Genomic DNA, 56,995 nt, shown 5'->3' on the forward strand with positions numbered 1-56,995 from the left:
CGTCAGTCAGTGCCAGAGCCACGACCACCGGGACCCTGAGTATCAGCATCAATGTCAGTGCCCGGGGCTAGGCTGCCAGCGTCCGGCAGGTTTGCCCCAGATCAGGAGGATTCCGTGGCCACTCGACTCAACCCCTACCTCAGTTTCGGCGGTGACGCGCGGCAGGCGCTGGAGTTCTACAAGGGGGTGTTCGGCGGCACGCTGGCGCTGAACACCTTCGGCGAGTCCGGCCAGCAGGGCACCCCGGTGGCCGACCAGATCATGCACGGCATGCTGGAGACGCCGAGCGGCTTCACCCTGATGGGCGCCGACACCCCGCCGGGAATGGATTTCGACCCGGGCAACAACTTCTCGGTCAGCCTGAGCGGGGACGACGAGTCCGAACTGCGCGGCTACTGGGAGAAGCTGTCCGCCGGCGGCGTCGTGGCCGTTCCCCTGGAGAAGCAGATGTGGGGTGACGTGTTCGGCATGTGTACGGACCGGTTCGGCATCCCGTGGATGGTCAACATCAGCGAGGCGTAGTCCCGTCTCCACCGTCGGCGCCCGCGGAGACGCGGGCGCCCCGGCCGGAGCGCTGGGCGGCGTTGGAGGGGCGGGGCGGTCGGATTCGAACCGACGTCCTCCGAGATGTCGTCGCGGCGCACTACCTCTGTGCTACGACCCCGCCTTGTCCCTGATGGTATGCGCGGATTCCGGCTCGGCAAAGCGATATTGCGTCGGCGGCCGTGCCCAACGGCACGAGGCGTCGACCGGGAGCCTTCCACGCCGTGGTGGTCAGGAACCCGCCTCCATGAGTCGCGCCGCGAGCGTCGCCCCGAGTTCCCAGCACGCCTCGATGTCGTCCTTCGTCGGCTCCCCCGTCATGGTCACGGCGTCCGCCGCGCGTTTCCAGCCCAGGCCGGTGGTGACCGACTCGACGGCCCGCACCGCACCGGTCACGTCGTTGCCGCCGTGCACGTAGTAGCCGAACGGCCGGCCGCGGGTCTCGTCGAGGCAGGGGTAGTAGACCTGGTCGAAGAAGTGTTTGAGGGCGCCCGACATGTATCCGAGGTTCGCCGGCGTTCCGAGCAGGTATCCGTCGGCGGCGAGGACGTCGGAGGCCGTGGCGGACAGCGCCGCCCGCCGGACCACGCGTACGTTCTCGATCTCGGGTGTGGTGGCCCCCGAGACGACGGCCTCGAACAGGGCCTGGCAGTTGGGCGAGGGCGTGTGATGCACGATCAGCAGAGTGGGCACACGCCGAACCCTGCCCAAACCGCCTCCCGGCCGCAAGCCGCGCGCCTGAGGCCCGCACGCCTGCCGGCCGTGGACCGCGCCTCGGGTCATGCGTCGTCCTTCGGCGCGGGCAGCGCCGCCGGGCCCCCGGAGAGCTTCACGTCGAGGCCGCTGTCGGTGATCTCGACGGATGTCGCTCGCATGTCCAAGGGGTAGTCGGCAGCCGACCGCGACCGCTCCGACAGTCCCTTCTCCACCTGTTCGACGAGTCGGGCGGGTGCGGGACCGCCGAGGACCTCGGCGTGCTCGAGGGTCATGGTGACGCGTCCGTCCTTGAGCCGGGGCCGCAGGGTCACTTCGCCCAGGCCGCGTTGCCCCAGGGACAGGGTGAGTGTGCCCGCCTCGCCGTCGAGGCGGACGGCCGAGACCGGCAGCCGCTCGCTGGACGCGGCGAGCAGGGTGCGCAGGGACTCGGCGGGCACTCTCACGTCCACGCGGGTGCGGGCCACTGTGCCGTTCGGGGACCCGGTGAGTCGGACGTCGTCGAGTCGGGCCTTCACCGACACATCCGTGAGGGGGCCGAGGGCGGCGTGTTCGCTGCTGAACGTGAGGGCGTCGAGGTGGCGGTCGAACAGGTCGAGCACGGCCGGCCCGCCCTCGATCCGGACACGGCTGCCCTCGCCGAGGGTCTGCTCGGCGGCAGCGGCGAGACGGCCGTTCAGCAGGCCGCGGGCGACGAGTTCCGCCGCGGTCCCGAGGAAGAGCAGGCCCGCGAGGGCGGCCACTGCGGCGGACCCCGCCTTGCCGCGTGCGGACAGGCGTCGGACACCGCGGATCACTCGCGACCTCCCGATGCGGCACCGCCGGCACCGGCTGTGCCGACCGTGCTGGCCGTGCTGGCCGTGCTGGCCGTGCTGGCCGTGCCGATGGTGTCGCCCGCCTCTGTGCCGGCCGCCTCTGTGCCGTCCGCCGGCATCCGTTCCGCGGATCCGACCACGGTCGACCGCTCCCGTCCGGCGTCGGCCGCCGCTCCGGGGACGGTGGCTGCCCGGCCCTCGGGGTCCAGATGGGGCAGCACCCGGTCCATCCAGCGGGGCAGCCACCAGTTGGCCCGTCCGAGCAGGTACATCGTGGACGGCACCAGCAGGAGCCGTACGAGCGTGGCGTCGATGACGACACTGACGCCCAGTCCGAGCGCCAGCATCTTGACCACCACGTTGGTGGAGAGCAGGAAGGCGAGGAAGACGCTCGTCATGATCAGCGCGGCGCAGGTGATGACCCGGGCGGTGCCGGCCAGTCCGGTGGCGACGCTGACGTGGTTGTCCTTCGTGTCGAGCCAGGACTCCCGGATGCGCGAGAGCAGGAACACCTCGTAGTCCATGGACAGGCCGAAGACGATGGCGAACATCATCATCGGCACGTACGACTCCACCGGTACGGGTTCGGGGACGCCGAACAGGGAGCCGCCCCAGCCCCATTGGAAGACCGCGACGACGACTCCGTACGCGGCGCCGATGGACAGCAGGTTGAGCAGCGCCGCCTTGAGCGCGACGAGCAGGCTGCGGAAGACGACGAGCAGCAGCAGGAAGGCCGCGGCGACCACGACCGCGATGATGAGGGGCAGCCGGTCCGCGACCACGTCCCGGAAGGTGAGTTGGGCCGCGGTCGGACCGGTGACGTGACCGACCGCACCGATGTCCGCGAGGGCGTCCGGGAGGGTGTCGTCGGCGAGACGGTGGAGCAGTTCGGAGGTCGCCTCGTCCTCGGGCCCCGTCTCCGGGGTGACCGTGGCGATGAGCAGGGCCTGGTCCTCGGTGGCGGCGGGGACGGACACGGCGGCGGCACCCGGGGTGCGGGCCAGCGCGTCACGCAGGGAGTCCGCGAGTGCGGTGATGTCCGCCGTACTGCGCGCGCGGGCCCCGTCGAGGTCCACGACGACGGTGAGCTGGCCGTTGGTGCCGGGGCCGAAGCCGTCGGAGACGAGGTCGAAGGCGCGGCGGTCGGTGTAGTCGGCCGGGCCGGCTCCCGCGTCGACATGCCCGAGCCGCATCGAGGCCGCGGGCACGCTGAGCACGCCGAGGGCGAGGAGGCCGACGGCGAGGGCCTGCCAGGGCCGGCGGCCGACGGCAGCGGCCCACCGGTGCCAGGCGTCCGCCGTGCCGGTGGGTTCGTCGACCGGTGTCCCTATTCGCCGGCGGTCGATGCGGTGCCCGGCGATGCCGAGGAGGGCCGGGGCCAGGGTGAGCGCGGCCAGGGCGGCCACCACGACCGTCAGCCCCGCGGCGAACCCGAGCGTTCCGATGAAGCCGACGCCCGACGCGTACAGGCCCGCGAGTGCGAGGGCGACGGTCGCGGCAGCCACGACGACGGCTCTGCCGCTGGTGGCGACGGCCCTGCCCGCGGCCTCGGCGGGGTCGCCCGTTCCGTCGGTGTCGCGCAGCAGGCGCCGGTGACGGGTGATCAGGAACAGGGCGTAGTCGATGCCCACGCCGAGGCCCATCATCGTGGCCAGTGTGGGCGCGGCCGTGCCGAAACCGAACACCGCTGCCAGCAGGCCGAGCAGGGAGATGCCCGCGAGCAGCGCCACGACGGCGGTCAGCAGCGGGAACCCCGCCGCGGCCAGACTGCCGAACCCCGCCAGCAGGACGACCACGGCTGTCACGAGTCCGATGGTCTCCGACAGGTGGTGGGCGGCTTCCGGCCGGGCGAGTTGCCCCAGCGGTCCGCCGTACTCGACCTGCACGCCCTCGGTACGGAGCCCGCTGACCGCGTCGTCCACACCGTCCAGGTAGGACCGGTCGAAACGGACCGGGTTCTGGGTGAAGCGGATGGTCGCGATGCCGGTCGTCCCGTCCGCGGAGATCGCCCCCGGTGCCGTGAACGGGTCGCTGACCGAGATGACTTCGGGCAGTTCGCCGAGTTCGCGCAGGGCCCCTCCGACGGTGTCCCGGTGTGATTCGAGCGGTCCGTCGCCGGGGTGCAGCACGATCTGCGAGGCGGTGCCCCGGACCTGTTTCGAACCGTGCGCGTCCAGCAGGTCCGCGCCCGTCTGCGCGGAGGTGCCGGGCATGGCGAAGTCGTCCTCGTACGATCCGCCCCACGCGCGGTCTGCGGCGACGGCGGCCAGCAGCACGAGCAGCCAGGCAGCGAGCACTCTCCAGGGCCGCCGCGCGCACCGGCGGCCGAGGCGGTGCAGCAGCCCGGCCGGGGCGCGGTGTTCGGGTTCGGCTCGGCAGGTGTCGTCAGGTGTCCCGGTCGTGTGGGTCATCGTGCCTGTCTCGGTCGGGCCGCGCCGTTGCGCGGGTTGGTTCGGTGCCGCGGGTGCGGGCTGTGCGGATACGGGGTCGGTGCCGTGCGCGCGCGTGCGCAGGACGAGGAGTGTGACGGCCGCGAGCAGACCCGCCGCCGTGGCCGCGACGAGGCCGAGCAGCGCGAGTTCGCCCGGTCCCGCGCCAAGGGCCGCGCCCGGGTCCGGGTCCGGGCCCACGGCCGGGTCCGGATCCGTACCGAGCTGCACGGGCAGGTTCGCGCCCGGGTCCGTGCGCAGGCCCCCGCGCAAGTGCACGCCCGAGTCCGGGCCAAGGGCGGCGTCAACCGGAGGGCGCGGGTGGGAGGATGTGCCCGGTGTCGCCGATGCGGACGGCGGCGGGGCAGCCGAGGTGGACGGCGACGCGGAAGCCGTCGCAGAAGCCGAGCCGCACAGCGACACGAGCAGGGTGGCACCCACCGCAAGCAGAACCCGCCGGCCCGGCGCAGGAACCCGCACCCGCACCCGCACCCGCACCCGGAGACGCGGGGGCCTCCCCCACCCCGGCCGCAACCGCCACCGCGCCCGAGGGCGCACTCCGGCACCGCGCCCTCGCGCCGCCGTCACCTCTGCGGCCGTACGCGGTCGCGGCGCTCCACCCAGCGCTGGACCGCCTCGCCGTAACCGCCCTTCGACGCCTTGTCCCGTATCGGCCGGAGCGCGTCGCGCAACTCCTGTCCGCGCAGGCCGCGTACGGCCTTCAGGTCGTCCCGCAGTTCCGGGGGCAGGCTCTCGACGCGGCGCCGCGCCTGCTCCGCACGGATCCGTACCCGGGTGCCGTAGTTGCCTGCCAGCGCATCCTTCCAGACGCGCGCGGCGGCCCGGCGGCGTTCGTCGCCCTCCAGCGTACGAAGCTCCCGCAGATCCGCGCGCAGCTTCGGGGGCACCCGGCCGGGCAGCGGCCCCGGCTCGGTGACCGGGGCGGCGCCGGCGAGCAGCAGCGGCGAGGCGACCACCTCCGTGGTGGCCGCGTCCGCCGTTCCGGACTGCGGGGCCCACACGGTTCCCGCCACCGCGGCGGCGGCGAGCACGAGCGCGGGCACGGTCCGGCGTATCGCGGCGCGACGGATGCCGAAGCGGACGCGACGGATGCCGAAGCCGACATGACGGGTGTCGGAGTCGGGGCGCGGCGGCCCGAGGCGGACTTGACGCGTGCTGGAGCCGTTGGTGTTCACGTGCCCTCCCAGGTCTCGATCTCGCGTCCAATGTGCCGAAGCTGTCCGAGCGGCACGTTCGGCGAATGTTCGGGCGCTGTAAGGATCGGGCCCGCGGCGTCGGAGCACGGTCGGCGCTGGTTAGAGTCGGGGCATCCCCCGGGTCCTCGGGACGGCCGGCGTGTCCCGGGGCCCGAGGAGAGAGGCACATGGCGGAGAACAAGGGGCTCGTCCTGATCGCCGAGGACGAGCGGCACATCGCCGACCTCCAGCGCCGCTATCTGAGCCGCGAGGGCTTCGGCGTCCACGTGGAGGCCGACGGGAACGAGGCACTGGCCGCCGCCCGTCGACTGCGGCCGGTGGCGATCGTGCTGGACATCGCCCTGCCCGGCATGGACGGTGTCGAGATCTGCCGGCGGCTGCGTGAGGACGGCGACTGGACCCCCATCGTGTTCGTGACGGCACGGGACGAGGTCACCGACCGCATCCTCGGCCTGGAACTCGGCGCCGACGACTACCTCACCAAGCCGTTCTCGCCGCAGGAACTCGTCGCCCGCGTCAAGAGCCTGCTGCGCCGTGCCTCGGGTCCCCGGCAGGATCCGGTACACAGGGTGGGGCGGCTCGTCCTGGACACCGGTCGCCGCACCCTGCGTGTGGACGGCCGCCCCGTGGAGCTGACCACCACCGAGTTCAACCTGCTCGCCCATCTCATGCACCACCCCGGACAGGTCTTCTCCCGCGATCAGTTGCTCGCTCGCGTCTGGGGGTACGCGGGCTACCGTGACACGCGTGTGATGGACGTCTACATCTCCCAGCTCCGCGCCAAGCTCGGTGACGCCGGTGCGATCCGCACGGTCCGGGGCGTCGGCTACGGCATGATCGACGACGCGCGATGACCGCCCCGGGCCGTCGCGGCGTCCTGGCGGGGAACGCCGTCCGCGGCACCCTTGCGGGGAACATCGTCCTGCTGACCACGGCCGTCGCCGCGGTGGCCGTGCTGCTCACCGGGCTGTTCGCCTGGCGAATGATCCGTACGACCACCGAGGCCCGGGAGCGCGAGGACCTGGCGCGCCAGGCCGAGGTTCTCGCCCGTACCCCGCCCCTGGCCTCGTGGATGCTGGACCGCCAGCAGCGCATCGCCGGGCCGACCGGCACCGAACTCGCCCTCGTCCGGCCCTCGGGCGAAGTGGAGGGACCCGCGGCCGAGGCCGTCGACGCGGCGGGACGCAAGGCGCTGCTGTCCGGCCACGCCGTATCGGCGACCGCGGCCCTCGACGGCCGACGGATGCTCGTCGAGGGAGTGGCGACGCCCACCGGCGGAGGGCTGGTGCTCGTCCGGCCGATGAGCACCGTCGACGAGGCCACCGACCGCATCCGCGGCAGCCTGGTCCTGCCCCTGGCGCTGGGCCTGACCGGCTCGGCGCTGGCAGGAGCGCTGCTGGCCCGGCGGCTCGCCCGGCCCCTCACCTCCGCCGCAGCCACCGCCCACCGGCTGGCCGAGGGCGAGCGGGGGCTGCGGGTACGAGCGGACGGACCGACCGAGGTCGCCGAACTGGCCGCCGCGCTCAACGCCTTGGACGCGGCCCTGGCCCGAAGCGAGAACAGGCAGCGCGACTTCCTGCTCTCCGTCTCGCACGAGATCCGTACTCCGCTCACCACCGTGCGGGGATACGCGGAGGCACTCGCCGACGAGGTGGTGACCGGCGACGAGGTCCCCGGGATCGGCCGTGTCCTGCAGTCGGAGATCCATCGGCTGGAGCGCTTCGTGGGCGACCTGCTGGCGCTGGCCCGATTGGAGGCCGACGACTTCCGGCTCGACAGCGCGGACGTCGACCTGGACGCACTCGTCGCCGAGGCCGCCGCGGCCTGGTCGGCGCGCTGCGCCCGGCACGACGTCGACTTCCGCGTCGAACGCCCCGGGCACGCGCTGACGCTCACCACCGACGGCTTCCGTGTACGTCAACTCGTCGACGGACTCGCCGAGAACGCCCTGCGTGTCACACCGGCGGGCCGGCCTCTGGTGCTCGGCCTGTATCCCGAGGGCTCCGGCGCCCGGCTGGAGATCCGCGACGGCGGACCGGGTCTCACGGAGGACGACGCGGCGATCGCCTTCGAACGCGGTGCCCTCTGCGAGCGCTACCGCGGGGTCCGGCCTGTCGGCAGCGGACTGGGCCTGGCCATCGCGCACCGGCTCGCCCATCGGCTGGGCGGCACGATCACCGCCCGCGGACGCGCTCCCGAGGGCGGCGCGTGCTTCACCGTCCGCCTCCCCCCGCACCCCGCCACCGGCCTGCCGGCCAAGGACTTGCCCGGCACCGGCCGATCCGGCACGGACTCATCCGCTGCCGGTTCGAACGCGGCCGGCCGGACCGTTGCCGACCAGGCCATTGCGAGCAGGACGGTTACGGACGGGCCCGGCGGCGACCGGCCGACCGCCGACCGGTCCAGCCCCGTGCCGAGCGATCCTTACACTGCCCGAACTCACCCCTGACCGAGGCTTTGCCCTGGCACGGCAGACTCCTTCCGATGCCTCGCGCGGGAAGGAGCACTGTGCCATGTCCCTGCTCACAAGAGTCCTGTCCGGTCCGCCGAGGGCGCTGCGCCAATGTCTCGACTGTCCACCCCGGTGCCTGCCCAACGCGCTGGGCCGGGACTTGCGCGCCTGGCGTGCGGCGGACGGCCCCGAGCGGTCCGCGGTCGCCGCCCGGATCAGGACCGGAATGCTGGACGGCACGTACGGGGGTCGCGTACGGCGCCGGGCGCTCATCCGGCACGAGCGGAGCGCTCCCCGGGCCCTGGCGGACGACCTCCGGCGAGCCTTGGACCTGCCCGGGGAGGAGGCCCGGCGTTCGGCGGTCGACCGTGTCGTCCGCGGAATCGACCACGGCACCTACGGAGTCGCCCTGCGGTGGCCGTCACCCGCGCAACCACCCGCGGTGAAATACCCGTCGACCGCCTCGGCGCAACCGGAACCGCCATCGCCGTCAGGACGACCGGTGACCCGCGGCGCAGCCGTCACCAGGCGCGGAGTGCCCTGGGCCGCGCCTGACAAATGAGCTCTGGGATGCTTCGGTGTCCGCGCTCTGCGCAGGAAGGAATGCTTGAAGGAGTGGTCATGGGGGTCGAGCTGGAACTGCACTCGAGGCGACCGATGCGCAAGGGAGGGTCCCGGGACAGCTTGCTCCGGGGTTCGTACGAGCACGGAGAGGCGTTGTCGAAGGTGATGAGCACCCTCGACCGGCACGGCTCGGGCAAGCTCGTCTGGGTGGATCCGTACGGCGACACCCTGTTCAACGAACAGGAAGCGGCTGTCGCCCGCCAGGAAGTTACCGCCTTGGCACAGGGGTGTACTGATGCCAAGCAGAAGGCGGCTCTGGTCGACCTGGCCGAGTTGCTTGAAGCGTGTGCGGAGACGCCGGGGAGCTACTTGTGGTTCATGGGGGACTGACCGGGTTTAATCATTGCTCGTTCGGTCGTCGGGGTGCATCGACGGACACTGCGTCCGGAAGAGGGCGAGGGGCTCGTGCCGTCTCCGACACGAGCCCCTCCCATGACTGGCTGGCCCTTCACCCGAGCGCCTCGGGCCGACCGACCGACACCGGATCGACCGTGGTGACGGCCGGCAGCCGAATCGAGCACTGCACACCATCACGCAGATCTGGATGAAGATCTCTCCCCGTCTCGTGACGCGCCTCAGCAGCCTCGGGGGAAGTCGGCTGCCGGGCAGGGCGGGAGGCAGCCCGGGGAAATCACTTCACTACGACGTCGTCCCCGGCCGAAGTCGACGGCCCGGTCGTGGTGTTGCCGTAGTACACCCAGCGCCACGAGCCCGACTTCGACGCCTTCACGGTCGTCTTGAGAGCACCCGAGCCGTTCGCGTACACCTTCTTCACCGTGGTGTAGGAGGCGGCTCCGGTGGGCTTGAACTGCAAGGTCACCAGGCGGCCTGCGTAGGAGGCGTACTTCCTGGTCTCCCAGTTGGCCCGCGTGACCTTTCCGGTCACAGTGATGCTGCTGCCCTTGGTCACCGGCTCGGGTGAAGCGTTCACGCTCAGGCGGGAGTTGCGCTTGACGTAGACCGTGAGGCCCTCATCATCGGTGTCACCGCCGCCGCCCTGGAAGTACACCTCGGCCGCGACCTTCCAGGCCCCGGCCTCGCTGTTGCGCATCTCCCACTCGCTCGGGTCGAAGTACATCGTCTCGTTGAAGTCGCAGACGCCCGAGCTCACCTTGATGCAGTCGCTCGTCTCGATGGCGTGCCACAGCCGATCACTCGCACCGTCGCGGTACAGGAACACCGCCGGCCACTTCCACGTGCGGGTGGTCGCCATCCGGAAGGAGGTCGGCACCGCGACCTCGTTCGACACGCCGATCACGATCGGCTTGCCGCCGTTCACCTGAACGCGGGTGAACGAGGCCCCGCCTTCGGCCGCTCCGGCCGGAAGCGCAGCCACGCCGGTGAACACCGCGACCGCACCACCGGCCACGACTGCTCTCCAGAGCTTCTTCCCCACTTGAATCCCCGATCTCTGTATCGAAGGCGCCGGAGAATCGTCCTCCGGCGCCTTCGTCAGACAGCCGTGATCCATGCGGGGTTGTACGCCCGTGGATCACGATAGGGCCTCGGATGATCTTTGCCTCGCACGAGGCGATGCACCAGGCATGTGACTGCGTCACCGAAGCAAGTACTCAGGGGATGTCAGGGTGCCGACGGCGTCATTGCGATTGCGCGTGGGACAAACCCGGCTGCTCACCGCGAACGCTCGCCCCATACCCTCCGCACATGACTGACGATCCGTTCCAGTGCCGCTGCGTCCTGTGCCACGACTACGGCGACCGGGACGATGCGGACCGCATGGATCTGACGATCGCCAAGCATGTACGGCAGCATGGATGGCACGTCGTGATGGTCCCCGAAGACGAGATCGGCCCCGGATTCGCCTACACGATCGGCCTCGCGCACACCCACGGCGGTCCTGAACTCGCCATGTTCGGGCTCGATGTCCACGCCATGCACCGTGTGCTCAACACCCTTGGAGAGAAGGCCGCCGCGGGCGAAACCCTGGCGGCCGGCCAGGACCATTTCGATGTGGCCGACGGTCATCGGGTCGCGCTCAGGCAGGTCGATCGTGGCTGGTACCGGACCTTCTTCGGACAGGCCATCGGGTTCTACCGGCGGCCACCTCTACCCGTGCTGCAGGTCGCGTGGCCTGATCCCGAGAGCCGATTCCACTGGGATGAGCGGGCCGACATGAGCCATCGAGAGTCACAGCCTCAGTTGTGGCTGCCTCCGAGTGACCACCCTGTCGGGATCTGGACGACCGAACTCTGATCTCAAAGCACCGCACCATGGCGCAACTGTGCGCGAGCGGCCGGGCAGTTCACGACCCGGCTGCCGGCAGGCCCCGCTCCGGCCATGATCAGGTGTCCGAAGGTTCGACAGGTTCGACAGGTTCGACAGGTGAGGGTGGGCTGTGAGGGATTGGCGGAGCGATCCGACGTTCGCGATGTGCCGGGAAGTCGCGGACGGGGCGGACCTGGCCTTGTTCGCGGGCGGCTGCTTCGATGTACGGGCGGTGGTGGCCGGCATCCTGCCCGAGCTCCGACGAGACCTGCCCCTCGACGCCGTCCCGTGGGGAAACTTTCCCCACGGCCCCGATGTGCGGAAGGCCGTTGCCGCCCTCCGCGCCGACGGCGAACCGGGCGAGGACGCGCCCCGTGTGCTGTGGAGCCTGTGCGCCAACGACAGCCGGGCGGCGGCCGCCCTCGCCGTACCGTTCCTGATCCCCGTCGTCGCCGACCCCGACCACCCCCACCGCGCCGCCGCCCTCGACGCCCTCCCCGGACCGGCCCGCGCCCGGCACCTCGGCGTCGCCTCCCGCGCGGAATTCCTCCTTCACCGCACCGATCCCGCACGTCACGCTCCCGACGGACACGACGACTACGGCTACGAGGTGACCGCCTACCCGGCCGGTTGGTCGGTAGCCGCCGCCCGAACGGCGATCACCGCGAACACGCCGGCGCTCGTGCCCCTCCTCAACGACCCCGACCCTGCCGTCCGCGTCGACGCCTCGTACGTCCTGGCGACGGCCGCCGACCTCGACCGCGTCGTCCGGACCGCCCTGGCCGGAGGGTTCGCGGCGGAACGTGACCCCATGGTCCGTGCCGCCTTCGCCCTGGCCACCGCCGAGATCACCCGGGCCCACCCGCACCCGCCGACCGTCGCGTGGCTGCGCGAACGCTGGCGCGACGAGGCGGAGGTTCCCGAAGCCCGCCTGGCGGCGGCGATCGGATGGCTCTGCCTCACCGACGGCCCCGTCCCCGAGGAACTCCGCCGCACCGTCGACGCCCTCGCCGACGACGAACGCGCACACGCCATGGAAGCCCTGCCCTGGATGAGCGCCGCCTCCGGAACCGGCGAACCCGGACTCCTGCGCTGCAGGCGCTGCATGCTCCACCCGGACGGGCCCGACCCGGAAACGATCTTCTGGAACTCCCTGTTCTGAACGATCGGGCAGAGCGTGCGCATCGGATTCGTCCCGCGGTGCCGGCTGCGGTGCACGGGCACAGCGGATGCCCGCACTCGACGGGTGGGATCACAAGGGGGGATGGTCCAGATGTCCGCTCAGAGGTGGCCGTCCAGGAGCTCCCGCACCTCGGCGGTGGTCATGGGCCCCGTGGCCTGCGCCACCGCCTCCCCCTGCTTCAGCAGGACGCAGGACGGGGCCCCGGTGATCCCGTATCGCTCGGTCGCGGCCGGACACCGCGTGATGTCGGCGCGGACGACCGTCAGGCGGCCGCCCGTGCACTCGTCGGCGACGCCACCCATGACGAGGTCCATCACCCGGCAGGGCTCGACCGCCTTGGGCCATGTCCCGGTGAAGTACGCGAGGACCGGAACCGCGCTCATCCCGAGGATGAAATCGAACTCCGCGTCCTCACGGGGTCGGTGAACCCGATTCGCCATGAAACTCCTGACCTCACATTCCGTCCGTCCATCCTCATCATCTCCCGGCAGCGCAGACGCGGGCGTCGAGGACGGGTACGAGGTCGGTCGCAGCACATGTCAGCTGTCCCGAAGACCGACCGCCAACGTCAGTTCCAGGACCCGCTGTGGCGATGCGAGATCGGGAAAGAGCTCCCGCAGCTGCGACATCCGGTACCGGACCGTCTGGGGATGGACGAACAGCGCCGCCGCCACCTCGTCCCGCCTGCCCTGGTGCAGCAGCCACTGCCGCAGTGTCTCCTCCAGCCGCCGTGCGGTCGTGACGGGCAGGGTCCGCAGCGGTGCGAGGGCCCGGGCACGCAGGTCCGCGAACGCGTCCGCGTCGGCGCTCAGCACCAGCTCGGGCAGGTGGTCCTCGGTGTCGCGAATGTCGGAGGAGAGGGAGCGCGCGCGTACGGCTCGTGCGTACGAGGCGGACGCGCGAGTCCATGGCCGGGCCGGGCCGACCACGGCGGTGCGGTCGGTGAGCTGCCGCAAGATGTGTGACCGGTCGGCATCGGGGACGAGCAGCACCCCGGTGGCGTCCGGGAGGTCGTCGAGGACGAGGGTGCTCGGGTCGAGCACGCGGTAGGCGGGCCGGGCCTGGGCGGCGGGCAGCAGGACCGCGGTCAGCGAGACCGGAGGCTGCCACCCGGCCCGTTGGACGGACGCCAGCAGCACGTCCGGACTCGCCCCGGCGAGGAGGTCGCGGGCCAGGTGTTCCAGGTGGCGCTCGTGGGCCCGGCCCCGGGCGGCCAGTTCGTCGGCGTGGCCCGCGGCGCTCGCGGCGGAGAGCTCGTCGATGTAGGCGAAGGTCAGCTCGGCGAACTTGGCGACCTCGGCGGCGGGCAGACCTGCGGGGACGGCACCCTCGGCCAGGCCTCGCCAGGCCACGCGGGCGCCGACGCGGTAGGCGCTGAGCAGGGCGTCCATCGAACGGCCGTCCCGGACCTCACCGCGGCCCAGCTCGTAGGCCGCGTCACCGCCGTCGCCGCCCGCGGCGTTCCCGCTCGCGAGGTCCAGGTAGTGCCCCAGGGCGGTGCGGACGGCTCGGCGGATGGTGGCGCCCATGTGGCCCGAGAGGGCGTTGGCGTAGGGAGGGACCTCATCGATGATCGCCTGGACGACCTCGTCGGCGGTGGTCTTCAGCGCGGCCCGCAGTGCGGTGACGGTCGTCTCATCGAGGGCCAGCTCGCTGGCCCCACGGGTTACATGGCTCACGATTCTATTCCCTGCGAACAATTCTGCGGATCAAATTCACGTCCTGCGGTTAGGACTTTACGCCCTGGGACGCAGCAAGCTGGGGCCATGACGAGTACAGCCCTCCGCAGCAGGGCGTGGAATCTGCTGGAGATGGTCACGACGCCGCTCCTGCCGTCGGACTACCTCGACCTGGTCAGCCCGCTGCGTGCCGGCGCCGACCTGCGAGGGCGCATCGAGGCCGTGCACCCCGAGACGGGTGACGCCGCGACCATCGTGATCAGACCGGGACGGGGCTGGCGCGGCCACACACCCGGCCAGTACGTGCGGATCGGGGTCGACGTCGACGGGGTGCGACTGTGGCGCGCCTACTCCATCACCTCGCCGACCGGCCGCCGGGACGGACGCGTCACGATCACCGTGAAGGCGATCCCGGACGGCAAGGTCAGCAACCACCTGGTCCACAGGGCGAAACCGGGCACGCTGATCCAGCTCGACCAGGCGACCGGTGACTTCGTACTGCCCGAGGCCAAGCCCGCGAAGGTGCTGTACCTGACCGCCGGCAGCGGCATCACGCCCGTGATGGGCATGCTGCGCAACACGGAGTTCGACGACGCCGTCATGGTCCACTGCGCGCCACGGCCGCAGGACGTGATCTTCCGCGGGGAGCTGCACGACCTGGTCGCTGACAAGAGGCTGCTGCTCACCGAGGTGCACACCGACACGGACGGCATGCTGGACATCGCCCGTCTCGACGAGCTCGTGCCCGACTGGGCCGAGCGCGAGACCTGGGCCTGCGGCCCCGCGGGCCTGCTCGACGCCGCCGAGGAGCACTGGACCGGGCACGGCGTCCCGGAGCGCCTGCACACCGAACGTTTCCGCCCCGGCATCGTCGTCGCCGGCGAGGGCGGTGAGGTCACCTTCAGCGCCACCGGCAAGAGGGTCGACGCGGACGGCGCGACGCCGTTGCTGGACGTCGGCGAGGAGGCCGGCGTGCTCATGCCCTCCGGGTGCCGCATGGGCATCTGCTTCGGCTGCGTCACGCCGCTCAAGGCGGGCGCCGTCCGCGACCTGCGTACCGGTGAGATCACCGAGGCCGAGCCGGGCGTCCTCATCCAGACCTGCGTGTCCGCCGCGGCGGGCCCCTGCGACATCGAACGGTAGGAACACCTTGACCGCCATCGACCCGACCGCCCACCTGACCTCGGAGCAGATCGAGGAACTCGGCCGCGAGCTGGACGCGATCCGCGACGAGGTGATCGCCGACCGTGGCGAGAAGGACGCCGCCTACATCCGCAAGGTGATCTCGGCGCAGCGCAAGCTCGAGCTGGTCAGCAGAGGTGTGCTGCTGTTCTCGATCTTCCCGCCCGCGTGGGTGCTCGGTACCGCCGGGCTGTCCGTGGCGAAGATCATGGACAACATGGAGATCGGCCACAACATCCTGCACGGCCAGTGGGACTGGATGCGGGACCCGAAGATCCACTCCACCACCTGGGAGTGGGACCACGTCTCGCCGGCCGACCAGTGGAAGCACTCCCACAACGAGCTGCACCACACCTATACCAACGTGATCGGCAAGGACAACGACCTCGGCTACGGCATCATGCGCGTCGACGAGGACCAGCGGTGGCACCCGTTCCACCTCGGCCAGCCGCTGTGGAACTTCATCAACGCCTGCTTCTTCGAGTACGGCATCGCGGCGTACGACCTGGAGCTCGGCAAGAACCTGAGCAAGCGGCGCCGTAAGAACCCGGAGTTCCGTGCGCGGGCCAAGGCCGTGGGCCGCAAGATCCGCAAGCAGGTGCTCAAGGACTACGTGATCCACCCGCTGCTGTCGGGCCCCTCGTTCCTCCCCACGCTCGCCGCCACGTTCACCGCGAACCTGGTCCGCAACCTCTGGACCCACTCGGTGATCATGTGCGGGCACTTCCCCGAGGGTGTGCAGGTCTTCGAGCGCCGGTCGATCAGGGGCGAGACGCGCGGCCAGTGGTACCTGCGCCAGATGATGGGCTCGGCAAACATCAGCGGCAGCAGGGCCATGCACTTCATGACCGGCAACCTGTCGCACCAGATCGAGCACCACCTGTTCCCGGACCTGCCGAGCAACCGGTACGCCGAGGTCGCGGTGAAGGTGCGCGCGCTGTTCGAGAAGTACGAGCTGGAGTACGTCACCGGGCCGCTGCCCAAGCAGGTGTTCTCCGCGTGGCACAAGGTCTTCCGGCTCTCGCTGCCGAACAAGAAGCCCAAGGTCGGGGCGCCCGAGCGCGAGCAGGAGCTCGTCGCGGCCTGACTCCCGGGATGGGGATCGCTCCAGACCCTTCGGACGTACGGGCGGCACCACGGGGTTCGGTGCTGCCCGGGGCGGGTGTCGCGTTCCACGAAGGCGACGCGCGCCGACGCCTTTGCCGAGGAACCCGCACACCCGGCGCGTAGGCCCGGGTGATGCAGTCGTCGTTGGCATGGGCGCACCCACCACCGGCAGTCCGGCCGGCGCGATGACGACAGTGCAGGCGGCCACTGGTGGACGTCACGGGCCTCAGACGGATGACGGTCGCCGCGCGGCCGGCGATCGGCCAGGTCCGGCGGACGACGGTCCTCTCCCCCAGGGACGCACCTGCGTCGCCCCTTGCGGGGAGAGGCATCGGCCCAACGCCGGTTGTTCAAGCGGGCGGCGGGGAGGGCTGGGGCAGCGACAGGTGTGCCAAGTCCCCGGGCGGAGGAGTTGTCACCGACCACAACGGCGCCGTGGCGCCGTCGGCGAGAGCGGCGGGGGCGTCGGTGAGGTTCATGCGCCGGCGCAGCCTGCGGTAGAAGTCCGTCATCCCCAGGCGTACGGCACGCAGTTTGCGCGGTGAGGCGTACACCCCGATCCAGTCGCCGGGCTTGAGGACGCCGCGGACCAGGCCGTCGATGGTGACCGCGGCCGGGCTCGAGCGTTCGAGCAGGCGCAGTCCGACGGGTTCGTCGGGTGCGGCGACCACTGAGCGGTTGAACGGCATGTGGGGTGCGACGGGGGTGAACACGAGGGCTTCGCTGCGCGGCGAGAGGATGGGGCCGCCAGCGGCGAAGCTGTAGGCGGTCGAGCCGGTGGGGGTGGCGACGAGCAGGGCGTCGGCCGAGTAGGAGGCGAGCAACTGGCCCGCGATGTAGACCCCGGCCGAGACCTGGCGGTCCCGGGCGAGCTTCTCCAGCACCACGTCGTTGAGGGCCGCCACATCGAGCGGGATACCCCATTCGCCGCCCACTTCACAGTCGGCGCGCGCTCTCGGCGGGCGCAGGAGCGGGCTTTGGCCGTACCGCATGAAGGCCTCGATGTCCGAAGGCATCTCCAGGAGACAGGAGGTGCGCATGGTCAGGAACATGCGCTGCTCGATGTCGATCCGGCCCTCGCGTACGGCGTCCAGAGCCTCGCGCAGCGCCGTCATGGGGACCTCGGTCAGAAAGCCCACGCGGCCGAGGTCGACTCCGAGCACGAGCGCGTCGACGGCGTGCGCGACCATCGCGCCGCGTAGAAAGGTCCCGTCCCCGCCCAGCGTGACAATGAGGTCCGGATCGCCGGCCGCTGCGGCTTCCTGCCGGGCGGTGCGCTCTCCGTCGTTGCTCCACACGTCGATGTCCGTGCATCCGAGTGCGTGCTCGGCGCACCATGCGCCGACCGTGCGGGCGCCTTCCACGGCTTCTGGGCGCCCGCCGTGCACGATCACGCCGACCCGGCTCACCTTCATGTCCGCCTCCAGCGATCTCCGTCGCCTGCGGTGCGGGCCGACAGCCGCCCACCGGACTGCGGCCCCACGGGGGTCCAGCCCGGAGGCGCGGCCCGATCGGCAGGCAGGAGGGCTGTTCCGCGACCGTCCCCCTCCCCAGCCTGCTGCACCCGTCGAGCCGTCGCCCCAGGGAAACCCCCCGGGGTGGGCCCCCGGGAATGAGACCCGGGTGCGTACGGAACGACATCGTGGCGCCGCCGGACAGCTCCCCGGCCCCCGGGCGCGTCGGCCTGCGAGGCGATGGCTGCGCCGCTCCGGGCGCAGACCTTGGTTGGCCGTTCCTGGCCGACTGTCCGCCGTGGTGGTCGCGCTCGCTGTCGTCGCCCGGCTCGATCTTCGCCGACTCAAATCCAGCGATCGGCGTGGCGACCGGACACGCGTTGGTGGCCACCTGCGTGCCGCTCAACGGCCCGGGTCGCTCTGTCGGCGTACGGGGTACTCAAGTCTGTTCGACTCCCGGCCGATGCCCTTGCGGGAAGATCCACTTCTACGAAGGGCTGGACACTGTGACGTCAGCATCGGTGCGGCGGACGCTGGACCTGGTTGCACTGGCCGTCGACGACCTGCGGGCAGGGCGCCCGGTCATCGTGGTCGACGACGAGGACCGGGAGAACGAGGGGGACCTTGTCATGGCGGCCGAATTCGCCACGGCCGAGGCGATCGGATTCTTCGTGCGCTGGACCAGTGGGCTGATCTGCGCGCCGATGGCGCCGGAGGTCGCCGACCGGCTCCGGTTGCCACTGATGGTCCCGCCCCCGTCGGGCACCGACCCCGTCGAGGCGACCTCGTTCACTGTCTCCGCGGACGCCGTCGGCACCGGATCGGGAATCTCCGCCGCCGACCGGGCCACTACCCTGCGGGTGCTCGCCGCCCCGCACACCCGCCCCGACGATCTGGCGCGCCCCGGGCACGTTTTCCCGCTGCGCGCCCGCCGCGGCGGGGTCACCGAACGCCGCGGGCACACCGAGGCCACCGTCGACCTGCTGCGACTGGCAGGCCTCGCACCCGTCGGAGTGATCAGCGAAGTCTGTCAGGACGACGGCTCCGTCGCCCGTTTCGAGGCGCTGCGCGCGTTCGCCGACAGCCACGGCCTCGCGCTCGTCTCCATCGACCAGATCGCGGACGCCCTGCAGCATCCGGACACGGTGACCGCGTGACCCCGATCCTCCGGGCCACCGTCTTCGACCTCGACGACACCCTCCTGGACACCCAGCACCTGTGGCCGGAGGCCTGCGCCGCCTTCACCGCACGCCACGGGCACCGCTGGCGTACCGAGGACACCCGCGCACTCCACGGCAACGGCGCCTGGGCCTCCTACGTGGCCGCCCTGTGCCCGGGCTCGATCGGCCCCGACGAGGTGACCGAGGCGTGCACGACGGCGATGGTCGACGCAGTCGGCGCCGGGCGCGTGCACGCGCTCCCCGGAGCGGTGAGCCTGGTACTCGAAGCAGCCCGCCACGGCATGGTCGGGGTCGCCACAGCCAGTCCGCGCCGTTTCGTCCACGCGGCCCTGGACCGGCTCGGGCTGACCGCCCGACTGCACACCGTGGTGTGCGGCGAGCACGTCACCCGGCCCAAGCCCGCCCCGGACGCCTACCGGCGCGCGGCATCGGAGCTGGACGTCCCGCCCTCCGACTGCCTGGCGGTGGAGGACTCCCCCAACGGCATCCGCTCGGCACGCGCCGCGGGTATGAGTGTCCTGGCCATCGCACGCGACGGCACCACGCTTCCCGCCGACATCGCCCGCCTGACAACCGCGCAGGCCCGCGATGCGACACGCGCCCTGCCCACACTGACCCGTCTGCTCTCCCCCCACAGCGCACCACACGTGGCACCGGCGCCGGCCTCGCCCAAGCCGTCGCCCGCATCACCAATCCCACGAACAAGCCTGCCCCGGGCCACACCCGCTCCGGGCTCCTCGGGCACGACAAGGTCGGCTCCGCGATGACCCGCCCGGACATCGCCGCCTTCCTCGTCTCCCACCTCACCGGCACGCGCCACCCCCGCGCGATGCCCGCCGCCAACCACTGAGGCACCAAGGCAGCGCCCACGCCTGGCGCGTGTGACGGTGGTTCCGATTCGTCCAATGCCGGACGGCGACATGCCGCTCGGCATCGAGGACGGCTGCGCAACCGCCAAGTGGCAGTGGCGGCCTGGCCGTAGGTGCGCTCGGTGACGTCGCCGGCGCCGCACCCGGCCATGTTCGTCCGGGTGGAGAGGCACTGGACCCTGAGATGGCCGTCGTCCTCCAAGTCGAGCTGCCTCCTGAACAGTTGGGTGAGCGGGTCTCGGCTGATCGCGTACCGGCCCGGTTCCCGGTCGCGCGGACGACCCGGTGCGGGTGGGTCCGCCGACCAAGGGGTTGACTACGGGACTTCCCGTGCGGCAGCCCGGCGAACTGCTCAACCGCACCGGCCGTGACGGATGTCCGGCCGCGGGCGCAGGATTCCCAGGTCCGGGCCGTGAGGCCCGCAGGGCCACGTTCGGCCCAGTGATGCGGAGCCGGCCTGTGTGGCGCACGGACGGTCGCCCCGGGGCGCGGTGGCCGCGTACTCCCGCGGCATCGTCTCCGGGCGTCGCCCGGGCACGATGAACGGACGGTTCCGGCCGTCCGCCGGACCGGTTCGAGGACTATGCTGCTGTACGGACGTCCCAGACCCCGGCGGCTTGTCGCTACCCGACACAGATGGCTGCAGGGAGCGGACTCTTCGTCTGCGGCCCGGCACATCCCTGGAGGAACCGGACGGGTCCGCTTCGCTGTCGGACCGGTGCCGTTGCTCCCCCTCCGCCGAACGTACGCCCTGACGGCAGCGCGCGCTGAGGCCAGGACCCCCGGCGTCACCGCGTCCGCTGCCGCACGGTCCACCGAACCGAGGCATCATGCCTATTCCGCAGCTCACCGTCTTCCGCCATGACCGAGGAAATCGGGTACTGATCACCCTGGCCGGTGAGATCGACCTGGAATCGGCCTCGCTGGTACGCACGGCGCTGGCGCGATGCCTGAGCGACGGCGTCCGCACCATCGACATCGACCTCACGCCTGTCACCTTCTGCGACTGCACCGGCCTGAACGTCTTCCTCCACGCAGCGCAGCTGATGACCGAGTCCGGCGGAACCCTGCGACTCCACCACCCGCCGCCGACACTGGGTCTGATCCTCGACCTCAGCGGCTCCAGGTCCCTGCTCCTCGACGATCAGCTCGGGCATCCGTCGCCCCCACCCGGGAATGTCCCCACCTCGACCACCCGGACACCGAGGTACCGGGCCGTTCCGCTTACCTCTGTGCTCTCGGGTGACGCGCCGTGACGGACTGGGCCGGTGGAGGGCAGCCACGACAGCCCCGTATCGGCGAATCGTCCACCGTGGATGCGGCCCGCTTACGCCGTGTGAACCGTGGGCTGGCACAGGATCTGAGCGGGAAACTGACGGATCTGTACGTGGACTCCCACGAGGCGTCATCGCGTCCTGATGCGTACTGCCGTCCGAGCCGCCGACAGTTCCTGAACCGTCTCACCGCCGACATCCGGCGGCCGGGCTTCGCGATGGTGATCGCGGAGACGGGTGGACTGGTGGGCTGCGCTTTCGGATTCCCGATGCTGAGCGACACCTTCGAGTGGATCGGGTTCGACAGCGGCCGACCGCGCGGCGTCGAACAACTCGCAGCGGCCGGCGGCATCTTCGCGATCACCGACATCCTGATCCTCCCGCACCCGCAGGACGCGCGCGTCGCTCTCCGGTTGCAGGAGCGGCTGCTGGTCGACCAGCGGGCATCGATCGGCGCCACCCTGGTGGACCGGGCCGATCACCCCACCCTCAACACCCTCCGTTCCTGGGGATGGCTGGACGTGGGAGCGTTCTGGAAGCCGACCGGCGCCACGCGGCTCCGGGTGCTGATCCTCCCGTCGGCGAACCAACACCGGTGAGGCAGGCGTGACTTGAGCAGGACGCCTGGACAAGGCGGCCTGGGTGAAGCCCGAAAGCCGCTCGGCCCGCATCACCGCGCCGGTCGCCGAGCCGACGGCCCCGTGGTGCCCGGACCGGTGTGGTGGACGTGTGCCCACGGCCGTCCCGCGGGCGCGTGGCAGGGGCCACTGGGCTTCGAAGTCCTGGCCGTCACCGCCCCGCCGCCGGATCAGCCGATCGGGGCGAGACCACGCACACTTCTGCCTGCGTCGTCGGCCCCGCGATGCCTTCCACCTGCTCAACTCGCAGCACAGCGCCCGCGTAGCCGCCTTCCTCCCCACCCGTCCGGGGTCAACTCCCGGAAATGGTCCGTCCCGTCCCTGACGGTTGTGAGGCGTCGGTGAGGTCGGCGCCGGTCGCGGCGTCCCGCTGAGAGCGCCCGCCACCGTGCCAGTCCAGGCACATGACGGTCGCGTCGTCCTCCAGGTGACCTTGGCCGGCGTCGACGATCGCGCCGATGAGGGCGCGAGCAGCTTCGCGGGGATGCAGCGCGCGGGTGCGAACGATCAGGTCCGACAGGTCCAGGCTCTTGGCGTTGCGCTCCAGCATGCCGTCGGTCAGCATCACCAGCCGGTCGTCCGGCCGCAGGTCCAGCGACTGCACCCGGTAGGTGTCCGGGGCTTGGAGGCCGAACGGCCTATCGACCTTCGGCGCGATCTCCTGTACCTGACCGTCCCGCATTCGCAGCGGCCAGGGGTGGCCGGCATTGACGAATTCCGTACCACCGTCGAGCAGACTGATCCGCAGCAGCTGGCCGGTGACATAGCCTCCGCGGCCGTGTTCCCGCACTGCGCGGTCGGCTTCGTGGGCCTGCTCCTCAAGACTCGCACCGGCCCGCCGCGCCCGGCGCAGGGCACCCATCAAGAGGGTGGCCAGAAGTGCGGCGTCGACGTCATGACCCATGGCGTCGGTGACGGAGAGCTGGACGGTGTCCCGGTCGATCACGTAGTCGAAGGTGTCGCCCCCGACGAGGTCCGCGGGCTCCAGCGCCCCGGCGACCGCGAACTGCGCCGCCTCGCACGCCAGCGACGCCGGGAGCAGTTGGTGCTGGATCTCTGCGGCCAGGCTCAGCGGGGTGGTGCGCCGTCCCCACTGGTAGACGTCGGTGAAGGACCGGTTCGCGATGACGATGTACGCCAGCGCGTGCGCGGTCTCGCCGATCTCCCGCATCGTGTCCGTGTCCGGCGCCGCGGGCAGGAACAGCTCGAGGAGCCCGATGGCGTCCCCGCGGTTGGTCACCGGGGCGACGACCCGCACCAGGGCGCCGTCACCCTGGTCGTCCACGCTCGGCCGCTGGGTGCGGATCACGTCGTCGTACAGGGTGCCCCGCAGGGTGATGCGCCGGGCGGGTTCATCGGTGTCGACGCTGCCCGCGACCCCCAGCCGTACGACGGAGCTGCTCGCGAAATCGGTGATGAGGAACGACACCGACACGGCTCGTAGATGCTCCTTGAGCAAGCACGCGACCACGTCGAGGGACTCCACGGGCGCTGCGGACTCCGCCGCCGCCAATGTCTCCGCCAAGGTCATCGCACTGCCCCGGTGGCTGCCGTCCCCGGGATGACGAGGGGCTCGCCCGCCGCCCGTCCCTCTTGCGGTCACAGCGGCTCCTTCACTGCTCGACGACGCTCAGGACTCCGTCCCGTGTGCACGAATGACCTCTGCCAAGCCCAGCACCGAACGGATCACATCGCACCCCGGGACGCGGGAGCCGCCCGGCCATCAGCCTCTCCCGAACGATGTGCGGCGGGGCCCATCCGCCGCGTCCGGCGCTTCGGCATCCCTCGAATGCAGTCACGCGGCTGCCAGGAGGATGGCCGTGTAGTGCGAGGTGAAGGCGGTGACGGTCAGGGCGTGGAAGACCTCGTGGAAGCCGAACCAGGCCGGTAAGGGATCGGGGCGCTTGAGGGCGTAGACGACCGCGCCCGCGCTGTAGAGCAGCCCGCCGGCCACGATCAGGACGAGTACGGCAGCTCCGCCGGCGTGCAGGAAGTCGGGCAGGTAGCACACCGGTGCCCAGCCCAGGACGAGGTAGCACGGGGTGTACAGCCAGCGCGGAGCAGTGACCCACAGGACTCGGAATGCGATGCCGGTCAGTGCGCCTGTCCACACGATCCACAGCAGCAGGGACCGCTGGTCCGACGGGATGAGGAGCACGGCGAGGGGGGTGCAGGTACCGGCGATGATCAGGAAGATGCTCGCGTGGTCCAGCCGTCGCAGGACCGCCTCCCCGCGCGGGCCCCACGTCCCGCGGTGGTAGACCGCGCTGGTACCGAACAGCAGGCAGGCCGACACCGTGTAGACCGAGCAGGCCGCCGCTGCCGCAGGCGAGCGCGAAACGGCGATCAGGATGACGCCGCCGACCAGCGTGAGCGGAAACACCCCGGCGTGCAGCCAGCCGCGCATCCGCGGCTTCGGCGCAGTCGCCGCCCGTTCCGCCCCGCCTTCCGGGCTGCACGCCTCCCGCCCCGCCGCCGGCCGACCGGTCGGGGCCGCAGGTGAAGAAGCGGCAGGGGCGCGCGGGGCGGCGGGCGGGGTGCCGCTCCGGGACTCCCGTCCGTGGGGAGGCGGCTGAGCCTCTTCGGCGATCATGCACTCATATTCTGAAGCAGTCGGAAGAGTTCCGCGCGGCCGCGTCGCGTCGGACCGCAGTGCAGGTGGCGGTCGTGTGCCGGGATGCGCGGCGGCCTGCGGCGTTGCTGCGCCGGGGTTGTTCGAGCTGGTCCTCGATGATGATGCGGCCGGCGGCCTCGATCGGGGTGCCGTGGTCGACCGGGTTCACGCAGTCGGCCCGGACCGGGCCTGGGCGAGCAGTCGACGGAGCGGGGTCGTGCGCCCGGTGGGGCGGAAGACCACCCGGAACCTCATGGCGCCCGGCAGGTTCGTCGGTCACCTGCGGCGTCAGCGCCCCCGACGATCCTCGCGCCTCCAGCGGGCCCGGTTCTGACGGCTGTACCGGCGGTCCCAGCGGTCGTGACGGTCCCGGCGCTGCTTGTAGCCCCGGTAGCCATTGAGATCGGAACCGTCGCCACGGATCCAACCTCCCCCGCGATCACGGCCGTGGCGGGTGACGCCGAAGATCAACGCGGCCGCAGCCACCCACCAGAGGGAATTGACAAAGCCGAGGCCGAACAGGACGGCGGTCAGAAGGAGAAGCAGAACGAACACGGCGGGCCTCCCAGGAGCAGAACAAACCATCACTGCCGGGGGCCAGGGCCTGTTCGCACAGCGTAGCCCTTTGCAGAGGTCGCGGACAGCGCCCCAGGTCCGCAGCGTGCGCCGGGAAGCGGACGACCCCTCGACGTCTGCCCCGGGAGTGCGGCGAGCGGTTACGTGCGTGGTACGGCCCCTTCGGCCGGCGTTCCAGGACCGGCATCGGTCCCGTGGGCATTCACCGGCCGTCAGGACCCGGACGCCGACGCGCAGTCCGAGGAGCCGCGGCTCGTGGTCAGGCGCCACCAGAAAATCTCTCCCCCTGAACACGTTCGGTGGGTGAGGCCCTTCGGCGGAGCGTACGAGGCGACGGGACGGCTGCCGGGCTGACGGTGCTTCACCTGCGATCAGCGCCCCGGCATGGGAGCCGCCCGATCACCATGGCGTGAACATCATGGTGCCCCTCCTCGGAGCAACCACGAGACCGGCCTCGGGACTATGCTGCGTACGGACGTCCCAGACCCTGGCGGGCCACCACCGCTTGGCCCACGTGCCCGCGGAGTGCGGACCACCCGTCCGCCCTCCCTGCGCACCCCGAGGTAACCGGCTGGGTCCCACGCTCCGGAACATCGGCTGCTGGAACGGTCATTCACCTGCCTGCACGACCGTACGACCGGCCGGCGCACCCGGTACGGTCCCGTGAACCGAGGCACCATGCCCATGGGCATCCCACCCATCCTGAACGTCTGCCGGCACGACACGGTCAACCGGGCGCTGGTCACGCTGACCGGCGAGATCGACCTGCAATCGGCGCTCTCGGCATACATACCGGAGGAGCGGTTCCCGCACGACGGCATCGACACCCTTGATGTCCGTGTCACCGACGTGGCCTCCTGCGACCACCGCGGCATCAACGCCTTCCTCCCCGCCCTGCCGCGCAGCACCACGGCCGAAGGACCATCGTCAACTGCACCGCTCGAGAGGGGCGTTGCAACACCTCGTCCCCCTCACCGACGGGGACTCCCGCTTCCTCGCCCTTCCGAATGCCTTCGCCGGGAGCCGACCGCCATCGCGGCCCCCTCCCGCGCACCGGGCGCGCATGACAGCGAGCGACCAGGGTCGACAATGCTGAACCCTGAGGCACCGAACGTGGCGGGCTCCCAGGACCGGGCGGATGTCGGAGGCGGCCGAAGGGCGGCCGAAGGGGCCACGCTTCTCACGCCGGATCTCCCCTTGGGGCTGCCGACGGCGTTGCGACCAGCAGATCTTGATCACCATGCCTGGACCCGGTGGTCGCCGTGATCCCCGACAGCAGGCCGGCGCGGATCCAGGCTCTCGTCGCCGAGCAGGCGGCTCTGCGCGGCGCCCGGGTGAGCGTCCTCGACGTGTGTACGGCGGCAGTGGCGGCTCTGCCCGTCGGCGGGGCCGGGATGTCCGCGATGTCCCTCAACCGGGCAAGTCATCCGCTGTGCAGCACCGACTCCGTCAGTCAGCACCTGGAAGAACTCCAGCTCACCCTCGGCGAGGGACCGTGCGTGGACGCCTACGTCCTGCGCTCGACGGTCCTGTGCCCCGACCTCCTGGCCGGTGAACTCCAGCGGCATTGGACGGTGTTCGCCGACGCGGCCCTGGAAGCCGGTGCCAGAGCGGTCTTCGCCTTCCCCCTGCAGATCGGGACCGTCAGCCCCGGCGTACTCGACCTGTACTCCAGCAGAGCCGTCGAACTGGACACGGAGGAGGTGGCCGACGCGATGGCCTTCGCCGACGCCGCCACGTTGATTCTGCTCGCTGCCCGGATCGGTGAGACGAGTGTCCCGTTCGAAACCCACGCGGCCGGCACCGGCCGGCAGGACACCAATCCCCCCGACGACCTGGGCGGATACCGAGCCGAGATCGACCAAGCCACCGGCATCCTCATGGTCCAGCTCGACGTCGGCTTCGAGGAAGCCTTCATCCGACTGCGCGCCCACGCCTACGCCCGGGGTACACGGATCTCAGCTGTCGCAGCCGACGTGATCGCCCACCGGCTCCGCCTCTCCTCGGACACAGCTCGGTCCGGCATCCAACCGCCGGAGGCGCGACCCCGCGACGAGGAGTCCTGATGCCCACGCCCCACACACAGAGGTGTGCACGATGAAGGAACAGCTGATGGCCCGGACGTTCGTCGAGCTCGCCGACAGTCTCGTCGCCGACTTCGACCTCATCGACTTCCTGCGCCTGCTCACCGATCGCTGCGTCGACCTGCTCGACGCGAGCGCCGCGGGCGTTCTGCTCGCCGACCGTGACGGCGTACTGCGTGTCATGGCCGCCTCCGACGAACGGGTGCGCCTCCTGGAACTCTTCCAGCTGCAGAACCAGGAAGGCCCCTGCCTGGACTGCTTCCACACCGGAACCGCGGTCTCCGTCCGCGACCTGCGCGACGTGACCGCCCGCTGGCCCCTGTTCGCCGCCCAGGCTCAGCGCAGCGGCTTCACGGCCGTCCAGGCACTCCCCATGCGCCTGCGCGACGAGGTCGTCGGTGCCCTCAACCTCTTCCACACAGCCCCGGCGCCGATCAGCCCCGCCGCCGCACCCTTCGCCCAAGCCCTCGCCGACGTCGCCACCATCAGCGTGCTGCAACAACGCACCACCGAGCGCAACACGCTCCTCAACGATCAGTTGCAGACAGCCCTCAGCAGCCGCGTCCTGATCGAACAGGCCAAGGGAAAGCTCGCCGAACGCCGCCACACCGACATGGAACAGGCCTTCACCACCCTGAGGGCCTACGCCCGCTCCCACAACCGCCGTCTCTCGGATGTCGCCCGCGCCTTCATCGACGAATCCGAATTCCTCCCCGGCCTCAGTTCCCGACGTTCCTGAGCGCGCTCTGCAAGCCGGAAGCGCGATGTCCTGGATCTCGCCCCGTTCGATGCGTAGCCCAATCTCCACGCCTCCGGGCTGCACCGCTCGGAGGCGCACTGAAGACACTGACAGCCCTCAACCGATCCGTGACGGAAGCCCGGGCTCACATCGCCCCTGGGTGCCGCCAGGCCGCAGCCGGTCCTGCGGAAACCGTCAACAGGGCGCGGTTCCCGACCTCAGGCTGTCTTCGTGACGGTGTCCATGCTGTCCATGAAGCACCCGGCCTCAGCCTCCGTGGCCCCGGGCGGTACGACCAGCAGGTCCCATCGGCCACGGCCGGGCGCCAGGAGACAGACGGTGGACGGGGCCTGCCGGCTGGTCGTCCTGCGCAGGCGGACCACCTGATCGGCCACGAGCAACCGCCCGGGGAACGGCGCCCATACGGCCTCGCCCACCAGGACACTGCTGACGTGCCCCCAGCCGGGCGGCAGTCCGCCCAGCAGCAGGGGCAGTTCGGACGTCAGATCGGTCGACCGGGGCCACCAGGCGCCGTCGATGCGCCGCGGCATGTGGACCTGTGCGAGTTGGGCCGACAGGCGCAGGCGTACGCCGGACGACGAGGAGAGCGGGGACGGGGGAGCGAGTGTCATGAGAACTCCTGAAGAGGACACGGTCCATCGGATTCACACGCGTCGGGCGGCGATGTGCTCCAGGGTGGGTCAGCGCGCGTCCCTCACCCGGCCGAGCCGCTCGAAAAGGCGGATGGCGGCGGTGGAGGGGTCCAACTGGCCGCGGTCGTCGTTCCGGGCGCGGCGACGAGGTCGGGAGCGTAACGCACCGCGGACGTGGGGTCGTTGCGGAACAGCCAGCCGACGTGAGCGTCCATCAAGCCCCGCGACCAGGCTCGTGCAGATGTGCCGTAGCGGTACGGAGAATGCGGATCGCCCGGGCGATCGGTGAAGGCGTGGTGGCGACGGTGAGTCGCGACCCAGCCGATCACGTCAACGCCGTGATCGTGAGCGACAGCCGTTCGCTACCGGTGCGCCGACACGTCGCTCCCCCGTGCGGGAAAGGTGCCCTCCCGTTGTACTCCAGGAGCGGCGGGGCGCTTTCCGGCTGCGCTGCGGACGGGGGACGGAGGAACTGGGATGACATGGGCGGTCCTTGACCTCGGTGACGTCAGTGCGGCCGGGGTCCTGGGCTGCGCCTCTTCGACGGCGGGTGGGTGGGTCGGTGCGATCGACGGACGGTGCTCGGACGCCGGGCCGGGGTGAAGCGGAACATCGGCCTGCGAAACGTCCGTTGCGAGATGCGGTCGTGTCCCCGTTCGCCAGGGGGCCGTGACACCGCTCGACGTCTGCGAAGGGTGACGGGCGCGCGTCCGCGACACGCAGAACCACTTCAGAGTCCACGGCGGCAACACGGACCTCCGTCCGGCCCTGCGCACGCGTGTGTGACCTCGGAACGGGGAGGGCGGTGCACGGCTTCGGATGTCACGGGGCGGAACCTGCCCGGACCTGTGCGGCCCGCGTCTTTCCAGCGACGAGGACGAGGCCCGTGCGATCACCGGCGTACGACGTGCCCTCGACGTCTTCACCGTACTCCTCCCGTACTGCAGCCGTGGCCGGACCAGGAGGACCGGGCGAAGGAGTACGGTGGAGGTACCGAGGGCATTTCGCACACCGGCTTCCACGCCGGGTCGTTCCCGGCGAAAGGCGAAAGCCGGACCGCGGCTTCACGGGCGGCCCGGGGATGGGTCCTCATCATGACCACTACCTTGGAAGCAACCCTCCCGCTGCGCTCACCCGTCGGAACTCCCCGCGCCCGTCTCGCGTTGAAGGCCGAGGTCCCCTCCCGAGGACTCCTCGACGGCGCCTGGTGGCCGCGGTCCCGCGACCTTCCGCGCGAACTGGCCGCGCTCACCGATGTCTTGGACTCCCTGTGGGGCCGCATCACCCATGTCGCCGTCAATCCCGAGCACTGGCCGGTCATCCCTCGCAAGGTGGCCGTCAGCGGTCATGCCGTGAAGGTCGGCTGGTTCACTCCGGAGATCGACCCGCACAAGCTTCTTCTGCTGTCCTACGGCACCGGCCGCTGGGACCTGCTGGTGATTCCGCCCGAGACCGGCCCGGAAGCAGCCGCACGTCTGATGGCGGCGGCATCCGAGCACAGTGGCCCGCAACTGACCGCGAGCGCGCTCATCATCGCCGACCGGGCCCTGCACGCCGTCTCCGTGCCCGACCAGGTGCGGACCGCGGAGACGGCGTGGGAGTCCGAGGGCGGCGCCTCGCAGGTCCGGGCGGCCGTCCCGAGCCTGGACAGCCGACTGATCATCGGCATGTGAGGTGCGCGGACGGCCAGGCAGGCTGCCTTCGAATCATGTATCAGCCCTGTGCCGTCACCGACCGCCGGGGGCTGCCGCAGGCGGTCGGCGCGAGGGCGAGCAGGGGCAGGGGCAGGGGCAGTGGCAGGGGCAGCTTCTGTCAGCACCGCGCGGCGCGGATCTTCATGGGGTGTTCGCCTGTTCGGTGAGCTTGCCCTTGCGCAGGTTGAGGACGCGGTCCGACTGGGCTGCCAGCCGTTGCGAGTGGGTGACGACGACCACGCATTTGTCCTGCTGATGGGCAAGGTCGCTGAATGTGTCGATGATTCCTTGGGCGGTGCCCTCGTCGAGGTTTCCGGTGGGTTCGTCGGCGAAGAGGATGTCGACGTCGCAGGCGAGTGCGCGGGCGATGGCGACGCGCTGCTGCTGGCCGCCGGAGAGCTGCATGACGTTGCGGGTGGCCATCGCCTTGTCGAGGCCGATGTCTCCCAGGAGTTGCAGGGCTCGTGCTTTGCGGCTTCCGGTCGCGGGCTTCGCGCCGGTGATCTCCATGGCGGTGGTGACGTTCTGGAGGGCGGTCATGTAGGTGAGGAGGTTGTACTGCTGGAAGATCGTGGCGGCGTGCTTGTTGCGGTAGCGGCCGAGGCCGAGGTGGGAGAGGTCCTGTCCGTTGAACGCGATGCTGCCCCTGGTGGGGGTGTCGAGGCCGCTGGCGAGGGAGAGCAGCGTGGTCTTGCCGCTGCCGGAAGGGCCCAGGATGGTGTAGAAGGTGCCGCGTTCAAAGGTGTACTCGACGTCCCGCAGGACCGTGGTCCGGCGGCGCTGTCCGGAGTAGGTGTGGCTGATGCCGGCCAGGTGCAGGACGGGCGGGGCCGTGGTGGTGGCGGTAGTCATGGCGGGTCACTTGCCCTTCGTGAGGATGGTGCGAGGGCTCAGGCGCAGCACGGACGCGGCCGGGACGACGGTGGCCAGGAGACCGATACCGATGCCGATGGCGCCGACGGCGGCGAAGTCCGCCGGGTCGAGTGCGACGGTGATCTCACCGATGGGGTCGGCGTTCTCCACGGGCCTGTCGTCCGGGTCGATGCCCTGGTCGAGTCCGGTGCTGCCGAGGGCCGGGGGTTTCCAGGAGTCGAGCTTCTGTGCGGCGGCGGAGGCTTCCTTTCCGAGCAGTGCCTGGCCGGCGCTCTGGGTCAGCTGCGGGGCGAACAGGGAGCTCACGCCGAGGGCCAGGACGGCGACGATCACGATCTCCAGAACCTGCTGGGCGATGAGCCTGCTCTTCTTCTCGCCCATCGCCAGCAGGACGCCGTACTCCGTGCGGCGCTGCTTGACGGCGAGATTGACCAGGAGGGCGAGTACGGCCGCGCCGGCGAGGGCCATCAGCCACATGGCGAGGGTGGCCGTGGAGCGGATGCTCTTGAGCGGGCCCGTCATCTGCTGAACGGCCTTGTCGTTGGCGTCCAGCTTGAAGCCGGCGAGCGCCGAGCCGGCGATCCGCTTCGCCCCGCTCTTGAACGCGTTCTGTGCGTCCGCGTCCTTCAGGAGGAACGTCGCCCTGCCGACCTTGCGCTGCGCGTTGCCCTCTGAGCCGAGGGCGGAGAGGCCGCCCACCGATCCATGGATCATGTTGGCCGGGCTGATGCCGTACTCGGGGTCGGCGTCGGTGGTGGGGCGCGGGTCGCGGTAGATGCCGCCCACGGTGAACTCGCCGGTGGTCTTCCCGTCGTTGCCGGTGAGGGTGATCCTGTCGCCGACCTCGAGGTCGTTCCGCTTGGCCAGTCGCTCCTCGATCAGGAGCTGCTTCTTGTCCTTGTCGGCGGCCGTGATGTGGCCACCGGACACGAGGGTGGACTTGCCGCTGCGGAAGTCGGGCAGCAGCGACGAGTCCAGGACACCCATGCCTATGGTTCCACCGGGGCCCAGGCCCATGGCGTCTTTCGGCCCTCCGTCGACGAGTTTGTTCCTGCCCGTGAGGAGGGCGCGGTCCCACATCGAGTAGGTGTACTTCTGTACCTGGGGCAGGGACCCGATCTTGTCGACGGTCGCGACGTCCATGCTGGGTGCCTGGAGCTGTGCGGCGTTTCCCATCCGGCTCATGTCCACGTCGAGGTTGACCTCGGCACCGACCGAGCGTTTGGCGTCCTGTTCGGCCCGGGCCGTCGCACCGTTGATCAGGATGCCTGCCAACACCATCACGGAGATGACGAGGAAGGTGGCGAGGGTGATCAGGGTGCGGCCCTTGCGGGCCCACAGGCTGAGCCCTGCGCGTTTGACGAAGTTCATGGGATCGGCTTTCTCGGTCCGTGCCGGCGGTTGAACGTCCGGCGACGTGGGATCGGCTATTCGGTGTCGGTGAGGATGGATCGGGGATGCAGGCGCAGGATCCCGATGCCGGGGACGACGGTGGAGACCAAGGACATCCCCAGCGCGATGCCGGCGACCTTGCCGACATCGGCCGCCTCGACCCGCACCGCGGGCGGAGCGATCCCGCTGTCAGGTGCGCGGGTCGCCGAGACCGGCTCGTCGTCCTGATGGCTCAGGAAGGCCTCCCCCGCGGCCTGTCCGCCCAGTGAGCCGGCCAGTGCGGCGATCGCGACCGCGGGCAGGGCCACGGCCGCCACCTCCACGAGGTGCTGGCCCATGAGCTTCCACTTCTTCTCGCCCATCGCGAGCAGCACCCCGAACTCGCAACGCCGCTCGCGGATCTGCAGCATCACGATGAGGCCGAGGATCAGGGCTCCGGCCAGGGCGATCACCCGGACGAGCAGGCCCGCGAACGTGCCGACCCGCTGAATGGGCAGGACCTGGTCCTTGTACGCCTTGTCGTTGACGTGGAACTCGAAGCCGCCCTTGCCCAGGAGATGCTCGGCCTCGACGTGCAACTGCCGGGCCTGGTCCGGCGAGCCGATCCTGAGCACCACCTCGCGCACTGTCGCGGTGCCGGAGGTCAGCTTCTTCGCTGTGTCCGCCGGAACGTAGAGCGTGTTGCCGGGGAGTTCATTCGGCGCGACCCACGTCGTCGGCTCCTGCGCCGGGTCCTGGAAGATGCCGACGATCTTCGGGGCCGACGTGCGCTTGCCGTCCGCGGACCCTATCCGGAAGGTGTCGCCCACTTTCAGACGGTTCTTGTCGGCCAGCCGCTGCTCGATCACCGCTACGTCGCGGCCCGCGTCCTCAGGGGTGATGCCGCGTCCTGCCGTCAGCTTCGTCGACCCGTACGAGAAGGGCAGCAGCATGTCCGAATCACGCACGCCGTTCACGGCCAGCGCGCCCTTGTCCTTCTTCCCGGCCGCGGTACCGCCCGGCTCCGGGACCCTCGACGTCAACGGCGCGAAACCCTGCGCGCCGGCCCGCACCGCGACCTCCGCGTTGTAGCGGTGCACCAGGGCGGAGCCGCCGAGCCGGTCAGCCAGGGCCGGGGTCAGGCCCTCCTTCCTGACGGTCGCATCGACGCCGATGGCGCGCTGCGCGTCGGCTTCCTGGCGGGCCGCGGCGGCCTGCAGCAGGAAGCCGCCCAGGAGCAAGGTGCAGATGACGAGGAAGATCGCGAGCAAGGCCGCGGTCTTGGACTTTCTGGCACCAAGGCTCGTCCCGGCACGCTTGACGAAGTTCATGGCGAAGACGAAAGCAGCCCGCTGTTTACTGGGGGATAAGCGTGTTACAGCAACATAAGGACCTGTTCGCGCGATCCGACCGGTCACCCTGTCGATCAGTGCGAAGGATGCGCTTCCGCGTCCTTATCCGCCTGTAATCACGATCTTGGTTTCCTGGAGTCATGAGAGTCCTGGTAGCCGAAGACCACCGTGTCCTGGCCCGTACCATCGCCACCGGTCTTCGCCGCCAGGCGATGGCCGTGGACATCGCCGCGACCGGCGACGAGACGGAGCGGATGTGCCTGCTCACTGCCTACGACGTGCTCATCCTGGACCGCGACCTGCCGGTCATGAGCGGCGACGAGGTCTGCAGACGGCTGCGTGAACTCACCGACCCACCCCCGATCCTGATGCTCACCGCAGCGGGCGAACTCACCGACCGGATCTACGGGCTGACCGAGCTCGGAGCCGACGACTACCTGGGCAAGCCTTTCGACTTCACCGAACTCGTCGCCCGCGTGCGGGCGCTGAGCCGGCGCGCCCCGAAGCCGCCCCCGTCCGTCCTCAGCTTCGGCAATCTCACCCTGGACGAGACGCGCCGTGAGGTGTCCGCGGACGGGACCACGCTGGAGCTGTCCGTGAAGGAGACCGCTGTCCTGCGGCTGCTGATGCGGGCCGGCGGAGCACCGGTGGCACATGACGAGATCGTCCGCGCCGTCTGGGACCAGCATCTCAACACGTCCACCGGCGTGGTCCGCACCACCGTCAGCCGCCTGCGCGGCAAACTCGGCGACTCCTGCCTGATCCTCACCGACAAGGGAGAGGGATACCGGCTGTGCGACTGAACCCCCGAGCGCTGCTGAGCAGGCTGCACTTCCGCACCCGCCTGGCCATGGCGTTCTCCGGACTCTTCCTCCTCGCAGGCATCGTCCTCCTCACCTTCGTCGTGATACTCGCCCGCCACGGAACAGCCCAGCAGGTCCAGGGCGTCGCGATCACTTACCAGGACGCGCCCAGCGGGCGGACCACACACCTCGAACCCGTACGCCCGACGCGTCCCGACCACACTGCCCGACCCCCGAGCGACGTCGCCACGCTCCAGAAGATCGAACAGACCGTGCAGGCCGTCCAGGACACCGCACTGCGCCAGATGGTGCTCTGGTCCGCCGTCGGCCTCCTCGTCATGGCCCTCCTGACAGGATTCCTCGGCTGGTGGCTCGCCGGACGCGCACTGCGACCCGTGTCCTCCATGACCGAAGCCGCCCGACGCATCAGCGAACAGAACCTGCACCAACGGCTCGCACTCACCGGGCCGGACGACGAACTCCACCGCCTCGCCGACACCTTCGACACCATGCTCGACCGGCTCGAGCGATCCTTCGAGAGCCAACGCCGCTTCGTGGCCAACGCCTCCCACGAACTCAAGACACCCCTCGCCGTCCAACGCACCACACTCCAGGTCGGCCTCGCCGACCCCCTCCCCGACGACCTCGTCGAAGTCCGCGAAGACCTGCTCACCGCCAACCGGGAAGCGGAACAGCTCATCAACGCACTCCTGCTCCTGGCCCGCGGCGACCGCGGACCGGAGAAGACCGAGCCCGTGGACCTCACAGCGAGCGCCGAGTCCGTGATCGCCGAACTCGCCCCGCTCGCGGCCGAATGCGGCATGCGCGTCGACACCGACGCCGCCACGTCGCTGGTCGTTCCCGGCGATCCCGTCCTGCTGCGCCATCTGCTGACGAACCTGGTCCGCAACGCCATCCAGTACAACCATCTCGGCGGCCACGTCCTCGTACGCTTCGACGCCGCCACCATGACGGTGACCAACACCGGTCCCCTCATCCCCGCCGACCGCATCCCCGACCTCTTCGAACCCTTCCGGCGCCTCGACCAGGACCGCACTGCGACCACCGGCCACGGCCTGGGCCTCTCCATCGCCGCTTCCATCGCCCAGGCCCACCACGCCACCCTGACGGCCCGGCCCGGCCCAGAGGGCGGACTGATACTCACGCTGCGCTTCCCCTGAGCGTCGGCCACGTCGGCGGATCACCCCTCTGACGACGGTGAGGGCCACCGAAACAGGAGGCAACGCCTGGCGTGCCCGGGACCGGCAGGTCTCCAACCACCACGGGTGAGACCGTCGCCATGATGTCCTGGGCGGGTCCATTTCTGCGCCGGGCCGGCGGGGGCAGCAGGCCTCCGCCCGGCCACAGCCGCCGCCACGGGCGCGGTTACTCCCGTGCCGCGCGGCAACCGCGCGAGTCAGGCGGCGCTCTTCACATGGCGGACCAGCCACGCCAGCAGGGCGTCCAGGTCGGCGGCGGCCGAGAGGAACCGGTCGACTGCCTCGGGGGTGTGCAGCCACTCCTCGCAGCCGAGGGAGCGGGCGGCGATCAGAGAACGGTGCCGCAGCAGGTCCGTACGACTGCCGCTCGTCGGGTAGCCGCGTGGAGGGCGTTTCATCACGTCCCCGGAGACGTCGTAGCCCTTGTTCCGCACGTCCTCGACGATGGCGGACAGTTCGCGGCCGCTCCCCTCGGCGGCCACGGCCTTGCGGAACATGTCCACCTGACCGGGATCGGGGTACCACCAGGCGCCCTGGATCCGCAGACCGTCCAGGGAGAACCGGACACCGATCTCGACCTTGCGGCCGAGGCGGATCACCGCGCTCTGGTTCTGCCACCACCAGGAGCCGGTGCGGTAGTGCCAGACGGAGAAGTCCTCGTAACGCGGGTCGGCGTCCGCGACATCGCTCAGCAGCGCGACCATCGGCCGGCGGACCAGGCGTTCGCGATCCGCACGACAGCGCTCACGGGTCGCGAGGGTCGGTTCGGCCTGGAGCTGCCACAACACGTCCATGGCCTGCTCCGGCCAACCCGTGAACTGTCCCTGCATGCGGGCAGGTTAGCCCACGCGCGGTCCACGTACGGGGACATCGGACGGGGAGCGGGGTGAAGTGGACTCCTCCCCGCACGGCTTGAATCAAGCCGTGGGGCCGTCGCCCGTGCGGAGGCCCTTCGCCCGTCAGCGGCCACGGATAAAACCCGTTGATGAGAGCGCGCCCCAACCCCGACGATCAGGCGCATGTCTGCTGCCCTGGCGCCGCTGCGTCACCGCCCGTTCCGTCAGCTACTCATCGGGACGACGGCGAACCTGCTCGGCAACGGCGTCGCGCCGATCGCTCTGGCCTTCGCCGTGCTCGACGCCACCGGCTCGGTCGGCTCGCTGGGGTTGGTGGTCGGCGCCCACTCCCTCACCAGCATCCTGTTCCTCCTCTACGGCGGAGTACTGGCCGACCGGCTGCCGCGCGGCCCGCTCCTGGTCGGCTGCAGCGTGGTGAGCGCCGCGAGCCAGGCGGTGATCGCCTCCCTGGTCCTCACCCACAACACGGCCATCCCCCTGCTGATGGTGCTCGCCGCGGTCAACGGGGCGTCGAGTTCCTGCTACCAGCCCGCCGCCCAGGCGCTGCTGCCCCAGACCGTGCCGGCCGACTCCCGCCGCGCCGCCCTCGCGCTTTCCCGGATCGCCGGCAGCAGCGCGATGATCGCGGGTGCCTCGCTGGGCGGCGTGCTGGTCGCCGCGGTCGGCCCAGGGTGGGGCCTGGCAGTCGACGCGCTGAGCTTCGCGCTCGCCGCCGCGTGCTTCGCCCAGGTCCGCGTCCAGGTCCCACCGCCCGTGCCCAGCCCCGGCGTGGTCCACGAACTGCGGGTCGGCTGGCAGGAGTTCACCTCGCGCAGCTGGGTGTGGGTGATCGTGGTCGCGTTCTGCTTCCTCAACGCCGGCCTCACCGCCTCGTTCACCGTCCTCGGCCCGGCCGTCGCCGACACCACCGGGATCGGCCGCACCGGCTGGGGACTTGCCCTCGCCGCGGGATCGCTCGGCGCGGTCGCCGGCGGCGTCCTGTCGCTGAAGTGGCGGCCCCGCCGCGCGATCCTGATCGGCTGCGCCCTGATGGGCCTGACGGCGACGACCCCGCTGCTGCTCGCGCTCGCCCCGTACACCTGGGCGCTGGTCGCGGCCAACTTCGTGGCGGGCGTGGGCACCGAACAGGCAGGTGTCGCCTGGTACTCGACCCTCAACGAGCAGATCCCCGAGGACCGCCTTGCCCGCGTCTACGCCTACGACGACCTCGGCTCCTACCTCGCACTCCCGCTCGCCCAGTTCGCCGCCGGACCCGCCGTACTCCTCCTCGGCCTCCATGCCACCCTCTACGCGGCCGCGGCGCTCATCCTCCTCGCCACGCTCACCATGGTCGCCACCCCGTCCATCCGCGCGCTGGCCCCGAAGCCCGCAGAACCACTGCCCGCCTCCGAAGCGCCGGTGCCTCGCTGAACTCGACCTGGACGCGCACAAGAACCGCAGGCGGCGTTTCGGGCACGCTCAGATCCTGTCGATCTGCCAGCCGATCATGCCGGTGGCTGCCTTGTCGCCCCTGACGTCGATACGGAAGGGCTCGTCTGCGGTGAGGCGTTGCTGGACCACGGCCCCGTCACACGGCACTGTGGCCTTGTTGCCCGCGCCGGCCGGGGTGAGCAACAGCCGGGCAGTGCCGGTACCGACACACACAAGGTTGAGGCGGTACGTCTCGCCCTTGTCCAGCACGGGCTCCGTGTGGATACCTTCGCTCGCCCGTTCCACGCCGGACTCCACCGTGCTCCCGCCGGCGAAGCCGGCGAGAGCCGCCTCAACCTGCCCGGTGAGCTCCTTCTCCGATACGCCGGGGGAAATGGCGCCCGCCGTCGCGGTAGTGGTGGGTGAAGGTGACTCGTCAGCGGTATCCCTGCCGCCGGACGTGCAGGACGCCAGCAGGAACGCGGACGCGAGTGCGATCCCCACATATGCGCCGACTCCCACATTCCCACCGGCCTTCGCCTTGGCGATCACCGCGCGCAGTTCCCACTTCGCATGCGGCTCCCGGACGCTGCCGGGTCGCCCGAAGGGTCATGGCTGTCGGCAGTTGCCATCGCCGTGGGCGCGCCCAGTACGAGCAGCGCAGTGGCAGCGCTGGTCGAGGCGCGCCGTGTGCCGATGCCCATGTCTCACCTCTCCGGTGGACCGCCCCCGTGGCGATCCATACCCGAGAACCTACGTACACAGCATGGGCACAACAAGAAGATGATCAACCTTCTGAGCGTAATTTGAGGATCCATCCACAAAACGAGCGAAATTCGCCCGACGCCCCCTATGGGACTGGGCCCGCTCCATCTCCTGACGTGACGGTTCGGGCGAAATTCATCATGTGCTCACGCCTGATCCTTGCGGAGGCCGAATACCTGGCCTTGGCTTCGCTGCGTCCAACCGGTTCAACAGACGAGGCACAGATGGCCCTCCGGCACGCAGTCGCCAGCCTGACCTTCCTTTCCGTACTGGCCGCTCCGGCCACGGCTCAGGCGGCTACAGCCACCCACGATCACCAGCACAAGCCCCCGCGCAAGACCGCTTTCGACCTGCAGGCACACCGCGGAGGCATCGGGCTGACCACCGAGGAGTCCCTCGAGGGCTTCGGCAAGGCACTGCGCCTCGGCGTCAGCACACTCGAGCTGGACACGCAGGTCACGAAGGACCAGAAGGTCGTCGTCACGCACGACCGCAAGGTCAGCGCCCAGAAGTGCGCGGACACCGCCCCGGTCGTACCCGACGATCCGCTCTACCCGTATGTCGGCAAGTACATCAAGGACCTGACTCTTGCCCAGGTCAAGACGATGGACTGCGGCTATCAGCAGCTTCCCGGGTTCCCGGAGCAGGAGCAGGTCAAGGGCTTCCGGATGGTCGAGCTGAAGGACGTTCTCGACCTGGTCAAAAGGTACAAGGCGAAGCGGGTCGGGCTGAACATCGAGACGAAGGTGGAGGCCGGCGCTCCGGAGCAGACCGCTCCCCGTGAGCTGTTCGTCCGCCGGGTCTTCGAGGAGATCCACCGGTCGGGCATCGAGAAGCAGGTCTCCGTCCAGTCCTTCGACTGGGGTGCGCTCAAGGAGATGCACCGGCTCGCGCCCGGCTACCCCCTGGTCGCCCTGACGAACTACGACTTCCTCCAGGTGGGCAAGCCCGGAGCGTCCCCCTGGCTCGGTGGGATCGACGCCGACGACTACGACGGCGACTTCGTGAAGGCCGCGGCGACCATCCGCGGCGTCACCGCGCTGTCCCCGAACTACGGTTTCCCGCAGAGCGGGACGATCGCGGACCCGGACTTCCGGTTCTACCCCGACAGGAAGATGGTCGCCGACGCCCACAGGCGCGGGCTGAAGGTCATTCCCTGGACCTGTGACGACCCGGCCACCATTGGGGCGCTCATGGACATGGGCATCGACGGGATCATCACCAACTACCCGAACCGCGTACGGCAGATCATGGCCGACCGCGGGATGCGGCTGCCCAAGGCGTATCCCGCACCGCGTCACTGATCCCCACGGCACACGCCCGGGCACGGCGTCCCGCGGACGTGTGCGAATCGCCGGCAGGCATTCCGGCGCCGCGTCCAGGCACCCGCCTTGCGTCGCCGTGCTGCCCCGGACGGCGTGTTCGTCCGGGGCAGCACGGCGGAAGCGGCACCACGCGGCTTCCGCGTGGCTGTTCCGTCACTTCACCGATCCGGCCATCACCCCCTGCACGAAGTGGCGCTGGAAGGCGAAGAACACGGCTACCGGGATCACCAGGGACAGGAACGCCCCGGGCGCCAGGACGTCGATGTTGCTTCCGAACTGGCGTATCTGCGACTGGAGTTCAACGGTCAAGGGCTGTGCGGAACCGTCGGCGAAGAGCAGGGCCACCAGCATGTCGTTCCAGACCCAGAGGAACTGGAAGATGGCGAGGCTGGCGATGGCCGGCCGGCCCACGGGCAGCACCAGCCGTGTGAAGATGCGCCATTCGTTCCCGCCGTCCATCCGGGCCGCCTCCAGCATCTCCTTCGGCATCTCCGCGAAGTAGTTGCGCAGCAGGAAGATGGCGAACGGAAGCCCGTAGGACACGTGGAAGAGGACGACGCCGGGAATGGTGCCGAACAGGCCGAGCTGGCCGAAGAGTTTGGCCACCGGCAGCAGCCCGATCTGGACGGGTACCACCAGCAGGGCGACGACGAGGAGGAAAACCGCGTCCCTGCCTGGGAAGTCCAGCCAGGCGAAGGCGTATCCGGCGAGCGCCGCGATGACGACGACGAGGACGGTTGCCGGGACCGAGATCAGTACGGTGTTCCAGAACGCCTGGGTCATGCCGGTGTTGCCCAGCAGCGCCGAGTAGTTGTCGAAGGACAGCTGCCCGGGGCTCTTCAGCGAGGTCCACCAGCCGCCGTCGGCCGTGTCCTGTGCCGAGCGCAGTGAGGACAGGAACAGGCCGGCGAGCGGGGTGAGCCATACCAGGCCGACGACGACGAGGAACGCCTGCACCAGGCTGCTTCCGAGCCCTCGCTTGAGCGCGTTCATCGTTGGCTCCCTCGGAAGCGACGGACGTTGAAGACCATGGCGGGGATGACGAGGAGGAGCAGCAGCACGCCCAGGGCGCTGCCAAGTCCCTGGTTGTTGCCGCCGCCGAACGACACCAGCCACATCTGGGTGGCCAGCACGGTGGCGTCTTCCTGCACAGGTCCCGGCGCGATGATGTAGATGAGGTCGAAGACCTTCATGACGTTGATGACCAGGGTGACGAAGACGACGGTGAGCACGGGTGCGAGCAGCGGGACGGTGATCCGTTGGAAGATCTGCCATTCGTTGGCCCCGTCCATCCGGGCCGCTTCGAGTGCGTCGCGGGGCAGGGCGGCGAGCCCTGCGCCGATGAGCACCATGGCGAAGCCGGTCCAGATCCACAGGTAGGCGCCGATGATGGCGGGTGTGACGAGCGCGGGTCCGAGCCAGGAGATGCCGTCGTAGGGCGGGGCGAAGTTCGACGCCGGCAACTGCAGGGTGTAGGAGCCCGATCCGAGGTCCTGGAAGCGGAAGGAGCCGTCGGGCGCCGTGGTGGTACTGGCGATGGTCCTGCCGTCCTGCGCGACTTGGACGGTCATGGCCGGCAGCCCGCTCTCCTTCCGGTCGACCTGGCCCTGCCGGCCGCCGCCGCCGCGGGTGAAGTCCAGGTAGACGACTCCGCGCAGTTCGTCGGGTGCCGCGGTGCGCTGGGCCGCCGGGTGGGCGGGCCGGGCGTTCTGCGGCAGGTCCTGCGGGAGGACGCCGACGAGGCCGAGGTCGACGGTACGGCCCGGGGAAGCGGTCGCGGTCGTGCGGTACGAGCCGTCGGCCTCCTCGGTCAGGCCCTGGCCGTTGCGGGGGCGGGCGGTGGGATAGGTCGATGTTCCGGTGAAGGCGTCGTGCACGGACACGGCGGCTGCGTTCAGGACGCCCTTGTCGGGGTCTTCGTCGTAGGCGAGCCGGAAGATGATGCCCGCGGCGAGGAAGGAGACGGCCATCGGCATGAACAGCAGCAGTTTGAACGCGGTTGCCCAGCGCACCCTTTCGACGAGGACGGCGAGGACGAGTCCGAGTCCGGTGAGCAGCGTCGGAGCGACGACCACCCAGATCGCCGTGTTGCGGACGGCCCTGATCGTGGCGGGGTCGTGGAACATCTCGCTGTAGTTGGCGCCGCCGACGAAGCGCGTGCCGGAGGCGTCGAAGAAGCTGCGGCCCACGGAGAACAGCACCGGGTAGACGACGAGCGCGCCGAGCAGCAGGAGTGCGGGGAACACGAAGGCGACGGCGATGATCCGGCCGCGGCGCCGGGCGCGGCGCCTGCCGTCGGGCTGGGTGACCGGCGGCGGCCCGCCCGCTTCCTTGAGGAGGGTGGCGGTCATGGTGATCAGCCCTTGTACGCCTTGGCCGCCGCGCTCTCCAGTGCGGCGGCGGTCCCCTTGGGGTTGGAGGGGTCGCGCAGGAAGTCCTGGAGCAGCTTCCACTCGCCGGCGCCCTTGGTCCCGCCGAACGCGGCCGGTGCCTGGTCGGACATGTCGAAGCGGACCGAGTCGCCGGCTTCGATCAGGGACTTGGCGGTCTCGCGGGTGACGTCGTCGCCGTAGGAGGCGAGGTCGAGCTTCTTGTTCGGGGACAGGAAGCCGCCCGCACCGGCCCAGACCGCGGATGCCTCGGGGGTGGTGAGGTACTCGAGGAACTGCATGGCGGCCTTCTGGTTCTTGCCGTCCTTGAGGACGACGGCCGCGTCACCGCCGCTGACCACGGGGGCTGTGCCGTCGCCGACCGCCGGGAAGGGGAAGAAGTCCGCGTCCTGGCCGATCTTCCTGCCGAACTGGTCCTTGGCGACTCCGGCGACGAAGTCGCCTTCGTAGACCATGCCGGCCTCGGGCTCGGGGCCGAAGACCTTCTCGACGGAGCCGGGGAAGTCGGTGTTGAGGGCTCCCTTCTGGCCGCCGGCTATCAGCTGCTTGTCCTTGAAGAGCTTGCCGAGGGTGGTGAGGGCCTCGACGACGGTCGGGTCGGTCCACTTGATCCGGTGGGTGGCCAGGGCGTCGTACTTCTCGGGTCCGGCCTGGGAGAGGTAGATGTTCTCGAACCAGTCCGTGAGCGTCCAGCCGTCCTGGCCGGCGACGGAGAAGGCGGCGAGGCCCGAGTCGGAGACGGTGCGCCCGGCCTTCAGCATGGCGTCGTACGTCGTGGGGGGCTTGACGCCGGCCTGGTCGAAGGCGTCGGGGCTGTACCAGACGGTGGACTTGTGGGCGGCCTTGAAGTACAGGCCGTACAGGGTGTCGTCGACGCTGCCGTAGTTCTTCCACACGCTTGCGTAGTCGGCGGTGATGGTCTGTTCGGCGGTCTTGGACAGGGGCGTGAGCCAGCCCTGCTTCGCGAACTGCTGGAGTACGCCGACCTGCGGGACCATCACGACGTCGGGGGCGTTGCCGCCCTCGATCTTGCTGCCGACGACGGTGGAGACGTTGTCGCCGGTGGAGACGAACTGGGTCTTGGCACCGGTCTTCTCGGTGAAGGCGTCGAGGACCTTCTGGAAGTTCTTCTGCTCGCTGCCGGACCAGACTCCGGCCACGGTGATCGTCTGGCCGCTGAGGGACTTGTCGTCGCTGCCTGCCGTGACGGGGCCGCCGCCGCAGGCGGTCGCGCCGAGGGCCAGGACCAGGGTGGTGCAGCTCGCGAGCAGGGTCGTACGTCGCATCATCGTTGATGCCCTTTCGGGAGAGCGTGAGATCGGGTGGGCGGTGTGGCTGCTGTGGGTGAACTTGCGGTGGGGCGTCAGGGATTGGCGGGGTCGCTGATCCACCAGGCGGCCGTGGACCCGGGCAGGACGCCGGGCGCGCAGGGGCCGCTGGAGAGGAGCGGGGTGGTGGAGACGGGTGCGGGTGTGGGTGACGTGCCGAAGTTGACGGCGCACACCAGTCCGTCGCCGCGGACGAAGGCGAGGACACCGGGTTCGGTGTCGAGCCAGCGCAGGTCGCCTTCCCCGAGCTGGGGAAGTGCGGAGCGCAGTTGGAGTCCGTCGCGGTAGAGGTGCCAGAAGGAGCGGGTGTCGGCGAGTGCGCGGTCGGTCGCGTACTGGGCGAAGTAGGCGGGCTGCGGCAGCCACGGCTTGGCGCTCTCCGCGCCGGGGGTGAAGCCGAACGGTGAGGCGTGGCCGGACCACGGCAGTGGTACCCGGCAGCCGTCGCGGATCCGGGCGCGGCTGCCGGTGCGGCGGAATATCGGGTCGGTGAGGACGTCGTCGGGGAGGTCGACGACTTCGGGCAGCCCGAGTTCTTCGCCCTGGTAGATGTATGCGGCTCCGGGCAGTGCCAGCATCAGCAGGGCGGCGGCGCGGGCGCGGGCGGCGCCCAGGCCGCTGCCTTCGGTGCCGAGTTCGCCGTAGCGGGTGACCGTGCGGACCTGGTCGTGGTTGTTGAGTACCCAGGTGACGGTCGAGCCGGTGCCGGCGATGTCCTGCATGGCCTCGGAGATGACTTTGCGGAAGGCGTCGGCGTTCCAGGGTGCGCTGAGCAGGTCGAAGAAGAAGGCCTGGTGCAGTTCGTCGGGGCGGACGTAGCGGGCGTGTTCGCGGGCGGTCGGCACGGAGACCTCACCGACGAGCAGCCGCTCCCGGCCGTCCCGGGCGGTGTACTGCTCGCACACGGAGCGCCAGTGGCGCCAGACGTCGTGGACCTCGGGCTGGTTCCAGGCGAGCGGGTTGACGGAGTCGCGGGTGCGGGCGTCGGCCTCGGGGTCGGGTGAGTCGGGCAGGTGGGGGTGCTTGTAGAGGCCGGCCGCGACGTCGATGCGGAAGCCGTCGACGCCCCGGTCGAGCCAGAAGCGCAGGACGTGGTCGAAGTGGCTGCCGACTTCGGGGTTGCGCCAGTTCAGGTCGGGCTGCTGCGGCGTGAACATGTGCAGGTACCACTGGCCGGGGGTGCCGTCGGGTTCGGTGACCCGGCTCCAGGCGGGGCCGCCGAACATGGCGTGCCAGTTGTTGGGGGGCCGGGTGCCGTCGGGCCCTTGGCCGTCGGCGAAGTGGAAGCGGGCGCGGGCCGCGCTGCCGGGTGCCGAGTTCAGTGCCTCCTGGAACCAGGGGTGGTCGCTGGAGCAGTGGTTGGGGACGATGTCGAGGAGCACGCGGATGCCGAGGCGCCGTGCGTCCGCCATCAGCAGGCCGAACTCGCGGAGGTCGCCGAAGAGGGGGTCGACGTCGCAGTAGTCGGCCACGTCGTAGCCGTGGTCGTGCTGCGGTGAGGGGTAGAAGGGGCTGAGCCAGATGCCGTCGACCCCGAGCTTCCTGAGGTAGGGCAGTCCGGTGCGGACCCCGGCGAGGTCTCCGATGCCGTCGCCGGTGCTGTCCAGGAAGCTGCGGACGTACACCTGGTAGATCACTGCGTCGCGCCACCAGCGGTGCGTGTTGAGCGTCACCCGTTGACCTGTCTGTGCGTGCCTTCGGTTATGCATGCATGTTAGGTAGAGGTGTCGCGAGGCTGTCAATGAGTGCGCGGACCGAGGAACTGAGTTGGGTAGCTATAAGCGCATATTCCACCCCGACACTCGCGAGATGAGACAGCAGCGTTACCTAACATGTAAGTAGGGAGTCGCCGGATGCGCAGAGAGGAGGGCTCAGCCCCGGCGCGAGATGGCGGCGAGTTCGCGCGCCAGCCGGCGCACGGCCGCTTCGGGCGTCTGGTTCCCGGCCATGGCGTCGTGGACCACGGCCTGCACGGCGAGACTCACCTGGTCGTAGCGGGGACTCTTGGGGCGCGGCGCGGCGGCGAGCACGCCGGCACGCAGCGTCGGCAGGTACGGGAAGCGGCGCACCAGCGCCGGATCCCTGTACAGGGCCGCCCGCACGGGCGGCAGCGCGCCCTGGGTGAGTACCTGCCGCTGCACCGGCTCACTCGTGAGGTACGCGATCAGACGGGCTGCGGAATCGGGGTGCCTGGCCTGCGCGTTGACCGCGAGGTTCGAGCCTCCCAGCACACTGGCCCCCGGCCCGTCCGGCCCGGGCAGCGGGACCGTACCGACCTTCCCCGCGACCGCCGAGCCCTCGGCGGCGGCACCCACGTAGGCGTAGGGCCAGTTGCGCAGGAAGAGGAGACGGCCGTCCTGGAAGGCCTGCTTGGACTCCTGCTCCTTGTACGCCAGCGCCTTCTTCGGGATCCAGCCCTCGCGTACGCCTCCGGCGAGGAAGTCGATGCCCCTGCGGGCCGCCGCCGAGTCCACCGTGACGCGTTCGCCCTCGTCGCCGAGGATCGTGCCGCCGGCCGAGTAGACCGCCTCGGCGGCGTTCACGGTGAGGCCCTCGTACGGCAGGAACTGACCGGCGTACCCGTCGAGCCCGTACTTCGGCGCGACGGTCTTCGCCTGCTGCTCCAGTTCGGCCCAGGTGCGCGGCGGCGCGAGCCCCTCCTTGGCCAGGATGTCCTTGCGGTACAGGAGCAGTCCGGCGTTGGTCACGTACGGAACGGCGTACAGCCTGCCGTCGTACGTGGCGGTGTCCACCACCGGCGACAGGAAGCTGTCGAGCGGGAACCGACCGCGGGGCAGCGGGGCGATCCAGCCGGCCGCGGCGAACTCCGAGGTCCACGCGACGTCGATGTTCAGGACGTCGAAGCGGCTGCGGTCACCGCTGCGCAGATCGGTGGCCATCTGTGCATGGGTCTCGTCCGCGGAGTCGGGCAGTTCGACGAGGGTGACCTTCTCGCCGGGGTGACCGCGGTTCCACCCCTCGAGCAGGGGACCGAGGTAGTTGGTCAGGTCCCCGGCGGTGGCCAGTGTCAGCGGGCCCCGCCCGGCCTCGTGCGCCCCCTCGGAAGACTTTCCCGAGGCGACGTAACCGGACATGGTCACCGCGACGACCAGGAGACCCCTACCGGCGGCGCGTATCCACCGCATAGGTTCCTCCCTGTACCGGCACCGGGCACCATCGCCCGGGTCAGAGCCATGTATACCTGTTAGCCATGGGGCGATACTAGGGGCCGCGGAACATTGGCCCTCAGCCCCAGGGCTGCCGGTGGATGGGACCGCGGCACACGACAACCTTGCCGTCCCGAGGGCGAACCGAGAAGAGCAGAGGGAGGAGAGACGCGAGTGCGGCTGCCCCTCCTGGCCCTGCTGGCACGCGGATCGGCCCATGGCTACGAGCTCAAGCAGGACCTTGAGCAACTCCTGGGCGCCGCGTACCCTCAGCCGAACGTCGGCCAGATCTATGTGACGCTCGGCCGCCTCGAGAAGTCGGGACTGATCGAGGGCGAGGAAGTCGAGCAGGCGAGCCGGCCCAACAAGAAGATCTACCACCTCACCGACGCCGGGCGTGAGGCGCTGCGCGCCTGGTACGAGGAGACGGCGGACGAACCGCGGGTACGCGACGAGTTCTTCATGAAGCTCGCCCTCGCCCCGCAGACCGGCCTCGCCGACCAGATCGCCCTGATCAACAAGCAGCGGCGCCAGTACCTCAACACCATGCGCGAACTGTCGAAGCTCGCCGCCACCGAGAACCGGGACAACCGCATCTCCCAGCTGCTCATCGAGGGCGCCATGCTGCATCTGCAGGCCGACCTCGACTGGCTGGAGCGCTGCCAGGAAGAGTTGGAGGAGCTGGAATGAGCCGCACCCCTCCCCGGCCGCGCGCCGAGAACCCGCCACGGCCCGCAAGCTCGGCGCCACCTGCCCAGGACAGCCGGGACACCCCGGTGCTGCGCGCGAAGGACCTGGTCAAGACACACCACGGCGAAGGGGCGCCCGCCCGCGCCGTACGCGGCGTCGACCTCTCCGTACGGCGTGGGGAGTTCGTCGCCGTCACCGGCCCGTCCGGCGCCGGGAAGTCGACCCTGCTGCACCTTCTCGGAGGCCTCCAGCGACAGGACTCCGGCTCCATCTGGCTGGACGGCATGTGCACGGACCGGTTCAGCGAGGCCCGCTGGGCGACCGAGCGCCGACGCCGCATCGGCATCGTCTTCCAGTTCTTCAACCTGGTGTCGAACCTCTCGGTCGCCGACAACGTCGAACTGCCCGCCCTCCTCGCCGGAGTGTCCCCCAAGCAGGCCCGCGCCGAGCGGGAGCAGCTCCTCGACGAGCTCGGCCTGCAGGGCAAGGAGCGCAGCATGCCGGGTGAGCTGTCCGGTGGTGAGCAGCAGCGCGTCGCCCTGGCCCGCGCCCTGGTCAACCACCCGCCCCTGCTCCTGGCCGACGAGCCCGCCGGAAGCCTCGACAGCAAGGGCACCCGCGAGGTGACCCGGCTGCTGACCCGCTTCCACCAGCGCGGCCAGACGATCCTGCTGGTCACGCACGACGCACGCCTCGCGAGCGCCGCGGACCGGGTGATCAGCTTCTTCGACGGACGGATCGCCGACGACGCCGAACTCGACCGGGTGCCCCCGCGCGGCACGGGCCTGGGCATATCCGGCGTGCTGGAACTGAAGGACTGAAGCACCATGCGTACTCCTCCTTCCCGGCGGCCGACGCGGCCCGGTGCGGGCAACCCTCCGCCTGGCGACGCCCGTCCCGTGCGTGTCCCCGCAGCCGCCGAGCCGAGAGGCTGAACGGGCATGCGTGCCACGTTGCGCTGGGCGCACGCCGACCTGCGGACCCACCGGGGTGAAGCACTGTTCATCGTGCTCGCCACCGCCGGGGTCGTCGCCTCGCTGCTGCTGGCCGCCGCCCTCTTCGGCTATGCCACGAATCCCTGGCAGCGGGTCTTCACCCAGTCGCACGGCGCCCACGTGTGGATCCACGCCGGCCCCACCGCGGACACCCGCAGGCTCGCGGACATGGACGGCGTGCAGTCGGTCGCAGGCCCGTATCCCACCGCCGTCACCACCGTCGAGTCACGCGGCACCCGGGCCTCCGTCGAACTGCGCGCTGCCGCCGAACCGCCCGCCACCGGCCGACCGCTCCTCACCTCCGGCCGCTGGCTGGACCCCGCCCAGACGGACGGCGTGGTGCTGGAGAGCAGCCTCGCCCGGGCCCTGTGGGCCGAACCGGGCGACATCCTCACCCTGCCGGGCCCCACCCGGACCCTGACCGTCCTCGGCGTCGCCGACAGTGCCGAGCCCCGGTACGGCCCCGGCGAACGGCCGGGCCTCGTGTGGGCGCTCACCCCACTGGTGCGGAGCACTGTCGGACACACCGGCCAGGTGATCGGCCTGCGGCTGACCGACCCGGGCGACACCGACTACGCCGTCCAACGGGCCGTCACCCTCCTGGGCGCCAGAGCCGTCACCGACGTCGCCCCCTGGCAGCAGGCCCGGGCGGAGGCCCAGGGCGACAACCGGCTGCTCGGACAGGTCCTCGGCCTGTTCGGGCTCGGCGCGCTGATCGCCGCCGGGCTCGCCATGCACGGCGCGATCGGCACCCGGATACGCGGCCATCTGCGGGACATCTCCGTACTCAAGGCCATCGGCTTCACACCGAGCCAGGTCGTACGGATCTTCCTGCTGCAGCACGTGGCGTACGCCCTCCTGGGCGCCGTGCTCGCCACCTCGCTCACCCAGGTGCTGGGCGGCCGGATCCCCGGGCGCCTCGGCGACGCGGTCACCGTGTGGCAGGGCGCACCGGGCCACACGGCAGCACTCGTTTCGGTGCCCGTGCTCGCGGTGCTGTTCATCGCCGCCACCACCGGCCTCGCCGCCTGGCGAGCCGGACGGGTACCTCCGGTGCCCGGGCTGCGAGCGGCGGCGCCACCCGGCGACCGCCTGCCACGACTGGCCCGCCGCGCCCTGGGCCTGCGGATACCGGCCGGGCTGGTGCTGGGGTGGCACAAGGTCTTCACGCGCCGGCCCCGCTCGCTGGCCACGGCCGCCCGCCTCGCGCTTCCCCTGCTCCTGATCGTCGTGGCCATGAGCGCCTGGACGACCATCGACCGTTTCGACACCCGGCCCGAGGAGATGGGCCTCGCGTCCACGCTCACCGTCCGCCCGGACGAGAGCCTCGGCGAACCGGACGTGAAGACCCTCATGGCCCGCAACCCCGACATCACCGGCGTCCACGCCGGCGTCCAGGTGGCGGCCTTGGTCCCCGGCCAGACAGGCACCATCGCCCTGCGAGGCCTGGGTACCCGCAAGGACCCCTATCCGTTCTCCGTGGTGGAGGGGCGTCCCGCGCGCGGGCCCGACGAGGCCGTGGCCGGCCAGGGCCTGCTCGACCTGCTGGACGTACGCGTCGGCGACTGGGTGCGGATGACCGTGGGCCCTCAACCGCAGATCCTGCACATCGTGGGGCGCAGCATCGAACCCGCCAACGGCGGCCGCGTCATCTCCACCCCCCTCGACACCCTCCGCGAGAACGATCCCGAACTGCGGCCCACCCTCTACCGGCTGCAACTGCGCCCCGGCGCAGACCCGCACCGGGTGGCCGCCGCGCTGACCGCGGACGCGCAAGGCCGCTTCGACGTCCACCCGGTGAGCAACCCGGCCGACGGGCTGTCCCCGCTGCGCGCGGTCGTCGCGGGCCTGATCGTCGTACTGGCACTGATCGGACTCATCGAACTGCTCACCGCGATCGGCGGCATGGTCCGCGAGGGCGAGAGAGACCTCCTGGCGCTCAAGGCCATCGGCCTGGCACCGCGGCAGATCACCGCGATCACCGTGACGGCGACGGCGTGCACGGCTCTCGCGGCGGTCCTGACCGGAACGGCTGTGGGGCTGCCCCTCGCCCACTGGCTGATCGATGCCCAGGGCAGGTCCAGCGGCATCGGCGCCGGTATCGCGCAGGGACCGCCCGCGGCGCTCCTGGCGCTGTTCGTCGCCGCCGCGGTTCTCGGCGCCGCCGCGCTGGCGGCCCTGCCCGCCGCCCGGGCGGCCCGCCTTCGACCGGCAGACACGCTGAGCGCGGGTGGCTGAGCCGAACTCCACCGCAGGCGGGACCGCTTGCGGGCACTGCCCGCCGAACCGCGCAGACGCCGGGGCGCATCTGGGCCGGGCTCGGGTCCACCGCTCCCCCACTGACGCCTTCGCCCGCGGACCCGGGTGGGGCCTGCCGGACGCCGCAGGAGCGCCCGGCGGGCCTTGTGACTCATCGTGGGACGAGCCGCTGTGCCACTCGGACGAGCTGGACCAGGACGGTCGGCAGGCCGTTCAGCGCGTGGAGTGCCGACGCGCGGTACGGGCACCCCGCCCTGGGTCACCTACTTGGCTCCGTTGCCGTACTCGGTGACGGTGAAGGCGTCGAGAAATTCGCCGACCTTCTTGTCGACAATCGACTTGTCGTCCCACTTGGCGGCTCGACCGCTTCGCAGCGCAGCTGGTTCTTCGTCACCTTGATGCCCTGGGGAACGTCCCGCACCTCTCTGCGGGACGCCGGTCGCCGGGCGGGGCGGGCCTCGCGGTGCCTCGCGGTTGCTGTCGGGACGCAGGATCGGAGGCGATGTCCGTGGCCCTCGCGTGGCAATCCGAGTGCACTGCCATGGTCAGTAGGGTCTAATGGGCCGTTGCGCACGGGTCAGCAGGTGCTGGTCGAAATCGGTGGTCAGCCCCGCTCCGGACCTGTGTGGTTCTCAGACTCTGGATGGTTGTGCATGGCTGCTGTGTCACCCGAATTCAACTCTGCCCGGCCCGAGGCGACTTCGTCCGGGTCACCCGCGGCGCCTCAGCATGCCGGCCTGTTCCTCCAGCCGCAGTACACCGTCGACCTTCCGCCCTTGGACGAGGAGGACGTGCTGCCCACGGAGCCTCCGTCACACGCCCCTCGGCGGGGCGGGGCGGCGCGAGGTCGATAGGACCTGTCGTCGCCTGCGGCCGGGCCCGGTGGGCACATCGCCCCGCCCGCCCGGCCGGAAGGCGGCTCCAGCGGCTCCAGGTCGGTGCACCCGGTCGTCCTGTCTCCGTTGTCGCGGGTCCGGCGGCTGTGACCGTGACACCCAGGGCCGGCTCACCCGGGCCGGTCGTCGCGGCCGGCGGGTCGCGCGCGGCGAGGGCCGCGCGGCGGTGAACACCGCCGCCGGACGACTGGACCGCGAGGTCGCCGAGTACGACCGAACTGCGTCTGTCGGCTCGCCCGCCGTACCTCCACCATGAGGGGACGGTCCGGTATCGGACCATCGACGACCCTCGGGAGGGGCCGTGAGACGTCTGCACACGTGCCTGGGGATGCTGACCGCGACCGTCACGGTCGCGGTCAGCATCCTCTTCGGCACCGTTCCGTCCGCCGCGGCTGTTCAAGTGACGACAATCAGGGGCGGCACCGTGCTCTACGCGGCCACCGGCGCACAGTGCGTCGTCGGCTTCAACGCGAAGGGCAACGGCGTCTTCTACGGTGTGATGGTCGGGCACTGCTCGGGCGCCCACACCACCACCTGGTACGCCGACGCGGCCCGCACCGTTCAGGTCGGGGTCACCGCCGGCGCCTCCTTCCCGATCGACGACTACGGGGTGGTCCGCTACACCTCGAACACACTGAACCTGCCCGGTGACATCGCGCTGGGCGGGGGCGTCAACCAGGACATCACCGGAGTCGCGAGCCCGACGGTCGGTCAGTCGGTCTGCCACGCCGGTCGGACCAGCGGGGTCCACTGCGGGAGGGTGACCGCGCTGAACGCCACGGTCAACTACTCCGAAGGCGCCGTCCACGGCCTGATCCGGTCCACCGCCTGCTCCGAGCCCGGCGACGCGGGAGCCCCGGCGTACTCCGGCACCCTGGCCGTCGGCTTCCTCGTCGGGTCCAGCGGCAACTGCACGTCCGGCGGAGTCTCCTACTACCAGCCCGTCGCGGAGGTCCTGTCGAACTTCGGCCTCACCCTGTACTGAGGGAACGCCGGAATCCGTCGCAAGCGCAGCCGCTTCGGCAGACGTCCGTGCCCCGCCGGAGCGCCGAGGTGACCCTGCCCGTACGCGCGATGTCAGGTACCGCTCGGCGGCAGGCGCTGCGGCACTTCTGTTCGCTCCCGACGACCTTGGTGCCGATCGCAAGTACGTCGGCAAGGAGCCGGCGGTGCAGGTCGGTCAGGTTCACGCGGACGGCACCTTCCGGACAGCGGCCAACTCGGGGAAGGCGGTTTCCCAGGCTTCCAGAAGCGGCCGGCTGATCAAGGTGCGCAACACTGGCCACTGTCCGAGCAGCAGGTCCCGGTTCAGGAGAGTGACCAGGTCCTGGCGCTGCCCTTCGGCCAGGACGGTGCGGTAGAGGCCCATCCGCGAGCGCGGCTGCTCCAGGTCGTACGAGCGGCGTCCCGACCAGGCCACGTGCACTGGCAGGTCGACCGAACCGTGAGTGGGGCCCTCCAGGTCCCCAAGACGCGCGGGAAGCCGCTTGGCGTACTGCTCCCGGAGCAGCTCGAACGCGTTCGGCACCGGAAAGCGAGAGGAGCGGAGAACCATGCCCCTGACTATCGCCTGCCCGCCCGCGCGGGTCACGACCGTCGAGGCGCGAACGCGTGCCGGGCCGTTGCCAGGGCTTCGGTGTAGTCAGATGCCGTCCGGTTCGGGTTGATCCACCGCACCTTGCGGTGTTCCGGGAGCGGAGTATGCGGCGGGGCGCTGGCCGCCGAGGCGGATCTCCTGGCCGTCGCGTCTCGCGTGGCCACAGTGCCGGGCAGTCCGAGCGGAGTGTTCGCGATGGTCACGAACGATGAGGCCGAGGAGATCGGTCTGGGGCGACGCATGGAACTGCCCCTCGGATAGTGCTCGACAGCGCCGGCGGGTGACACGCCGCCGGCTCGACGGCTCCCGACAAGCGGGACAGGCACAGACTTCCAAGATCATGGAGTTCTCGTGATGCCAGTCGGCGCAAACAATCAAGGGGAAGCCTCCGCGCCGATCAACTGCCCGAGCGCGTAAGGAGGTGAGCCACCCATGCGGCACCGAACAGCCCCAGCGGCACGAACGCACCTCCGAACGCCGCGGCCTCCCACGACCACCCGCTCCTGAAGCGCAGTACGCACATCAGCGTCAGCGCCACCGGCGGGCAGCAGAAGATCACATACTTGACGTCCCGCTCATGCACCTTGGGCTCCCATCCCTCCACGAGGAGCCCAAGGTTCCCACAGGGCACCAGGTGAACCGGTCCGGATTCGGTGGAAACTCGGTCCCCTCGCGCGCCGTCGGTCGGCGGTGCGATGCGAGCGGCCGCCGCCGGCGTCCCGCACGGACGCACCGCCGGCACCCCGAAAGCCCTCACACCTCGGGAACAGCCGACGGGCCCGGACGGGAGCCGTGTCGCGACATGGCGTTAGTCTGCTACTCGCGCCGCTCCCCGCGTCGCGCGAAGACGTTCGAGAGGACCAGGACGGACACATGTCGGGAGATGTCTCGCCCACCGAGAAGCACTCCGGCACCAGCCCGCAGCCCGAACTGCGCGCCTCTCACGCGGATCGCGACCGGGTGGTGGACGTGCTGCGTATCGCGGCGGGTGACGGCATGTTGACCGCAGACGAGTTGGACGAGCGTCTGGAAGCCGCCCTGTCGGCGCGGACTTTGAGTGAACTCGCCGTGCTCACCGTCGACTTGCCAACCGTGTCGACCGCAGCTGACGGTACTGCCGCAGAGGTCAAGGACGTCGTCCGGATCGCGCAGGTGTTCAGCGGCAAGGTCGAGAGGACGGGCCGCTGGGTGCTGCCGCGACGATTGGAACTCGCGGTGACCTGGTGCGACGTGACGCTCGACTTCACCGAAGCCGTGATCACTCAGGACACCCTGCGAATCGATGTCGCCATGACAGGCAAAACCCTGACGCTGGTCACAGGGCAGGGCGTCGAGGTCGACACCGACGGACTGACCCTGGTCCACTGCAGGCTCCGCCACCATCGCAGGCGGACACCCCCGGGCACCCCGGTCACCCTGCGCGTGGAACTGGTCGGCCACAAGGCCCACGGCAAGGTGGTGGTACGGCCCGCTCGTCGGACTCTGGGGCAGTGGCTGCTGCGCAGGCCCACACCCTCTCCGTAGGAGATCGGCTCAGCCGGGACGAACCGCCGGTGGGGCGTTTCACCAGTGACAACGCATCGGGGTGGAGACAGCGAAAGGGAGTCACGACCATCGGCACCCTGACGGCCGGCGGTGCTCATCCCGGAGCCCGGAAGGCCGGCACAGGTCGTGCGGCATCGCCGCCCGACGAGCATGCTGGAGAGACCAGTGCACCCGCGCACCTCAAGACGTCAACGGGCCACGGGAGGGTTGGAGTGATGCCGAATACCGCCTCCGACCAGGCGTGATGCCGTCCCACCACAGGGTCTCGGGCCCTCTGAAGATCTCGGGCGCAGCGCGGAAGGGACGCAAGGTGGAGCCGGTGGACCTCGGCCGATTCTGGAAACTGCTCCATGCGCTGCCCGCCCCGGACGATGCGCAGTTCCTCTACGGACCGGAAGCCGACGGCAGGCTGCGTGAACGCAATCTGCGCCACTATCTCCAGCTGATGGGACACATTGGTCCCCGGACCGTCCTCCTCGGCGAAGCCCCCGGCTACCGCGGCGCCACCGTGAGCGGCATTCCCTTCATGAGCGTGGCCCAACTCCGGGCGAGACCCGGGCTGATCACGGGCTCCCCCGACGGGGACGGATTCGAGATCCCGGACGACCCGCCGGCACTCTCGGAAGCCTCCTCCACGATCGTGTGGCGTGCCGTCGCAGCGCTGCCGCCGCCGCTCCCGCTCTTCTGGCCCGTCTACCCCAACCACCCCCACGAGGCGGGCAAGCCGCAGAGCAACCGGACACCGCGGGGCAGTGAGGTCGCCGCGGGCCTGCCCATCGCTCTGGCCCTCGTGGAGGCTTTCGACATCGAGACGGTCGTGGCAGTGGGCCGCAAGGCGCAGGACGCGCTCGCGCGAAACGGCGTGAAGGCGATCGCCGTACGCCATCCCGCACAGGGCGGCGCTCGCATCTTCACCTCACAGATCGCCCGGCTCAACGATCTCGCAGCGGAGTGAGGTGCCTGGCCTCCAGCCTTGCCCCCCACCCCCTACCGACCCCAGCCGCCCCGTCCGCGTGATCACCTGGCGGCCCAGCCCTCGCACCGGGGCGGCTCAGCCGCCCGGCCTGCGCGAGCGGGGGCTCAGCGCAGTCGGCGTGCGCGCAGGACCACGTCGTCGGTGTGGTGAGCGCCTGCGCCGCCGTCCGGGGCCACGCGTGGCCGCTGCTCGTCCACCTGCGTCTCCCAGTCGTCGGTGAGCAGCGCGGCCACCATCGAGGGCCACACGTAGTCGGCCGGGTCGAAGCCGCTCTCGTGCGCCTGCTGGGTGTCCATCCCGGCGTGGTGCACGAGCAGCAGCACGCCGCCGGGCGCGACGGCCGCGAGCAGCGCCCGCTCGGCCGCGGCGTCGGGGGTGCGCAGCAGGGCCGGGTACTGCGCGGAGACCAGGTCGAAGGAGCCCGGCGGGAGCTCCGCCTCGGCCAGAGCGGCGTGCACCCAGCGAACGGTGACGCCGGCGTCCCGCGCGTGCCCGGCCGCCCGCTCCAGTGCCACGCCCGAGACCTCGAGTGCGGTCACGTCCCAGCCGCCGCGCGCGAGCCAGATGGCGTCCGCGCCCTCGCCGCAGCCGACGTCGAGCACCCGCCCGGGGGTGGGCCCGGCGGTCTCGGCGACGAGTGCGCCGTTGGGCCGGCCGCTCCACAGCTGCTGCCGCTCGGAGTACCGGTTGTCCCACTCCGCCCGCACCGCGGGATCGCCGAGATACCGGTCGGCGGGCAGGGTGTCGTCGGTGGCGGGCGGTCCCGCGGTGGTGTCGTCAGTCACGGGCCCACCGTCGCCGAAGGCAACACCGTGGTGCCAGTCCTTTTGCCGGTCCGGCAAAAGTGGTGCGTCTCACGCCGTCGGGGGCGGCGGACCTGGGGGAAGCAAGGTGTTCCTGCTGTGCTCGGTCGGCGTTCCGAGGGCACCCAGCGCGGGCTTCGCACGGCTGCCGACGACCGGGCCGCGCCCCGCCCCGCCGTGTCGTGTCGTGCCCGGGCCGGGCACCGGGTGTCCTGGTCGAACCGGCACACCGATCACACCACCCGGCCCGCCCGCCGCACTCGCCGTCCTCGACGGCCGAGGCCCGGGAACATCACTTGCGACTGCTCCGGCAGGCATTGGGCACCAGGGGCAGGGCATCCGGGAATGGGGCGGGGCGTGGACCACACCCGCGGGTTCGCCCGTCGACGTCGAAGAATCTCAAGGAGGAGAAGGTGAAGGGCTTCC

Annotated in this window: 50 protein-coding genes and 1 tRNA gene (1 of these 51 cut by a window edge); 26 read left to right on the top strand and 25 right to left on the bottom strand. The window is 70.6% G+C overall.

The window, feature by feature from the left end; translation table 11 throughout:
• The first annotated feature begins 114 nt into the window (after window positions 1-114).
• A complete protein-coding gene (locus IE265_RS19935; protein WP_190036995.1) occupies window positions 115-522 on the top strand; it encodes a VOC family protein in 408 nt (135 codons plus the stop codon).
• Between the two features lie 69 nt (window positions 523-591).
• On the opposite strand, the gene IE265_RS19940 is transcribed toward IE265_RS19935, so the two are convergent.
• The 5 genes from IE265_RS19940 to IE265_RS19960 form a co-directional block, all read right to left on the bottom strand.
• Window positions 592-666 (bottom strand) — tRNA-Ser (locus tag IE265_RS19940).
• 108 nt (window positions 667-774) lie between these two features.
• On the bottom strand, window positions 775-1,236 hold the full coding sequence (locus IE265_RS19945) for a flavodoxin family protein (RefSeq protein ID WP_190036996.1): 462 nt from the start codon (window positions 1,234-1,236) through the stop codon (window positions 775-777).
• 86 nt (window positions 1,237-1,322) lie between these two features.
• A complete protein-coding gene (locus IE265_RS19950) occupies window positions 1,323-2,054 on the bottom strand; it encodes an LmeA family phospholipid-binding protein (RefSeq protein WP_190036997.1) in 732 nt (243 codons plus the stop codon).
• The gene (locus tag IE265_RS19955) at window positions 2,051-4,483 is read right to left on the bottom strand and encodes an MMPL family transporter (RefSeq protein WP_190037137.1); all 2,433 of its coding nucleotides are present in this window, start codon (window positions 4,481-4,483) and stop codon (window positions 2,051-2,053) included. Before IE265_RS19955 ends, IE265_RS19950 begins: the two co-directional genes overlap by 4 nt.
• Window positions 4,484-5,085: 602 nt before the next feature.
• The gene (locus tag IE265_RS19960; RefSeq protein WP_190036998.1) at window positions 5,086-5,697 is read right to left on the bottom strand and encodes a hypothetical protein; all 612 of its coding nucleotides are present in this window, start codon (window positions 5,695-5,697) and stop codon (window positions 5,086-5,088) included.
• A 188-nt stretch (window positions 5,698-5,885) separates the two neighbouring features.
• On the opposite strand from IE265_RS19960, the gene IE265_RS19965 reads away from it, so the two are divergent.
• From IE265_RS19965 to IE265_RS19975, 3 genes are all read left to right on the top strand, one after another.
• Window positions 5,886-6,572, top strand: coding sequence for a response regulator transcription factor (locus tag IE265_RS19965; RefSeq protein WP_190036999.1), 687 nt, complete (start codon window positions 5,886-5,888; stop codon window positions 6,570-6,572).
• On the top strand, window positions 6,569-8,167 hold the full coding sequence (locus IE265_RS19970) for a sensor histidine kinase (RefSeq protein ID WP_190037000.1): 1,599 nt from the start codon (window positions 6,569-6,571) through the stop codon (window positions 8,165-8,167). Before IE265_RS19965 ends, IE265_RS19970 begins: the two co-directional genes overlap by 4 nt.
• Window positions 8,168-8,791: 624 nt before the next feature.
• Complete coding sequence (locus tag IE265_RS19975) at window positions 8,792-9,124, top strand: hypothetical protein (protein WP_190037001.1); 333 nt, start codon at window positions 8,792-8,794, stop codon at window positions 9,122-9,124.
• A 301-nt stretch (window positions 9,125-9,425) separates the two neighbouring features.
• Here IE265_RS19975 and IE265_RS19980 read toward each other — a convergent pair whose 3' ends face one another.
• On the bottom strand, window positions 9,426-10,190 hold the full coding sequence (locus IE265_RS19980; RefSeq protein WP_190037002.1) for a hypothetical protein: 765 nt from the start codon (window positions 10,188-10,190) through the stop codon (window positions 9,426-9,428).
• Between the two features lie 269 nt (window positions 10,191-10,459).
• Between IE265_RS19980 and IE265_RS19985 the strand changes: the two genes are divergently transcribed.
• Together IE265_RS19985 and IE265_RS19990 are read left to right on the top strand one after the other, a co-directional pair.
• Window positions 10,460-11,008, top strand: coding sequence for a DUF4262 domain-containing protein (locus IE265_RS19985; protein ID WP_190037003.1), 549 nt, complete (start codon window positions 10,460-10,462; stop codon window positions 11,006-11,008).
• A 142-nt stretch (window positions 11,009-11,150) separates the two neighbouring features.
• Window positions 11,151-12,182: a HEAT repeat domain-containing protein gene (locus tag IE265_RS19990; RefSeq protein WP_229916305.1), complete on the top strand. Its 1,032-nt coding sequence runs from the start codon at window positions 11,151-11,153 to the stop codon at window positions 12,180-12,182.
• Window positions 12,183-12,301: 119 nt separating this feature from the next.
• On the opposite strand, the gene IE265_RS19995 is transcribed toward IE265_RS19990, so the two are convergent.
• Together IE265_RS19995 and IE265_RS20000 are read right to left on the bottom strand one after the other, a co-directional pair.
• Window positions 12,302-12,643 (bottom strand): thioredoxin family protein, encoded by a 342-nt coding sequence (locus IE265_RS19995; protein WP_190037004.1) that lies wholly within the window; start codon window positions 12,641-12,643, stop codon window positions 12,302-12,304.
• Between the two features lie 99 nt (window positions 12,644-12,742).
• Complete coding sequence (locus tag IE265_RS20000) at window positions 12,743-13,882, bottom strand: PucR family transcriptional regulator (RefSeq protein ID WP_190037005.1); 1,140 nt, start codon at window positions 13,880-13,882, stop codon at window positions 12,743-12,745.
• A gap of 87 nt (window positions 13,883-13,969) precedes the next feature.
• On the opposite strand from IE265_RS20000, the gene IE265_RS20005 reads away from it, so the two are divergent.
• Together IE265_RS20005 and IE265_RS20010 are read left to right on the top strand one after the other, a co-directional pair.
• Window positions 13,970-15,025 (top strand): ferredoxin reductase, encoded by a 1,056-nt coding sequence (locus IE265_RS20005; protein WP_190037006.1) that lies wholly within the window; start codon window positions 13,970-13,972, stop codon window positions 15,023-15,025.
• 7 nt (window positions 15,026-15,032) lie between these two features.
• The gene (locus tag IE265_RS20010) at window positions 15,033-16,151 is read left to right on the top strand and encodes a fatty acid desaturase family protein (RefSeq protein WP_190037007.1); all 1,119 of its coding nucleotides are present in this window, start codon (window positions 15,033-15,035) and stop codon (window positions 16,149-16,151) included.
• A 370-nt stretch (window positions 16,152-16,521) separates the two neighbouring features.
• Here the strand turns inward: IE265_RS20010 and IE265_RS20015 are convergent, their stop codons facing one another.
• Window positions 16,522-17,586, bottom strand: coding sequence for an NAD(+)/NADH kinase (locus IE265_RS20015; RefSeq protein WP_190037008.1), 1,065 nt, complete (start codon window positions 17,584-17,586; stop codon window positions 16,522-16,524).
• A 545-nt stretch (window positions 17,587-18,131) separates the two neighbouring features.
• Between IE265_RS20015 and ribB the strand changes: the two genes are divergently transcribed.
• The 4 genes from ribB (at window position 18,132) to IE265_RS20035 (ending at window position 21,548) form a co-directional block, all read left to right on the top strand.
• Entirely contained in the window at window positions 18,132-18,782 is a 651-nt protein-coding gene (gene ribB / locus IE265_RS38450; protein WP_308434794.1) for a 3,4-dihydroxy-2-butanone-4-phosphate synthase, read from the top strand.
• Window positions 18,779-19,573, top strand: coding sequence for an HAD family hydrolase (locus IE265_RS20025; RefSeq protein WP_190037010.1), 795 nt, complete (start codon window positions 18,779-18,781; stop codon window positions 19,571-19,573). Before ribB ends, IE265_RS20025 begins: the two co-directional genes overlap by 4 nt.
• Window positions 19,574-20,505: 932 nt before the next feature.
• Entirely contained in the window at window positions 20,506-20,931 is a 426-nt protein-coding gene (locus tag IE265_RS20030) for an STAS domain-containing protein (RefSeq protein WP_190037011.1), read from the top strand.
• Entirely contained in the window at window positions 20,928-21,548 is a 621-nt protein-coding gene (locus IE265_RS20035; protein ID WP_229916307.1) for a hypothetical protein, read from the top strand. The genes IE265_RS20030 and IE265_RS20035 overlap by 4 nt, the downstream gene beginning before the upstream one ends.
• A gap of 331 nt (window positions 21,549-21,879) precedes the next feature.
• On the opposite strand, the gene IE265_RS20040 is transcribed toward IE265_RS20035, so the two are convergent.
• From IE265_RS20040 to IE265_RS20050, 3 genes are all read right to left on the bottom strand, one after another.
• A complete protein-coding gene (locus tag IE265_RS20040) occupies window positions 21,880-23,118 on the bottom strand; it encodes a PP2C family protein-serine/threonine phosphatase (RefSeq protein WP_190037012.1) in 1,239 nt (412 codons plus the stop codon).
• 264 nt (window positions 23,119-23,382) lie between these two features.
• Window positions 23,383-24,180, bottom strand: coding sequence for a PAQR family membrane homeostasis protein TrhA (trhA, locus tag IE265_RS20045; RefSeq protein ID WP_190037013.1), 798 nt, complete (start codon window positions 24,178-24,180; stop codon window positions 23,383-23,385).
• A gap of 309 nt (window positions 24,181-24,489) precedes the next feature.
• Window positions 24,490-24,756 (bottom strand): hypothetical protein, encoded by a 267-nt coding sequence (locus tag IE265_RS20050; protein WP_190037014.1) that lies wholly within the window; start codon window positions 24,754-24,756, stop codon window positions 24,490-24,492.
• A 1,283-nt stretch (window positions 24,757-26,039) separates the two neighbouring features.
• Here IE265_RS20050 and IE265_RS20055 point away from each other — a divergent pair.
• Together IE265_RS20055 and IE265_RS20060 are read left to right on the top strand one after the other, a co-directional pair.
• The gene (locus IE265_RS20055; protein ID WP_229916311.1) at window positions 26,040-26,843 is read left to right on the top strand and encodes a GAF and ANTAR domain-containing protein; all 804 of its coding nucleotides are present in this window, start codon (window positions 26,040-26,042) and stop codon (window positions 26,841-26,843) included.
• Window positions 26,844-26,874: 31 nt separating this feature from the next.
• Window positions 26,875-27,600: a GAF and ANTAR domain-containing protein gene (locus IE265_RS20060; protein WP_190037015.1), complete on the top strand. Its 726-nt coding sequence runs from the start codon at window positions 26,875-26,877 to the stop codon at window positions 27,598-27,600.
• Between the two features lie 218 nt (window positions 27,601-27,818).
• Here the strand turns inward: IE265_RS20060 and IE265_RS20065 are convergent, their stop codons facing one another.
• On the bottom strand, window positions 27,819-28,232 hold the full coding sequence (locus IE265_RS20065) for a DUF5994 family protein (RefSeq protein WP_190037016.1): 414 nt from the start codon (window positions 28,230-28,232) through the stop codon (window positions 27,819-27,821).
• A gap of 1,115 nt (window positions 28,233-29,347) precedes the next feature.
• Between IE265_RS20065 and IE265_RS20070 the strand changes: the two genes are divergently transcribed.
• Window positions 29,348-29,926, top strand: coding sequence for a DUF5994 family protein (locus IE265_RS20070; protein WP_229916312.1), 579 nt, complete (start codon window positions 29,348-29,350; stop codon window positions 29,924-29,926).
• 162 nt (window positions 29,927-30,088) lie between these two features.
• Here IE265_RS20070 and IE265_RS20075 read toward each other — a convergent pair whose 3' ends face one another.
• From IE265_RS20075 to IE265_RS20085, 3 genes are read right to left on the bottom strand one after another with little or no spacing between them, the layout of a single operon-like run.
• Window positions 30,089-30,799 carry an ABC transporter ATP-binding protein gene (locus IE265_RS20075; protein WP_190037017.1) on the bottom strand — a complete coding sequence of 237 codons (711 nt, stop codon included), beginning with the start codon at window positions 30,797-30,799 and terminating at the stop codon, window positions 30,089-30,091.
• A 6-nt stretch (window positions 30,800-30,805) separates the two neighbouring features.
• Window positions 30,806-32,191, bottom strand: a complete 1,386-nt coding sequence (locus IE265_RS20080) for an ABC transporter permease (RefSeq protein ID WP_190037018.1) — start codon at window positions 32,189-32,191, stop codon at window positions 30,806-30,808.
• 56 nt (window positions 32,192-32,247) lie between these two features.
• Window positions 32,248-33,522 carry an ABC transporter permease gene (locus IE265_RS20085; protein ID WP_190037019.1) on the bottom strand — a complete coding sequence of 425 codons (1,275 nt, stop codon included), beginning with the start codon at window positions 33,520-33,522 and terminating at the stop codon, window positions 32,248-32,250.
• Window positions 33,523-33,683: 161 nt separating this feature from the next.
• On the opposite strand from IE265_RS20085, the gene IE265_RS20090 reads away from it, so the two are divergent.
• Complete coding sequence (locus IE265_RS20090) at window positions 33,684-34,346, top strand: response regulator transcription factor (RefSeq protein ID WP_190037020.1); 663 nt, start codon at window positions 33,684-33,686, stop codon at window positions 34,344-34,346.
• Window positions 34,337-35,527, top strand: a complete 1,191-nt coding sequence (locus IE265_RS20095) for a sensor histidine kinase (RefSeq protein ID WP_190037021.1) — start codon at window positions 34,337-34,339, stop codon at window positions 35,525-35,527. Before IE265_RS20090 ends, IE265_RS20095 begins: the two co-directional genes overlap by 10 nt.
• Window positions 35,528-35,763: 236 nt before the next feature.
• Here IE265_RS20095 and IE265_RS20100 read toward each other — a convergent pair whose 3' ends face one another.
• Complete coding sequence (locus tag IE265_RS20100; RefSeq protein ID WP_229916314.1) at window positions 35,764-36,396, bottom strand: DUF2461 family protein; 633 nt, start codon at window positions 36,394-36,396, stop codon at window positions 35,764-35,766.
• A gap of 189 nt (window positions 36,397-36,585) precedes the next feature.
• On the opposite strand from IE265_RS20100, the gene IE265_RS20105 reads away from it, so the two are divergent.
• Window positions 36,586-37,833, top strand: coding sequence for an MFS transporter (locus tag IE265_RS20105; protein ID WP_190037022.1), 1,248 nt, complete (start codon window positions 36,586-36,588; stop codon window positions 37,831-37,833).
• 48 nt (window positions 37,834-37,881) lie between these two features.
• On the opposite strand, the gene IE265_RS38455 is transcribed toward IE265_RS20105, so the two are convergent.
• Window positions 37,882-38,385 carry a DUF6023 family protein gene (locus IE265_RS38455; protein ID WP_229916316.1) on the bottom strand — a complete coding sequence of 168 codons (504 nt, stop codon included), beginning with the start codon at window positions 38,383-38,385 and terminating at the stop codon, window positions 37,882-37,884.
• A 437-nt stretch (window positions 38,386-38,822) separates the two neighbouring features.
• Between IE265_RS38455 and IE265_RS20115 the strand changes: the two genes are divergently transcribed.
• Window positions 38,823-39,902, top strand: a complete 1,080-nt coding sequence (locus IE265_RS20115; RefSeq protein ID WP_190037023.1) for a glycerophosphodiester phosphodiesterase family protein — start codon at window positions 38,823-38,825, stop codon at window positions 39,900-39,902.
• Window positions 39,903-40,076: 174 nt separating this feature from the next.
• Here the strand turns inward: IE265_RS20115 and IE265_RS20120 are convergent, their stop codons facing one another.
• From IE265_RS20120 to IE265_RS20140, 5 genes are all read right to left on the bottom strand, one after another.
• On the bottom strand, window positions 40,077-40,916 hold the full coding sequence (locus IE265_RS20120; protein ID WP_190037024.1) for a carbohydrate ABC transporter permease: 840 nt from the start codon (window positions 40,914-40,916) through the stop codon (window positions 40,077-40,079).
• Complete coding sequence (locus tag IE265_RS20125; protein ID WP_190037025.1) at window positions 40,913-42,274, bottom strand: ABC transporter permease subunit; 1,362 nt, start codon at window positions 42,272-42,274, stop codon at window positions 40,913-40,915. The genes IE265_RS20120 and IE265_RS20125 overlap by 4 nt, the downstream gene beginning before the upstream one ends.
• Window positions 42,275-42,279: 5 nt before the next feature.
• A complete protein-coding gene (locus tag IE265_RS20130; RefSeq protein ID WP_190037026.1) occupies window positions 42,280-43,602 on the bottom strand; it encodes an ABC transporter substrate-binding protein in 1,323 nt (440 codons plus the stop codon).
• 74 nt (window positions 43,603-43,676) lie between these two features.
• Window positions 43,677-45,350 (bottom strand): glycoside hydrolase family 13 protein, encoded by a 1,674-nt coding sequence (locus IE265_RS20135; protein ID WP_190037027.1) that lies wholly within the window; start codon window positions 45,348-45,350, stop codon window positions 43,677-43,679.
• A gap of 162 nt (window positions 45,351-45,512) precedes the next feature.
• Window positions 45,513-46,787 (bottom strand): ABC transporter substrate-binding protein, encoded by a 1,275-nt coding sequence (locus IE265_RS20140; RefSeq protein ID WP_190037028.1) that lies wholly within the window; start codon window positions 46,785-46,787, stop codon window positions 45,513-45,515.
• A gap of 195 nt (window positions 46,788-46,982) precedes the next feature.
• Here IE265_RS20140 and IE265_RS20145 point away from each other — a divergent pair, with 195 nt between their 5' ends.
• The 4 genes from IE265_RS20145 (at window position 46,983) to IE265_RS20160 (ending at window position 52,633) form a co-directional block, all read left to right on the top strand.
• Window positions 46,983-47,498 (top strand): PadR family transcriptional regulator, encoded by a 516-nt coding sequence (locus IE265_RS20145; protein WP_190037029.1) that lies wholly within the window; start codon window positions 46,983-46,985, stop codon window positions 47,496-47,498.
• Window positions 47,495-48,319 carry an ABC transporter ATP-binding protein gene (locus IE265_RS20150; protein WP_190037030.1) on the top strand — a complete coding sequence of 275 codons (825 nt, stop codon included), beginning with the start codon at window positions 47,495-47,497 and terminating at the stop codon, window positions 48,317-48,319. Before IE265_RS20145 ends, IE265_RS20150 begins: the two co-directional genes overlap by 4 nt.
• Before the next feature lie 120 nt (window positions 48,320-48,439).
• A complete protein-coding gene (locus tag IE265_RS20155) occupies window positions 48,440-50,731 on the top strand; it encodes an ABC transporter permease (RefSeq protein WP_190037031.1) in 2,292 nt (763 codons plus the stop codon).
• A 1,218-nt stretch (window positions 50,732-51,949) separates the two neighbouring features.
• Window positions 51,950-52,633, top strand: coding sequence for a S1 family peptidase (locus IE265_RS20160; RefSeq protein ID WP_190037032.1), 684 nt, complete (start codon window positions 51,950-51,952; stop codon window positions 52,631-52,633).
• A gap of 201 nt (window positions 52,634-52,834) precedes the next feature.
• Here the strand turns inward: IE265_RS20160 and IE265_RS20165 are convergent, their stop codons facing one another.
• On the bottom strand, window positions 52,835-53,203 hold the full coding sequence (locus IE265_RS20165) for a hypothetical protein (protein ID WP_190037033.1): 369 nt from the start codon (window positions 53,201-53,203) through the stop codon (window positions 52,835-52,837).
• Window positions 53,204-54,118: 915 nt separating this feature from the next.
• Between IE265_RS20165 and IE265_RS20170 the strand changes: the two genes are divergently transcribed.
• On the top strand, window positions 54,119-54,769 hold the full coding sequence (locus tag IE265_RS20170) for a DUF1707 SHOCT-like domain-containing protein (RefSeq protein WP_190037034.1): 651 nt from the start codon (window positions 54,119-54,121) through the stop codon (window positions 54,767-54,769).
• Window positions 54,770-55,109: 340 nt separating this feature from the next.
• Window positions 55,110-55,745: a uracil-DNA glycosylase gene (locus tag IE265_RS20175; RefSeq protein ID WP_190037035.1), complete on the top strand. Its 636-nt coding sequence runs from the start codon at window positions 55,110-55,112 to the stop codon at window positions 55,743-55,745.
• 125 nt (window positions 55,746-55,870) lie between these two features.
• Here the strand turns inward: IE265_RS20175 and IE265_RS20180 are convergent, their stop codons facing one another.
• On the bottom strand, window positions 55,871-56,551 hold the full coding sequence (locus IE265_RS20180) for a class I SAM-dependent methyltransferase (RefSeq protein WP_190037036.1): 681 nt from the start codon (window positions 56,549-56,551) through the stop codon (window positions 55,871-55,873).
• Window positions 56,552-56,982: 431 nt separating this feature from the next.
• Between IE265_RS20180 and mscL the strand changes: the two genes are divergently transcribed.
• A protein-coding gene (gene mscL / locus IE265_RS20185; protein WP_190037037.1) for a large conductance mechanosensitive channel protein MscL crosses the window boundary here: on the top strand, window positions 56,983-56,995 show its start. It continues 431 nt past the right edge of the window; only the first 13 of its 444 coding nucleotides appear in the window; its start codon is at window positions 56,983-56,985; the stop codon falls past the right edge of the window.

The organism is Streptomyces fructofermentans (genome assembly GCF_014651055.1).
GTDB classification, from domain to species: Bacteria; Actinomycetota; Actinomycetes; order Streptomycetales; family Streptomycetaceae; genus Streptomyces; species Streptomyces fructofermentans.

What these genes read in the sequence shown, in the direction of transcription:
- IE265_RS20130 (WP_190037026.1), bottom strand. Translation starts at nt 43,602, where the DNA reads ATGATGCGACGTACGACCCTGCTCGCGAGCTGCACCACCCTGGTCCTG.
- IE265_RS20075 (WP_190037017.1), bottom strand. Translation starts at nt 30,799, where the DNA reads ATGACTACCGCCACCACCACGGCCCCGCCCGTCCTGCACCTGGCCGGC.
- IE265_RS20150 (WP_190037030.1), top strand. Translation starts at nt 47,495, where the DNA reads ATGAGCCGCACCCCTCCCCGGCCGCGCGCCGAGAACCCGCCACGGCCC.
- IE265_RS20030 (WP_190037011.1), top strand. Translation starts at nt 20,506, where the DNA reads ATGCCTATTCCGCAGCTCACCGTCTTCCGCCATGACCGAGGAAATCGG.
- IE265_RS20080 (WP_190037018.1), bottom strand. Translation starts at nt 32,191, where the DNA reads ATGAACTTCGTCAAACGCGCAGGGCTCAGCCTGTGGGCCCGCAAGGGC.
- IE265_RS19970 (WP_190037000.1), top strand. Translation starts at nt 6,569, where the DNA reads ATGACCGCCCCGGGCCGTCGCGGCGTCCTGGCGGGGAACGCCGTCCGC.
- IE265_RS20085 (WP_190037019.1), bottom strand. Translation starts at nt 33,522, where the DNA reads ATGAACTTCGTCAAGCGTGCCGGGACGAGCCTTGGTGCCAGAAAGTCC.
- IE265_RS20140 (WP_190037028.1), bottom strand. Translation starts at nt 46,787, where the DNA reads ATGCGGTGGATACGCGCCGCCGGTAGGGGTCTCCTGGTCGTCGCGGTG.
- IE265_RS19975 (WP_190037001.1), top strand. Translation starts at nt 8,792, where the DNA reads ATGGGGGTCGAGCTGGAACTGCACTCGAGGCGACCGATGCGCAAGGGA.
- IE265_RS20165 (WP_190037033.1), bottom strand. Translation starts at nt 53,203, where the DNA reads ATGGTTCTCCGCTCCTCTCGCTTTCCGGTGCCGAACGCGTTCGAGCTG.
- IE265_RS19985 (WP_190037003.1), top strand. Translation starts at nt 10,460, where the DNA reads ATGACTGACGATCCGTTCCAGTGCCGCTGCGTCCTGTGCCACGACTAC.
- IE265_RS19965 (WP_190036999.1), top strand. Translation starts at nt 5,886, where the DNA reads ATGGCGGAGAACAAGGGGCTCGTCCTGATCGCCGAGGACGAGCGGCAC.
- IE265_RS20060 (WP_190037015.1), top strand. Translation starts at nt 26,875, where the DNA reads ATGAAGGAACAGCTGATGGCCCGGACGTTCGTCGAGCTCGCCGACAGT.
- IE265_RS20125 (WP_190037025.1), bottom strand. Translation starts at nt 42,274, where the DNA reads ATGACCGCCACCCTCCTCAAGGAAGCGGGCGGGCCGCCGCCGGTCACC.
- IE265_RS20155 (WP_190037031.1), top strand. Translation starts at nt 48,440, where the DNA reads ATGCGTGCCACGTTGCGCTGGGCGCACGCCGACCTGCGGACCCACCGG.
- IE265_RS20120 (WP_190037024.1), bottom strand. Translation starts at nt 40,916, where the DNA reads ATGAACGCGCTCAAGCGAGGGCTCGGAAGCAGCCTGGTGCAGGCGTTC.
- IE265_RS20135 (WP_190037027.1), bottom strand. Translation starts at nt 45,350, where the DNA reads ATGCATAACCGAAGGCACGCACAGACAGGTCAACGGGTGACGCTCAAC.
- trhA (WP_190037013.1), bottom strand. Translation starts at nt 24,180, where the DNA reads ATGATCGCCGAAGAGGCTCAGCCGCCTCCCCACGGACGGGAGTCCCGG.
- IE265_RS20015 (WP_190037008.1), bottom strand. Translation starts at nt 17,586, where the DNA reads ATGAAGGTGAGCCGGGTCGGCGTGATCGTGCACGGCGGGCGCCCAGAA.
- IE265_RS20070 (WP_229916312.1), top strand. Translation starts at nt 29,348, where the DNA reads ATGACCACTACCTTGGAAGCAACCCTCCCGCTGCGCTCACCCGTCGGA.
- IE265_RS20065 (WP_190037016.1), bottom strand. Translation starts at nt 28,232, where the DNA reads ATGACACTCGCTCCCCCGTCCCCGCTCTCCTCGTCGTCCGGCGTACGC.
- IE265_RS19955 (WP_190037137.1), bottom strand. Translation starts at nt 4,483, where the DNA reads ATGACCCACACGACCGGGACACCTGACGACACCTGCCGAGCCGAACCC.
- IE265_RS20105 (WP_190037022.1), top strand. Translation starts at nt 36,586, where the DNA reads ATGTCTGCTGCCCTGGCGCCGCTGCGTCACCGCCCGTTCCGTCAGCTA.
- IE265_RS20090 (WP_190037020.1), top strand. Translation starts at nt 33,684, where the DNA reads ATGAGAGTCCTGGTAGCCGAAGACCACCGTGTCCTGGCCCGTACCATC.
- IE265_RS20100 (WP_229916314.1), bottom strand. Translation starts at nt 36,396, where the DNA reads ATGCAGGGACAGTTCACGGGTTGGCCGGAGCAGGCCATGGACGTGTTG.
- IE265_RS20170 (WP_190037034.1), top strand. Translation starts at nt 54,119, where the DNA reads ATGTCGGGAGATGTCTCGCCCACCGAGAAGCACTCCGGCACCAGCCCG.
- IE265_RS20040 (WP_190037012.1), bottom strand. Translation starts at nt 23,118, where the DNA reads ATGACCTTGGCGGAGACATTGGCGGCGGCGGAGTCCGCAGCGCCCGTG.
- IE265_RS20005 (WP_190037006.1), top strand. Translation starts at nt 13,970, where the DNA reads ATGACGAGTACAGCCCTCCGCAGCAGGGCGTGGAATCTGCTGGAGATG.
- IE265_RS20115 (WP_190037023.1), top strand. Translation starts at nt 38,823, where the DNA reads ATGGCCCTCCGGCACGCAGTCGCCAGCCTGACCTTCCTTTCCGTACTG.
- IE265_RS19995 (WP_190037004.1), bottom strand. Translation starts at nt 12,643, where the DNA reads ATGGCGAATCGGGTTCACCGACCCCGTGAGGACGCGGAGTTCGATTTC.